Origin of the sequence: Mycobacterium sp. (assembly GCF_032159775.1) — a bacterium.
Taxonomy (GTDB): domain Bacteria; phylum Actinomycetota; class Actinomycetes; order Mycobacteriales; family Mycobacteriaceae; genus Mycobacterium.
The window spans coordinates 1-49,984 of record NZ_JAVHWK010000067.1 but is presented as its reverse complement, the minus strand read 5'-3'; the positions used below and the strand labels follow the sequence as shown (position 1 = coordinate 49,984).

The following is a 49,984-nucleotide window of genomic DNA, read 5'->3' as shown; positions in this document are numbered from 1 at the left end:
ATCGGACAGAATGGTGGGATCGGTCAGCGAGTGACAGTAGATCTCGCACGGCAGCGGGTCCGGAATGGAGCCGCCGGCCGCGCGGTCGTAGGCGGCGTCGAGCTGGCTGTAGTTCTCGTTGATGTGGAAGGTACCCCCGAAAGCCTGTTCAGCCGTGACGGTTTCGTCGCGCAGCCGTGGCAGTCGCCGCAGCAGCAGGTTGACCTTGACCTGCGCTCCCGGAGCCGACGTCGGTCGCGGATCGCCGATCAGCTCGGCCAGCACCGTCGGCGTCACACCGGCGAGAATGTGGTCTGCCGCCACCCGATGCTGTTCGCCGTCGAGCTCGTAGCGCACCTCGCCGTCCGGGTCGATCGCGTAAACCTCTGCGGTGGTGGTTATTTCGGCACCAAAGCCGGCTGCGGCGGCGGCCAGTGCTCCGCTGACCGCTCCCATGCCGCCAATCGGGACGTCCCAATCGCCGGTTCCGCCGCCGAGCAGGTGGTAGAGGAAGCAGATGTTCTGCTCCAGCGATGGGTCATCGAGCCGTGCGAAGGTCCCGATCAACGCGTCGGTGGCCATCACGCCGCGGACCAGGTCGTTGCTCACCGTTTCGGTGATCGCGTGCCCGATTGGCCGATCGATCAGGGCCTGCCACGTTTCTTCGGCGTCAGGGTCGCCTCCGGAGAGAACAAGCTTGAATGCGTCGTCTCGCGTCAACAGTGGCGAAGTCATCGTCAGCCACAGCCGGGAGGTGACGACTCGGGCGCGCTGGTAGAACTCCGCGAAGGGTCCGGCATCGCTCTGTGCGCCGACGGCTGCGAACGTGGGGTTCGGTCCGATCAGAAGGCCGGTCTCACCCCCGGTCGCCGGGTCGGGTGTGTAGGAGGAGTACCGGCGCCGCGCCAGCCGTACCCGCACGCCGAGATCGTCGATGATGCGCTTCGGCAGCAGACTCACCAGATATGAGTAGCGGGAGAGGCGGGCATCGATTCCCTCGAAGGCATGTGCGGATACCGCCGCACCGCCGACATGATCGAGCTTCTCGAGGATCCGCACCCGTCGGCCGGCACGGGCCAGATAGCCGGCGGCCACCAGAGCGTTGTGCCCACCGCCGACGATCACGACGTCGGTCTGCGGATCGATGATCAACCGAGGTAGCCTTCGACCTCGTCCGGCGGGCGCAGCTGGGCCTCACGTGGGTCGCCGCCGGTCTCCCGCAGTGCCCGACGCTGCCGCAGCAGGTCCCAGCACTGGTCCAGCTCGACTTCTAGCGCGCGCAGCCGCGCATGTTCCTCTTCCGGGCTGATCTCGTGGTTTTGCAGGCGGGCGCGAAGTTCGCGCTCCTCTTCGACGAGGTCGTGGATATGGGCCAGGGGGTTGTTGTCAGATGCCACGCCTCCAGTGTGCCCGTTGAGGCGATCGGACTTAACGCGATTGGCGCGTAACGTAGCCCTCCGTGGCGACGAAACCCGAGGTGGAATTTCCCGATGGTCCAGCACCGACAGAGTTGGTCATCGACGATGTGGTGGTCGGCGACGGCGCAGAGGCGGTGCCGGGCGGGACGGTGACTGTGCACTATGTCGGCGTCGAGTTCGACACCGGTGAAGAGTTCGACAGCTCCTGGAATCGCGGTGAGTCCATCGAATTCCCGCTGCGGGGACTGATCCAGGGTTGGCAGGACGGCATCCCAGGCATGCGGGTGGGCGGACGCCGCCGACTCGTCATCCCACCCCAGCAGGCATACGGAGCTGCCGGTGGCGGTCACCGATTGTCCGGCAAGACCTTGATTTTCGTCATCGACCTCTTGGATGTTCGCTAACTAAGCGGCGGCGAACTCAGCGCGGCCCCGGCAGCCGCAACAACAGCCGCACGCCACCCAACGGGCTGGAGTGCAACGTCGCTGTGCCACTGTGCAATTCGGCCTGCTGGGCAACCAGCGCCAGGCCAAGCCCCGAGCCGGAGACCGATGCCGTCGACCCGCGGGCGAAGCGTTCGAACACGACGTCGCGTTCGTCTTCGGGGATGCCGACACCGTCGTCGTCGATGGCGATCTCCACGCCCGCCCGGGAACTGACGGCCGACAGCTGGACCCGACTCGCACCGCCGTGTTTGACCGCGTTGGCGATCGCGTTGTCCACTGCCAACCGGAGGCCGGCGGGCAGGCCGACGATGATCACGGTCGGCGCGGGCACCAGCGAAACGTCCAGGTCGGGATAGACGCGCATCGCGTCGTGTGCGGCGCGGTCGAGCAACTCGGTGATGTCGACCGGGACGTGGTCGTCGGAGGTCGACAATTCGCCCTGCGCAAGGCGTTCCAGCGCGCCGAGGGTTTCCTCGACGCGCGACTGGGTCCGGATGACGTCGTTGATGACTTCCTTGCGTTGTTCGTCGGGAAGGTCCAGGGTGGCCAGCACCTCGAGGTTGGTGCGCATCGCGGTCAGCGGGGTGCGAAGCTCGTGCGCCGAGACCGCCGAGAAGTCGCGCGCCGACGCCAGCGCCGCCTTGGTGTTGCCCTGCTCGGTCCAGATGCGTTGCAGCATGCCCTTGACCGCCTCGGCAATCTCGACCGCTTCGGAGGCGCCGCGCACCTCCACGTCTGGTGCTTCATCGCCTGCGTCGATCTGGCGAGTCTGCTGGGCCAGACGTTTCAGCGGCCGGACCGCGAACGCGGCGAGCAGCCACCCGGCGAACGTGGCGGCGCCGATGGCGAACAGACAGATGATCAGGACGCGGCGATGCAGGTTGTTCGTGTCGGCGATGGTGGCGTCATAGGTGGCTCCGACGGCGACCGCCATCGGCTCGGGGATACGGATGTCGACGGTGCGGACTCGGTAGCGCACGCCGTCGACGTAGGTATCCGCGTAGCCGGCGGGCATCTGCGGAAGGACGACGTTCGAGTTCGACGTGACCTGGTCACCGTTGCGGACGGTGATGACGGCGTCCTGGTCGTTGGGCGATTTCGGGATCTCGTCGAGCCCACGCGGCAGGAACGGAATCGCGAAACCGGCCGCTTCGTCGAGCCTGCGGTCGAGGCGCTCCTTGCGGTCGTTGGTGATGCCGACCCAGACGACCGTTCCCACGATGCCGACGACGATCGCAGCGGCGATGGCTGTCGCAAACGCTACGCGCGTGCGCAGCGAAGGTGTTCGGGTGAAGAACCGGGACAGCGGGGCCATCTGATCACTGCTGACGCAGTACGAACCCCACGCCGCGGACCGTGTGCAGAAGCCGCGGCGCACCGCCGGCCTCCAACTTCCGACGAAGGTAGCCGATGAACACGTCAACCACGTTGGTGTCGGCGGCGAAGTCATAGCCCCAGACCAGTTCCAACAGCTGGGCCCGGGACAGCACGGCAGTCTTGTGTTCGGCGAGCACGGCGAGCAGATCGAACTCGCGCTTGGTCAGGTCGACGTCGACGCCGTTGACGCGGGCACGGCGGCCGGGGATGTCGACCTCGAGTGGACCGACGGAGATGGTCTCCGACGAGAACGTCGCGGTGGCGCCCCTCCGCCGAAGCAGCGCCTTCACCCGCGCCACCAATTCGGCCAGCACGAACGGCTTGACCAGGTAGTCGTCGGCGCCCGCCTCCAGCCCAGCGACCCGGTCGTCGACGGAGCTGCGGGCCGACAGCACACAGACCGGCACGTCGTTGTCCATGGCCCGCAGTGCGGTGACGACGCTGACGCCGTCGAGTATCGGCATGTTGATGTCCAGCACGATGGCATCGGGCCTGGTCTCGGTGGCACTTCGTAGTGCTTCGGCGCCGTCCTTGGCTGTCGAAACATCGAAACCGGACAGCCGCAGGCCGCGTTCCAGCGACGCGAGCACGTCGTCGTCGTCGTCGACCACGAGCACCCGGGGCGGAACTGCGGCACTGTCCATGTCCGCCATCTTGCCTGATCGGCCACTGTGAATGGGATAGGCGCGAGAGGCCCTTGCTATCACCTTTGCTGCGGTCCCATCACCGCGACGTCACGGCTTGGCTCCGATCGGGTGAATACCGACGCGTTCAGCCACCACCGCAGCCACCTCCGCAGCCGCCGCCGCATCCACCGCCGCCCCCACAGCCACTGCCATCAGATCCGCCACCCGCACCGCACCCGGCGCCACAGTTTCCCGCAGCGAGGCCGCCGGCCGCGGTCGCTCCACCCGCAGACGCCCCCTTGGCAAGCTTCCCGGACGCCCACTTGCGACGGCGGTGCCGTTCGCGGAACCAGTTCATGACAACGATCGCCGTGATACCGGCCACGAGAAAGGCGGCGACAAGGCCCCCAGTTCCTGCATCACCACCCCGAAGGCGGCGCCCCGGAGAACGCCCGTGCTGCCGCCGACCCGATGCACGAGCAACTTCGCCGGACGGTCATCGCGTGGTCGATGGTCGCGCGCCCCGGCGAGCGATGCGTCCTGTGGGACCTGGACAAGCATGTCGACGTGGAGCAGCCGTGGCGGATCGACACGGCCTGGGTCGCCGACATCGAGGCGGACCTCGCCCAGGTGGATCAGCGGGTTTAGCTTTTCGACCGCTCGGGAAGTCGTTGACCTCATCCATTGTTGAGGTTTTACGGTGACTCTATGAGCTTTGAATCAGTAGCGCGGCAATCCCTGTACCGGCAGGCGCACGCCAAGGGCGGCGACCTGCGGTCGCTGGTCGATCGCAGGCTGCTTGGCCGGATCTGGCGCTTCGCGGCACGCCACCACCGCAGGCTCGGCGTGTTCGTCGCGGTCAGCGTGGTCAGTGCATTGCTCGGGCTGGCCACCCCATTGCTGGCGGGCAGGGTCGTCGACGAAATCGGCAAGGGCGCGCTGGGCGTCGTTGTGGCGTTGGCCGCGGTGATCGCCGCGGTCGCAGTGGCCGAAGCAGGGGTGTCCCTGGTGTCCCGGTGGCTGTCGTCGACCATCGGCGAGGGGCTGATACTCGACCTGCGCACCGCGGTCTTCGATCACGTGCAGCGGATGCCGATCGCGTTCTTCACCCGTACCCGCACCGGCGCCCTTGTCAGCAGAATCGGCAACGACGTGAACGGCGCGCAGCGCGCCTTCTCGGACACCTTCTCGGGCGTCATCACCAACATCGTCACGCTGAGTTTGACGCTGGTGGTCATGCTCCGGATCTCGTGGCAGGTGACGGTGCTCTCCCTGGTGTTGATGCCGCTGTTCCTGCTGCCGGCCCGGCGGATAGGACGGACCATGGCGCGGCTGTCCCGCGAGGCCGCCATCCACAACGCGACGATGAACACCCAGATGATCGAACGCTTTTCGGCCCCGGGCGCGACCTTGGTCAAGCTCTTCGGCAGCCCGGCGACCGAATCGCGCGAGTTCGAGGTGCGGGCCGGGCGCGTCCGTGAGATCGGGGTGCGCACCGCGATGCTGCAGTCGGTGTTCATGAACTCGCTGACGCTGATGTCCGCGCTCGCACTGGCGCTTGTGTACGGGCTCGGAGGCGTGCTGGCCATCGGCGGCCACCTGCAGACGGGCGCGATCGTCGCGTTGGCGCTGCTCCTCACCCGGCTGTACTCGCCGTTGACGGCGCTGGCCAACGCGCATGTCGAAATCGCCACCGCGCTGGTCAGCTTCGAGCGCGTCTTCGAGGTCCTCGACCTCGTACCGCTGATCCAGGAGAAGCCTGAGGCCGTGCCGGTGCCTGACGGGCCTGTGTCGGTGCAGTTCGTCGACGTGCGGTTCTCCTACCCGTCGGCGGACAAGGTTTCGCTGGCCTCCCTCGAAGATGTCGCGGTCTTGGATGACCGAGGGGGAGACGAAGTGCTGCACGGTATTTCGTTCGCCGCCGAGCCGGGCGAGATGGTGGCGCTGGTTGGCTCCTCGGGGGCGGGGAAGTCGACGATCGCCTCGTTGATGGCCCGGCTCTACGACGTCGATTCCGGAGCGGTGCGGCTCAACGGTGCCGACGTGCGTAACGTGACGTTCGCGTCGTTGAAGGAGACGGTCGGCATGGTGACCCAGGACGGTCACCTGTTCCATGAATCGATCGCATCGAATCTGCGGTTGGCGGCGCCGGAAGCGACCGACGAGGAGCTCTGGGAGGCGCTGGGACGGGCGCGGCTCGCCGATGTCGTCGGCGAGATGCCCGACGGTCTGGAGACCGTCGTCGGCGAGCGCGGCTACCGGCTGTCCGGCGGCCAACGCCAGCGACTGACCATCGCACGCCTGCTGCTCGGGCGGTCCCGCGTCGTGGTGCTCGACGAGGCCACCGCGTCGCTGGACTCCCAGTCGGAGGCGGCCGTGCAGCAGGCGCTCGGCGAGGCGCTGGCGGGGCGGACCTCCATCGTGATCGCCCACCGTCTGTCCACGGTGCGCGCGGCCGACACGATCCTCGTCGTCGAGGACGGCCGCATCGTCGAACGCGGAAACCACGAGGCGCTGCTCGCCCGTGGCGGCCGCTACGCCGAGCTGTATGAGACCCAGTTCGGCAAGCAGGCGGACGCCGAGGATGTCGTAGCCGCGTGACAGTCTTCAGACCACCCGTTAATGAGTTGCCGCTTGGCGGATAATTGGAATTACTTTGACTGAACTGAACGTGGATACGCCGCGGGGCCCCCCGGCGATCGGACCACCACCCGCCACGCCGCGCACCGGATCGGATCTGTGGCGGCTGCTGCCCTACATCTTTCCCTATCGGGTGCGCTGGACCGCCATGCTCACCGTGGCGATCGTCAGCCTGGTGGCCACCGTCTCGATCCCGTTGATGACCAAGGCCGTCATCGACGGCCCGGTGCGACATCAGGATCAGCGTGGGCTGTGGGTCCTCGGGCTCGCCGCGATCGGCGTCGGCTTCACCGAGGCCGTGCTGTGGTTCCTGCGGCGCTGGCTGATGTCGCGCGCCACGATGGGCGTCGAGGCGGATATCCGCAAGGACCTGTACGCGCGTCTGCAGATCCTTCCGATGTCGTTCCACGGACGCTGGCAGTCGGGGCAGCTGCTGTCGCGAATCATGAACGACCTGAGCTCGATTCGCCGTTTCATGTCTTTCGGCATGGTCTTCCTGCTGCTCAACACTCTGCAGATCATCGTGGTCACCGGCATCCTGCTGGCGATGTACTGGCCGCTGGGTGTCGTCGTGGTGGTGTCGATCGTGCCCGTCACCTTGACGGTGCTGCACTTCCAGCGGGAGAACACTCGTCTGTCGCGGCTCGCGCAGGACCAGTCCGGCCATGTCGCCACCCACGTCGAGGAGTCCGCGCTCGGCGTCCGGGTGATCAAGTCCTTCGGCCGCGAGCGCTACGCCTACGACAGGTTCGACCGGCAGCTCACCGATCTCTACGACACCCAGGTGCGCCGTGTGTCCGTATCGGCGAAGTTCTGGACGCTTCTGGAAGTCATCCCGAACCTGACGCTGATCATCGTGCTCGGTCTCGGCGCTTACGCCGCGGGCCACCAGTACGTCACCATGGGCACGCTGGTCGCCTTCATCACCATGATGCTGTCGCTGGTCTGGCCCATCGCATCGCTTGGCTTCCTGCTGTCGATGATGCAGGAGTCGTTCACCGCCGCGAACCGGATCGCCGAGATCTTCGATGCGCCAAAGGAAATCGCCGACGGCCCATCCGCCGAGACACCGCAGGGTGGTCGGCTCGAGCTCGACGACGTCGGCTTTCGGTTCCCGGACGCAGCCGACGATGACTGGGCGCTGCGGCACGTCGATCTGGTCGTCGAACCCGGCGAGACGGTCGCCCTCGTCGGCTCGACGGGGTCGGGCAAATCGGTGCTCGCCGCACTGTTGTCGCGCCTGTACGACGTCACCGAGGGCGCGATCCGCATCGACGGCCGCGACATTCGCGAGCTGTCGTTGTCGGCGCTGCGGCAGACGATCGCCACCGCGTTCGAGGATCCGACGCTGTTCTCGATGTCGGTCGCCGAAAACCTCCGGCTGGGCAGGCCGTACGCAACCGCCGACGAGCTCGCACAGGCGGTCGATGTCGCCGCCGCACAATTCGTCTACGATCTGCCGTTCGGCCTCGACACCCGGATCGGCGAACAGGGAATGAGCCTGTCCGGCGGTCAACGACAGCGGCTTTCGCTGGCCCGCGCGATCCTGGCCACACCGAAGATCTTGGTGCTCGACGACACGCTCTCCGCGCTCGACGTGCACACCGAGGCCGTCGTCGAGGAGGCGCTGCGCCGGGTGCTGCACGCGGTCACCGGCATCGTGGTCGCGCACCGCGCATCGACGGTACTGCTCGCCGACCGGGTCGCCCTGCTCGACCACGGCACCATCACCCACGTCGGAACGCATGCCCAACTGCTGGCCAGCGTGCCGCAATATCGCTATCTGTTGGCCGCCGACGACGAATGTGACGACGCCGAACGTAGCTGCACGTGGCAGGAGGACGAAGACCGCAAACGGATGCTGCAGGACCGCGAGGAGCAGGACGCCTTGAACAGGTCGCGCGGACCCTTCGACAGAGATGGCCGTCGGTTCGTGACCACGGAGGCCGAGGGCCGATGACGGCGACAGACAACCGCCCTGTCGAAGAGGTGACCGACGAAACGGAAGGATGGCGCGGCCGTTTCGAAGGAGGACAGGTCGATGAGCTTCCGCCCGACGAGCAACGGCCGCGCAGACGGGAGGCGCGGGCGCTGCTCGGGTCTCTGCTGAGGCCGTACCGGAAGATCGTCGCCCTGCTGGCCATCGTCGTCGTCGTGGAAAACGTTGCCCGCCTTTCGGTTCCGATCCTCGTGCAGCGCGGTATCGACCACGGGATCCCGCCGATCCTGGACGGCGGTTCATCGCGTGCGCTGCTGGTTATCGTGGGCGCGCTCTGCGGAGTCGTGTTGGTCCAGGCGGTCAGCCGGATGTTCTTCCTGCACCGCTCAGGCCGAATCGGTCAGAAGGTACTACTCGAACTGCGGCGCCGGGTGTTTCGTCACTTCCAGCGGCTCGACATCGCATTCCACGAGCGCTACACGTCGGGCCGGGTCGTGAGCCGGTCCACCAACGACGTCGACGCGATCGAGGAGATGCTGGAGACCGGCTTCGACAGCCTGATCACCGCGGTGCTCACCCTCGTCGGCACCTCGATTCTGCTTGTGGTGCTCGACGTGCGACTCGGGCTGATGTGTCTGGCCGCGTTTCCGATACTCGTCGGTCTGGTGTGGTGGTTCAGCAGCGAGTCCGCGAAGACCTACCGCGAGGTCCGCGAGAGCGCCGCGCTGGTGATCGTGCAGTTCGTCGAGACGATGACGGGCATCAAGGCCGTCCAGGCTTACCGGCGGGAACCCCGCAATCAGGAGATCTTCGAAGGGCTGGCCGACCGGTACCGCGACATCAACGAGAAGACGATGAAGCTGCTGGCCGTCTTCATGCCCGGGGTCAAGCTGGTCGGCAACCTGACCACCGGCGTGGTGCTGCTCTACGGCGGCTACCGGGTGTTGCACGGCCAGATGACGATCGGCACCCTCACCGCGTTCCTTCTGTATCTGCGCATGTTCTTCGAACCGATGCAGGAGATCTCGCAGTTCTTCAACACCTTTCAGTCGGCGACGTCCGCACTGGAGAAGCTGGCGGGCGTGCTGGCTGAGCGCCCGGGCATCAAGGATCCGGCGAACCCGGTGAAGCTGACGTCGGTGCGCGGCGATGTCGCGTTCGACGACGTGCACTTCTCGTATGTGCCCGACCGCCCGGTGCTTCCGGATCTGAACCTGACCGTTCCGGCGGGGCAGACAGTTGCGCTCGTCGGTACCACCGGTGCGGGCAAGACGACCATCGCCAAACTCATCGCACGGTTCTACGATCCGAAGTCTGGTTCGGTGACCCTCGACGGCGTCGACCTTCGCGACGTGTCCCAGAGCGAGCTGCGTCGCCACGTGGTGATGGTCACGCAGGAGAACTTCATGTTCGACGGGACCGTCGCCGACAACATCCGGTTCGGCCGCCCCGATGCGACCGACGACGAGGTGCGCGCGGCGGCCGAGGCCGTTGGCGCTGACCGGTTCATCGGCGCGCTACCGGAGGGCTACGACACCGACGTCGCCAAGCGCGGTGGCCGGCTGTCTGCGGGTCAACGTCAGCTTGTCGCGTTCGCCAGGGCCTTCCTGGCCGATCCCGCGGTACTGATTCTCGACGAGGCGACATCGTCACTGGACATTCCGAGCGAGCGGATGGTGCAGCGGGCGCTGGAGACGGTATTGTCCGATCGCACCGCTCTTGTTATCGCGCACCGGCTTTCGACTGTCGAGGTCGCCGACCGGGTGCTGGTGCTCGAGCACGGCCGCATCGTCGAGGACGGCCCGCCGGATGAACTGATCCACCGCAGCGACGGTCGGTATGCGGCCCTGCACCAGGCGTGGGTCCAGTCCCTGGCCTGACGGCTGGACAGAAGTCGGATCTCAACGCTCGAGCAGCTTCTCGAGCTTGTCGTTGGTGTTGCGGAGCTGAGACCGCATGACGCCGATGATCTTCTCCCTCGCCCGTGGGCTGACCGTCGCCCTCGCATGGCTGAGGATGTTGAGCCGAGCGGAGTCCAGCCAGGCCATCATGTCGGGTTCGTCGAACCATCGAATCTGATTCCCGTTGTACGTCAGCATCATTCGCAGCCAGTCCAGTGGTACCTCGGGGTTGGGAATCGGTCGACACAAGGCGTTTCTGGTGTCGTCGTCACCGTAGGCCACTTCGACGTGCGCGATGAGCGCCGCGCTGAAGACCGGCTGACAGGTGCGCACGGTCTGCAGGGTGATGCGATCGCCTGCGAACACGTCGGTCACGTCGCCGCGGCCGAGACCGACTGCGGTGCAGTCGATGTAGAGCACCGAGTCCGCGGGCTGCAGCCAGCCTCCGTCGAGCGCCACACGGCCCGGTTCGATGGCCTTCACGTGTCCCATTCGCACCACGTTGTCGATCCGGCGCAGCTGCTCGAGTTCGGCATCCGACACGATCGCGCAGCGATACATCTGCGGTTCGATCGAGTCGTCGATCCGCATCAGGGATCCGGCGGCAGAGAGCCTGGCGAACAGGTCGTCGACGGATTCGGCTTGTTGCACCGACTTCAGTTGCGCCGACACGTCGGCCAGCACCCGCTTGGCGAACTGTGCACCGGGTTGGACGTTGGCGCGGTTCAGCAGCCAGGAGTCGCGGGGCTTGATCCACGTCAGCCGCTCCGGGCCGACGCCGTGACGGAGCAGCCACAGGCAGGTGTCCATGGCCGTCTTGCCCGCGCCGACCACGACGTAGCTGTCGCGAGACGGAAAGGCGGGCAGGTCATTCGGCGGTACACAGTCGACGCCGGGTGCGACGTCGTACGGCGGAGGCCGCATCGACGGCACGGTGATGCCCACGAATGTCGTGTCGACGATCCGCCGGCGTGCGGCGACCAGAATGTCGTCCCCTCCGGACGTGCGGAACCGGCCGTCGCCGAGGTACTCGCTCATCGGGAAATACGAGACACGCCCCGTCGATAAAAGCTGTTGCTGCATGACCGCGCCGAAATAGGAGCAGACCTCCGCGCCCGCGGCCAACTCGTAGAAGCCCTTGTTCAATCCGGTGGCGTCGATGGTGTCGTTGCCGAGCGGCCGCGAATTCACGCCGTAGTAGGCCGACGGCTGGTGCAGCCGCACGAAGGGGTAGGCGGTGGTCCAGTGTCCGCCCGGCCGATGGTTGCGGTCCACGACAACGACGGTCGCGGACGTCTCGCTGACGAGGGTGTCGACGAACGCCATCGCGGTCGCGCCCGCTCCGATGACCAGGTAGTCGGCCTCGATAGTCCCCACGGTGTCCTCCCGTGGAGATGCTATCGGTGCCCGGCTCAGCGGTAGACGAGCCCGCTCAGCCGCCAGGCCAGCGCGCGGTTCGCCGCGGGGATCCGACCGACGACGCTGAACGCGACGTTGCGCAGCGGGCGCAGGATGCGAGGCAGTGTCGCCAGCCGTGTCATGCGGTCGGTGATGGACACGACTGAGCGCGCGATCGGGCGCCGCGCGGCGCTGTACTCGTCGAGCAACGAGTCGGGACCACCGGCCAGCACCGCGGCAAGGGCTTCGCTCAGGGCGACGGCGTCCTGGAGGCCGAGGTTCATGCCCTGTCCGCCTGCCGGACTGTGCACGTGCGCCGCATCGCCTGCCAGTAGCAGCCGTCCGGCGCGGAACGAGTCGGCGACGCGATGGTGGATACGGAAGCGAGAGCCCCAGATGACCTCCGTGACGGTGATGTGACCCTTGCCGGTACCCCGGGTGTCCAGGATGTCTTGAACGTATGCCGCAGAAGGGGTTTCGGGTGCGTCAGCAACGGGGGCGACGATGCGGAAGATGTCCCCGGGCAGGGGCGCCACGACCGTCAGGCCCGCGGTCGCCCAGTACAGGATCACCTCGTCGGCCGGTACGTCACCGGCGAGACGTACGTCGGCGAGGATGAACGACTCCTCGTACGCGCCGCCCTCGAACCCGATGCCTGCCTGCTCACGCACCGTGCTGTGCAGACCGTCGGCCCCGACCACGTACCGCGCCCGGATGACGCCGCCGTCATCGAACGTGGCGGTGACGCCGTCGGCGTCCTGATCGATTGCGGTGAGTACCTTCGGCCGGACGACGGAGCCGCCCAGTTCGACCAGCCGGTCGAGGAGCACCCGCTCGGTCGTCGACTGCGGCACCATCAACGAGTACGCGTATTCGGTCGGCAACGAGCCGAAGTCGATCGGGATGAGGGTGCGCGCGCCGTCGCGGATGCTGAACCGGGGTGCCTCGATGCCTTCCTTGACCAACCGCCGCGACACGTCGAGGCCTTCGAGCACCTCGAGGCTGCGGGCGTTGACGACCGCGGCGCGCGACGTGTTCGCCCCCGCGGCCTGCCGATCGACGACGATGGTTGCGACACCCCGCTGGACCAGCGACGCGGCCAGGGTGAGCCCGCTGGGGCCCGCCCCTACGACCAGGACCTCGGTGTCATATGTGCTGTTCATGATCCTTTTCCTCTCTCCAGCGTGTCTATGCCAACGCTTGTTGGCATAACTATGTTCCGTCGACGGGAGAAAGTCAACAGATGTTGGCATACACTTGTTGGCATGCGTAGATCCGCGGCCGAAACGAAGGCGGTGATCCTGGCCGCCGCCCGCGAGCGATTCGCCGAATCCGGCTTCGAACGAGCCACCATCAGGGCCATCGCCGCAGACGCCAACATCGACCCGTCGATGGTGATGCGCTACTTCGGCAACAAGGACCAACTGTTCGCGGCCGCGGCGGACTTCGATCTGGCGATCCCGGATCTTTCCGGAGTCGACAACGATCAGGTGGGAGCGCGCCTGGTGAAGCACTTCGTGGACCGGTGGGAGCGCGACGAAATCATGGTCGTGCTGCTGCGGTCGAGCACAACCAATGCCGATGCGGCTCAGCGGATGCAGGCCATCTTCGCGACGCAACTACTGCCGGTGATTGCGGAAGCCAACTCCAAGGAGCCACTACGCAGGGCCGGGTTGGTCGCGACGCAGATGCTGGGGCTGGCGCTGTGCCGCTATGTGCTGAAGCTGCCACCCGTCGTCGAGATGTCGCGCGAGGAGGTCGTGTCGTGGCTCGGGCCGACCGTGCAGCGCTACATCGACTGATGAACCACAATGACCAGGGTGTCCGCCGCTGTGGTCGCGCGCCGCACCGCCGCCGTTCTCGCCGCGAGTTCAGCGGGCCTGCACGCGGTCATGCTCCGTCACGCCGGTAACGCCGCGTTCGCCGTGTTGATCGCGGTCATGGTCGCCGTGCACCTGCCGATGTCCGGAGCGCATCACGTCACGCACGTGGATGTGAATGCAGTTGTGCCGCAATCGGTGGTCATGACCGTGGCGACCCTGTTGTCGATGATCGAGGTGCTGATCGCCGTCGGGGTCCTCTGCTATCGCACCCGTGGCAACGCGAGAGCGGTCGGCAGGCCGGAATAGTCCCCGGTGACCGTGGCTTAAAGCGGTGCTCGAGTGGGCATAAGACCGGCATGAGTGAGGACGCGGGCGCACCGCAAGGAAATCCTGAGAAGGACAGGTCGGATTGGGTCACCGGCGACGAGCCGATGACCGGTCCGCAACGCAGTTACTTGAGCACGCTCGCGCAGGAAGCCGGCGAAGAAGTCCCGGACGACCTGACCAAGGCGCAGGCGTCCGAGCTGATCGACCGTCTGCAACAACAGACCGGGAGGGGCAAATCATGACGATCTCGCCCGACAATGTGCGGCAACTTCTCGAGGACGAAAGCCCTGACGCAGTCCTCGTGCTGATCGAGGGCAGAGCCGAGGTCATCTCGCAAGGTGAATCTGACTCCGACGCGTATCGGGGAGCGCTGCAGGTGGTTTCGCGAGACGATCTCCTACAGCGGATCGGCGGCGCGGACCTGTCAGACCGGCTGATAGAGGAGCAGGCGGCGATTCTGGACACGACCGTCTCCGAACTCGGCGGCTAAGACGGAGGTAGGCCGATGCGGCGGTAGCGGGCCAGCCGCGCGTTCAAGCGCTCCCCGTCGGGGATCGCCCGTAGCCGGTGCAGCTCGTAGGCGATGGTGGCCGACAGCCGCTTTGTGAACTCGACCGGTTCGTCGGCGGCATCCTGGTGTTCGGGCACCACGACGTCGACGATCCCGTCACGCAGCAGGTCGACCGACCGAATTCCCTGTGCAGCAGCAAGTTCCGGGGCATGGTCGACATCCCGGTAGACAATCGCGCTGGCACCTTCCGGCGGCAATGGCGCAAGCCAACCGTGCAACGCCGCAAGCACCCGGTCCGCGGGCACCATCGCAAGCGCAGGTCCGCCGCTGCCCTGCCCAAGCAACACCGACACCGTCGGCGTATCCACGGTGACGAGCTCGGCCAGACACCGCGCGATCTCGCCGGCCAAACCACCCTGCTCCGCCTCGGCCGACAGCGCCGGTCCGGCCGTGTCGATCACCAGCACCAGCGGCAGCTTCAACCCGGCAGCCAGCCCCATGCCGCGACGCGCCTCCCGTAGCGCGATGGGCCCGACCGAACCCTCCTCTCCTCCTCGCGTGCGGGGCCCGCCGACGACGCGCTTCTGACCGAGCACGATCGCGGGTTGGCCCCCGAACCGGGCCAGCGCAAGCAGCGTCGTGGCGCCCTCGCCGAAATCGGTCCCTGACAGAAGCGCCCAGTCGGTTGCGCCGTCGCGCAGCAGCTGGGCGACACCCGGCCGGTCCGGCCGCCGCGAGGCCTCCACCGACTCCCAGGCAGGCACATCGGGCAACGGCTCCGGCGGCGGTGCGGGAGGAGGTGCCTCGGGCGCGTCGGCGACGACTCTCATGGCGCGGTCCAGCACGCTGCGCAGGCGGCCGAGCGGGATGACGGCGTCGATGACACCGTGGCGTTGTAGGTTCTCCGCGGTCTGGATACCCGGCGGGAATGGCTCGCCGTACAGATGCTCGTAGACGCGCGGACCGAGAAACCCGATCAGCGCGCCGGGCTCTGCGACGGTGATGTGCCCCAGCGACCCCCACGACGCGAACACTCCGCCGGTGGTGGGGTGCCGCAGGTAGACGAGGTAGGGCAGGTGCGCACGCTTGTGCAGCTCGACGGCCGCGGCGATCTTCACCATCTGCAGAAAAGCAACCGTGCCTTCCTGCATGCGGGTGCCGCCCGAGCTCGGTGACGCCAGCAACGGCAAACGCTCGGCGGTTGCCCGCTGGACGGCCACGGTGATCCGCTCGGCCGCCGCCACCCCGATCGAGCCGGCGAGGAAGTCGAATTCGCACGCCACCACCGCGACCCGCCGGCCGAACACTCGGCCCTCTCCGGTGATAACCGACTCATCCAGGCCGGTCGCGGCCTCCGCCGCCGCCAGCTCGCTGCGATATTCGTCACTCATCGCCACCGGCACGGGCGCCGCGTCCCAGCTGATGAAGGATTCCTCGTCCAGCACGGCGTCCCGCAGCTCAAGGGCACCGATACGGCTCACAGGACGACCCTAATAGGGTGGAGGAATGATTGGTGTGACCCGCGACGGCCACGTGATGACCCTGGAGATGCAACGCGCCGAGCGCCGCAACGCCCTGAACGGCGAACTCGTCGACGGGCTGCGCGAAGCGGTCGAGAAGGCTGCCGCCGAGGATGTCCGAGCAATCGTGCTTACCGGCGAGGGCCACGTTTTCAGCTCGGGTGCCGACCTCACCGACGCCGCGGGCGTCGCCGAGGAACTGCCCGACAAGGCCAAGGCGCTGAATCTCGCGATCGACCAGGCGCCGGTACCGGTCATCGGCGCGATCAACGGACCGACGATCGGGGCCGGGGTCATCCTGTCGTTGATCTGCGATCTGCGCGTTGTCGCACCCGAGGCGTACTTTCAGTTCCCCGTCGCGAAATACGGTTTGGCGCTGGACAATTGGAGTATCCGACGGTTGACCTCACTCGTCGGAGCCGGGCGGGCCAGGGGAATGCTGTTCGGCGCCGAGCGGCTCACGTCCGACGTCGCGCTGCAGACCGGGCTGGCCAACCGGATCGGAACATTGGCGGATGCGCAGGCCTGGGCCGCCGAGATCGCCGGTTTCGCTCCGCTGGCGCTGCAACACGCCAAGCGGGTCCTCAACGACGACGGCGCCTACGAGGATCCGCGGCCCGAGCATCAGCAGATGTTCGACAAAGCCTGGGCCAGCCAGGACGTCATCGAAGCGCAGGTCGCCCGCATCGAGAAACGGCCGCCGAACTTCAAGGGAGCCTGACCGCACATGTTGGGCGCCGCGCTGCGATTCGCCGTCGGGACGGCCACCGTCGCGGCAAGCGGCTGGGTGCTGCGGGCGCTGCAGGGCTCTCCGAGGGCCGTCGGTGCGCGGCCCGATGAAATCTGGCCGGTCGCCCGGCGATCGCCCAACTATCGGGACGGCGTGTTCGTCAACGTCGAGCCTGCCGCGACGATGAACCTCGACAGTGAGCAGCGCAGCCTGCTCATCCGGGAACTGATCGGCTCGCGGGACGCCAGGCGGCCGCCCACACCGATCCCGCTGGCAGTGCAGGCAAAGGTGGACACCGCGTCGCTGGACCTCGCGGCGAGTTGGTACGGGCACTCTTCGGCGCTGATCGAGGTCGACGGCTACCGGGTGCTGACCGATCCGATATGGAGCAGGCGCTGCTCGCCGTCGCAGGCGGTCGGCCCCGAGCGGATGCACGAGGCGCCGGTGCCGCTGGAGGCGCTGCCCGCATTGGATGCGGTGCTCATCAGCCACGACCATTACGACCACCTGGACATGGACACGATCGTCGGGTTGGCACACAGCCAGCGTGCGCCGTTCGTGGTGCCACTGGGAGTTGGTGCGCACCTGCGCAAGTGGCGAATTCCCGACAGCCGCATCGTCGAGCTCGACTGGCACGAGAGCCATCGAATCGGTGATCTGACGCTGGTGTGCACCCCGGCCCGGCACTTCTCCGGACGGCTGCTCACTCGCAACACGACGCTGTGGGCGTCCTGGGTGATCATCGGTCCGCGCCACCGCGCGTTCTTCGGCGGTGACACCGGCTACACGAAGAGTTTCGCCGAGATCGGCATGGATCACGGGCCATTCGATCTCTCGGTGCTACCGGTCGGTGCCTACCACCCGGCGTGGCCGGACATCCACATGAACCCCGAAGAAGCCGTGCGGGCCCACCTCGACATCGCCGAAGCCGGTAAGGGACTTCTGCTGCCGATCCACTGGGCGACGTTCCGGCTTGCGCCGCACCCCTGGGCCGAGCCCATCGAGCGGCTGCTTGCCGCAGCCGATCCGGCGGGCGTCGAGGTGGTGGTGCCGCGCCCGGGCGAGCGGGTCGATCCCATGGCGCCCAACGCGCCATCGACATTCAACCCGTGGTGGCGGCGATAACCGGCTAGCGTACTGGCTGTGATCAGAGCCAGCACCGCATGTGCCTCGTTCGTCGCCATCGCGGCGGTGGTAGCGCTGCTCGCCGCCTGCGATTCCGGACCCGCCGAACAGGCCAACCCGTCGGCGCAAAGGACCGAGCCGACTCTCTCGGAAGTTCCGCCGCCGTTGGTACCCGCCATGCCGTTGCCGGACAACGCGATCGAGAATGCGGTTGCCAAGATCGACGGCCTCGCCGATGATCTGATGAAGAAGTCGGGCATCCCGGGAATGGCCGTCGCTGTGGTACACGGCGGAAAAGCCGTCTACGCCAAGGGCTTCGGGGTCAAGGACATCAAGACGGGTGACAAGGTCGACTCCGACACGGTGTTTCAGCTGGCGTCGCTGTCCAAGTCGATCTCCTCGACCGTGGCGGCTCAGCAAGTGGGCGCCAACGCGATCGGCTGGGATACGCCAATAGCGTCGAGGCTGCCGTGGTTCGCGCTGTCGGATCCCACCACCACCAAGATGGTCACCGTCGGCGACATGTTCTCGCACCGCTCCGGGTTGCCCGACCACGCAGGCGATGAAGTCGAGGACCTCGGTTACGACCGCCGCTACGTGCTCGATCGGCTGCGCGATCAGCCGCTCGACCCCTTCCGAATCTCCTACGCCTACACAAACTTCGGCTTGACATCGGGAGCCGAAGCGGTCGCTGTCAACGCGCGCAAGCCCTGGGAGGACCTCGCCGATGACGTCTTACTGAAGCCGCTCGGTATGACCTCCACGAGCTATCGCTTCTCCGACTTCGAAGCACGGAAGAACCGCGCGCTCGGCCACATCCATATAGACGGCAAATACGAAACGCTCTACGTGCGCGATCCGCAACCGCAGTCCCCGGCGGGTGGCGTGAGCTCGTCGGTCAACGACCTGACGCACTGGCTGGCGCTGATGCTGGCCGACGGCAGCTACGGGGGTAAGCAGATCGTCGACGCGAAAGCCCTGCTGCCCGCGCTGACTCCGCAGATTGTGTCGAGCCCGCCGAGCGAGCCCGCGATGCGCAGCGGTTTCTACGGCTTCGGCTTCAACGTCGGCACCACATCGGCGGCGCGAACGCAGCTGAGCCACTCAGGTGCGTTCGAACTCGGCGCCGGAACCAACTTCGTCATCATCCCGTCGGCCGACGTCGCGATCGTCGCCCTGACCAATGCCACCCCGTCCGGTGTGCCGGAGGCGCTCACTGCGCAGTTCGCCGACCTGGTGCAGTTCGGCGAGGTCCGGGAGGACTGGTACACGCTGTACAACAACGCTTTCAAGCAGATGGAGGAGCCGGTCGGCTCGCTCGTCGGCAAGAAGCCACCGGCGAATCCCGCTCCGTCCGAGCCGCGCGCGTCGTACGTCGGCACCTACAACAACGACTACTGGGGTCCGGCACGGGTCAGCGAGAAGGACGGCAATCTGCACCTCGACTTGGGCACGAAATTGAGTGTCCCGCTGATGAATTGGGACGGAAACGTCTTCACCTACGAATGGGTCAGCGAGAACTCACCGCCGGGATCGGTCGGAAAGGCGACGTTCGACGGTAACAAGCTGACACTCGAGTACTACGACGACATCGGCAAGGGGACATTCACCCGATGACGACCGTCGGCGCTGGCCGTCGGCGTCGTCGGGGCTGTCCGTCCTCGCGCGTGCATTCGACGGCGCTGTAGGGTGACCCCATGGGATTTCTAGACAAGGTCAAGGGCGTCGTATCGAAGAACGCCGACAAGGTCGAAACCGCCATCGACAAAGCCGGCGACGTCGTCGACCAGAAAACTCAGGGCAAGTACACCAGCCAGGTCAACAAGGTGCAGGACGCCGCGAAGAAGGCCGTCGACAAGACGGATCCGCAAACACCCTGACGGCACATGGCGAAACTTTCTGTCTCCGTTGACGTTCCCCTACCACCGGAAAAGGCGTGGGAATGCGCCTCCGATCTGTCGCGCTACAAGGAATGGCTGACCATCCACCGGGTGTGGCGTAGCAAGTTGCCCGAGACGCTGGAAAAGGGCACGGTCGTCGAGTCGATCCTCGAGGTGAAGGGCATGCCGAACCGGATCAAGTGGACCATCGTCCACTTCAAGCCGCCCGAGGCGATGACGCTCAACGGTGAAGGTGTCGGCGGCGTCAAGGTGAAGCTGATCGGAAAGGTCAAGCCTGCGGGTGACGGATCGACGGTCACGTTCGACGTCCATCTCGGTGGTCCCGCCCTCTTCGGTCCGATCGGGATGGTGGTCGCCGCGGCGCTCAAGGGCGATATCCGCGAGTCGCTGAACAGGTTCAAGAGCACGTTCGCCCCGGCATGACGGGCGGCCAAAAGTACGACTACGGCATTGATTTCGCTGCCATCGACGCGATCGACATCCACGCTCACATCGAGGCGGACGACCACGGCCACCACGCATACGACGACGAGCTGATTGCGGCCACCAAGCAGTACTTCAAGCTGACCTCGGAGCCGACCACCGTCGACGCCGTGGCCGAGTACTACCGGCAGCGCAACACGGCCGCTGTCGTGTTCACCATCGACGCGCAAACCGTGTCCGGGCATCCGCCCAACTCCGTCGAGAATCTGATCGAGGGCGCCGCGCGCAACAACGACGCGCTGATCCCGTTCGGCACCGTCGACCCACTGACCGGCGAGCAGGCCGTACACGGTGTGCACAGGCAGGTGGAGCTGGGCGTGAAGGGCTTCAAGTTCCACCCCAGCCTGCAGGGCTTCCAACCCAACGACCGCGCCTACTACCCGATTTACTCCGCGATCGCCGATGCCGGCGTGCCCGCGCTGTTCCACACCGGCCAGACCGGCATCGGATCGGGACTGCCCGGCGGCCACGGTGTCAAGCTGCGGTATTCAGATCCGATGCTGCTCGACGACGTCGCCGCCGACTTCCCGCAGCTGACGATCGTGATGGCGCACCCCGCCGTGCCGTGGGTCGACGCGCAGATTGCGATCGCCACACACAAGGCGAATGTGTATGTCGACCTGTCGGGCTGGTCGCCGAAGTACTTCCCGCCGCAGCTGGTCCGCGCGGCCAACCGGGCGCTGAGCACCAAGGTTCTGTTCGGCACCGACTACCCCTACATCGAGGTGGACCGCTGGCGGCGCGACTTCGAGACGCTGGACATGAAGCCCGAGGTACTGCCGCTCATCTTCAAGGAGAACGCGCTGCGGGTACTCGGGGTCACGTCCTAGCGCCTTGTACCTGTCCCTTGCCCAAGGTGTCCAGCAGTTCGCGATAGGGACCCACCAGGTATGCGGTGTCTCCGGCGATCAGCTTCGTGTCGCGTCGCGGGTGCAGCCGAACGGGCGTGCCGGGTCGAGCAATGGCGATCACGCGGGTCTGGGTCGACAGGTCCGCCATCTTCGTGCCGTCCAGGTCGCTGCTCAGCTGCACATCGACACCTCCCACCATGAATGAGCGCTGCCCCACCGAGAAAGTGCCGAGCACCTGCAGGCCGAGCGCAGCCCCGATGAACCACGGTGCGGCGAGATCGACTGTGGAACGGACCTTTTCGAAGCCAAAGCGCTGAGCCACGGCTGCCCCGAGGGTACGGTCGTAAACCCGCAGAACGACGGGCACGTCACGGTCGCCCAGCATCTCGTGCAACACGATGCCGGTTTCGATGTTGACGATGTCGTCCTGGGTCAGCACCGCGACAGCGCGGGCCTGGTGGATGCGGGCCGATTCCAGCGTCTCGCGAAGCGTCGAGTCACCGAAGATCACCGGCACATTCAGTTGCGCGGCCGTCGACAGGAAGCGGTTGTCGTCGTTGCGTTCGATCACCGCCACGTCGTACCCGGCGCTCACCAGGTCGCTGACGACTCGGATGCCGAACGATCCAAGGCCGACGACGATGATGTGGTCGCGTAGATGGCGCACCCGCCGGCGACCCGACGAGTACGACAGCCGTCGTGACAGCAGCACATCGGCCACGAAGGCGACGAGTATCGCTGTCGTGGTCACACCCGCGAACATCAGCAGAATGCCGAACAGCCGCAGCCACGTCGGTTGCTCGATGAAACTGAAGTCGCCGTATCCGACGGTGGCAATCGTCTCGGTCGAGAAGTACAGCGCGTCGATCCAGCTCATCCCCGGCGGCCGTTGGTAGGTGAATCGAAGCAGCACCGTCGCGCAGATCAGCAGCGTTGTCGATGCCGCCAGTGCGCGGTAGAACATCGGATTCAGATCCTCGCGGAATGCCCGGGCCGCGTCGATCGCTCGGCGAACCGCCGAACGATGCAGCCGAGTGGTGGCGAACGGCTTCGCGATCGCAATGCCTTGTGCGGCGAGCTCGTCGGCGGTGCCGATCATCGCGGTCCAGTCACCCTGGTGAACACGCAGATCGCGGCCGGGACAGGCCACCACGTCCCCCGGGTTGCGCGACTTGTCGCCGTGGATCACCGCGACCGGCGCGAGATCGCCGTATATGTCCCGCAGTGTGCCGTCGCGCGGCACGACCGCCCCGGAGATGACGAAGTCGACGCCTGCGGCCGAAATGGTGTGGGTGGTGCGGGCCAGGCACGCCTCGACGACCGATGGCGCTGCGAGATCGGCGACGTCCAGGATTGCGCCGGCTCCGTTGTCCTCCGCTACTGCGGTTCGAAGGACGCTGTTGGCGAGTCGGGCCACCACGCGCACGGTCGGATTGGCCTGCCGGGCCAACAGCGCTATCTCGAGGTTCAGGTCGTCGTCATCGTCGGCGCAGATCACCGCCTGCGCGTCGGCCACGCCGGCGGCGGCCAAGTCGTCAGGCGACTGCACGGAGGCGACGCGCGCTCCGGCGTTGTTCAATTCGTCGACGATCCGGATCCCCAGCGCGTCGTCGCCGCAGACGATGAAGTGGCCCACCATGCGAGCACGCTACTGAAGAAAACCTCGCCGCGACGGGTGAAGATGGGTCATGGTCGATAGCCCGAAGACGTACATCAAGGCATGTATCAACGGCGCCCGCACCCCCGACCAGCACGCGAATCTGCCGGTAACCCCCGAGCAGCTCGCCGCTGCGGCCCTGGCCGCTCACCTGGCCGGCGCCAAGGCGGTGCACATGCACCCCAAGACCACCGAGGGCGTCGACTCGCTGGAGCCGGAAGTCGTCGGGGCGGCGGTCGAGGCGGTGCGGCATGCCGTCCCCGGACTACCGCTGGGGGTGACGACGGGCTTCTGGGCGCTGTCGGATCCCGACGAGCGGCTGCGCACGGTGCAAGGCTGGGAGGTGCTGCCCGACTTTGCGTCGGTGAACTGGCACGAGCCCGGTTCTGAGCCATTGGCGCACCAGCTGCTTCAAATGGGGGTCGGCGTCGAGGTCGGCATCTTCCACGCCGAGGCGGCGGCGTCCTGGGCGAAGTCGGATATGGCCGCTCACTGCATGCGGGTGATGGTCGAACTCGGTCCCGACGGCGACACCGACACCGCCGACGATGTCCTCAGCGAGGTACTTGCGGCCGGCTCGCCTGCCCCGGTGTTGCTGCACGGCCTTGACGAAAGTTGTTGGCCGCTGCTGGAGCACGCGGGATTGCGCGGAGTGCAGGCCCGGATCGGCATGGAGGACACCCTGCTGCTGCCCGACGGCAGCACTGCGCCCGACAACGCGGCGCTGGTGTCGGCTGCGGTGGCTCTGCTCAGTCGGTAGGAGCGGCCAGCGCGAAGTCGGCGTAGTCGAATCCGGGCACCACGACACAGCTGACAAGGGATGGCTCGTCGTCGCGCGGCCGGGCTCGCTGCCAGTGTCCGGCCGGGACAACCAGCTGCGGATTCTCTCCGGCGATGATGTCGGCACCCAGCAGATGCGTTGCGGCGCTTCTCTGTTCGGTCCCAATTTCCAGCAGCAGCGGGCTGCCACGGTGGTAAAGCCACAACTCCGCGCTGCGCACGGTATGCCAAGCCGATTGCTGACCGGGCATGAGCAGGAACAGGATGGCTGTTCCGGCGCTGCGTGAACCGGCGTAGTCCGGCGGCAGCGCGGACTGGGGCGTCGTCAGCGGACTGCGCCACGTCTCGGAGAACCAGCCACCCTCCGGATGGGGGGACAGGTCGAGCCGCTGCGCCCAGTCGGGAAGTTCGCTCATCGCATTACCGCCCTCAATGTGGTGTCAAAGTCCCACACTAGAGACGATGTCGAACGTCACGGCGCCGATTGTGCTGATCCACGGTCTGTGGTTGTCGGCCGATAGCTGGCGGGCCTGGGTCCAGAGGTATCGATCCGCGGGCCACATCGTGCACGCGCCGGACTGGCCGGCAGATACCGGAATCGGATTGGCCGAAGCCACCGAGCACTTCGACGCGTTCGTCCGCTCCCTGCCCGACGTGCCGATCATCATCGGCCACTCGATGGGCGGGTTGATCACCCAGTTGCTGCTCGACCGCGGACTCGGACGCGCGGGAGTCGCCATTGCGCCGTCGAAGCCGCGCGGGGTGCTGCGGGCCCCGCTGTCGATGTGGCGGTCGGCATGGCCGTGGCTGCGTGACCCGCGCAACCGAGGCAAAGCCGTACCGATCAGCGCGGCCCACTTTCACTATGTTTTCGCCAATACAATTCCGCGGGCCGACTCCGATAAATGGCATTCCGAGTTGGCGATACCGGCTCCCGGCACGGCGCTGTTCGACGTGTCCACCGCCGATCTCCTGCCGAAGTCCAAGGCGGCGAGCGTCGTCGACTTCGCGAACCCCGACCGCGCACCGCTGCTGCTCGTCGCGGGCGACCGTGACCACGTCATGCCCGCGTCGGTGGTCTACGAGAACTTCAATCGCTACCGCCGTTCGTCGGCGCCGACGGACTTCAAGGTCTTCCGGGGCAGCCCGCACCTCATCACCGTCCTCGACGGCTGGGAAGACGTGGCGGATCACGCGCTGACCTGGACCGCGGTCCATACCCGATAGTCTCATCGCATGGTTCGACTGAGCCCCGGCTGGCTGGTCGCGGTCTGCGCCGCGATTCTCGCGGTAGCGGCATGGCTGCCATGGCTGACCACTCGTGCAGCGGGTGGTGGTCGCGCCAATGCTGTCGGCGGGGTAGTGGGAAACCTGACGTTGCCGCCGCACTTCAGCGCCGGTCAGCTCATCGCGCTGTTGGCATCGACGCTGATCGTCGCGGGCGCGATGGCGGCGCGTGGGCTGTCAGCGCGCGTGGCTTCGTCTGCGGCGCTGGCGATCTCGGTACTGATCGCCGTTCTGACAATGTGGTATTACCGGCTCTACGTGCACGCACCGGTGTCCGCAGGCTACGGCTTCTACATCGGCGCGGCCGTGACGTGCTTGGCGATCGTGCTGTCGGTGTGGGCCATGGTGGCGGCGTGGTCGGCAGTCGGGCGGCGGTCATGAGCGGCTTCGTCGAGCCGGTGACGTTGACAGGCGAGCAGTGGGTGACCCTGGAACCCCTTAGCCGTGAGCATGTTTCGGAGATCGCGGTGGCGTCGGAAGATGGCGACGTGGGCAGTCTCTGGTTCACCGGCGCGCCGTCTCCGCAGACCGCGTCGCAGTGGGTCGACATGCGGCTCGGTCTACAGAAGCCCGACACCGGTCTGACCTTCGTCGTGCGCCGCATCGACGGCACCCTGATCGGTTCGTCGAGCTACCTGAACGTCGACGCGCCGAACCGCCGACTCGAGATCGGCAACACCTGGTACGGCGCCTCTGCCCGGCGCAGCGGCGTCAACACGGAGACCAAGCTACTGATGCTAGGCCACGCGTTCGACGTGTTGAATTGTGTGGCAGTCGAATTCCGTACACACTTCTTCAACTTCGCCAGCCGCACGGCGATCGAGCGGCTCGGCGCGAAACTGGACGGGATTCTGCGCAGCCATCAGCTAGTACCGGACGGAACGCGGCGGGACACCGTGGTGTACTCGATTCTGGATGTCGAATGGCCCACCGTGCGTACGCATTTGCAGTTTCTCCTGACCCGCCACGGCTAAGCACCGAGACTGCGGCCAGATCGCAGAATCTGCCCGGATCGCGATCTGTCCGCAGTCTCGAAGGCGTGCTTACTCGGCGTCGACTGTCGTCGGAATGCTCTTCTTGCCTGCGCCGTGTTCGATGTCGATCTTGCGTGGCTTCGCACGCTCGGCCAACGGGATCGTCACCGTCAGAACGCCGTTCTCGTAGGTAGCCGAGATCTTGCTCGTGTCGATGCCTTCACCCAATGACAGCTGGCGTCGGTAGCTGCCGAAGAAGCGTTCGTTGGTCAGCCATTGGACGGATTCATCGCTGCGGGCGGTGCGATGCGCCGAGATCGTCAAGGTGCCGTTGTCGACGTCCACGTCGACCGAGCCCGGATCGACGCCGGGTAGATCGGCGGTCAACACATAGTGGTCGTCGAGCTTGCACAGATCCATCGGCATGAACCGAGGAGTGCGATTCGATCCGGTCTGGCTGGTCAGCAAGTTACGGGTCACGGCGTCAAGGTCACTGAACGGATCAAAACGAAGCACAGCAATTCACCTCCTATGTCGACTCAGAGCCCGCCACCCTGGCGGGCGACCAAATCACTGTGCGCCAGCGATATTAGCACTCTCGATGTGAGAGTGCTAGATCGCGGTGACCTCATTTCCATGTAGCGGTCGGCTGCACTGGTCGCAGGTCATGACCGCGGAAAACCGCTGGTCGCAGGCCGTATGTGTGACTATCACCGCCGGGCCCTCCGGCTCGCGGAACCACCGCTGGGCCCACTGCAGCGCGAATATCAGCACCGGAAAAAGGGCGCGGCCCTTCTCAGTGAGCCGGTAACGGTTGTCGGTGTCGTCCAACACCTCGTTCGCCACGAAGATCCCCATGCGGTCCGCGATCGATCCCGGCGGAGCGTTGAGCTGTGTCTGAAAGTCGGTGAACCGGCTGACCCCGACGAACGCGGCGACCAGGATCGCAAACGACCACCGGTTTCCGAGCACGGTCATGGTCTGCGGGAAAAGGCCGGCCTGTCTCGTCGCCGACCGTCGCCGCGTGACGGCGGCCGGTATCGACCGCGGCCATGAGCCACTCGGGCCCCATTGCGCGACAACGTCTTTCTCGCTGACGGTCTCACCGCAGGAACCGCAGCTGACCAGCGGCGCGAAGTTCTCGCCGCAGACGGTGTGCCGCATGAGGGGCACCGGGTCCTGGTGGTCGGGGACCCAGACGCGCTCCCAGTTCCAGATCGACACCAGCATCGGCCACAACGAGCGGCTGCGCGCCGTGGTCAGGTACTCAGAACGCGGCGGGTTGGTCTGGTAGACCCAGGGTTTCACCAACTCGTTGTCTGCAAGCGATCGGAGCCGGCTCGACAGCACCGAGTGCGAGATCGGCAGGCGGGACCGGAAATCGCCGTACCGGGTGGCGCCCATGAGCGCCTGCTGCACCACCAGCAGCGTCCACTCGTCGCCGAGCAGACCGAGCATCCGGGCAACCGCGTTGGGCGCGGGCTGCGCCACCTACAGCCCGATCGCGGCAGGCGCGTCGTCGGCCTCATGCCAGCGCCGCAGCGACGACCCGTCGGCCCACGTGGAGTGGGTCCCGCTCGAGATCCGCTCCGGTAAGCGCAGTTTGCACACCGGGCCGTCGGTGACCCTCGCGGCGTCGAACACCAGGCAGTAGGACGCGTCATCGTTCATGTCGGTGGTCAGGGTGACCAGGTAGCCGTCGTCCTCACCATCGCTGCCGACGCGCGGCGCCACGGCGGTTTCGCTTCCGTACACACCGTCGTCGAAGGCGTAGCGTTCCTCCGCCCCGGTCTGCACGTCGTGTTTGACCAGCCCGTCGAACAGGAACCAGCCGGGCTTCCCCGTGGCCGCGTAGGTGTAGCGGTAGTCGCGACCGCCGTAGGCGGCGTTGATCATGCCGAACTCGGTGATGCTGTCGGTCAGCTGCTCCTCGGTGGTGGCGCCGGTGACTAGGTTGAAACGCCAGCGACGCAGCCGCGTCTGCAGCCGGTCGAGGGCGAGGAACCGGAATGCCTTGTCCCATCGGCTTCCTGTCAGGCTGTCGACGGGCGCAGGGTCGCCCTCGTAGAAGCCGTCGAGCACGATCTCCTCGCCGTCCTCGTAGGCGTTGGTGAAGTGCAGCACGAACGTCGGGTCAGCCTCGAACCACGTGATGTCCTGCGGGCCGCCGCGTCGCGGGATGACCGCGAAGCGCGAAGGCACGTCCGGATGGAACCCGGGCAGGTGGATGTTCGCCTCCAGCAGCTTGGGATCCCAGAACAACGGAAAGTCGTTGAGGATGGCGTAATTGGGCGTGAACGCCATGTCGTGCGGCAACCGTGGACCCGGGAGCGGGATATCGGTGAGGTGCACCAGATCGTTGTTGGCGTCGACCACGCCGTAGCGCATGTACGGGGCCTGCTTGCTGTAGGTGAAGAACAACAACTCGTCGGTGGCGTCGTCGACCTTCGGATGCGCCGAGACCCCCCAGTCGAACGGGAACCTCCCGTTGAAATCTTCTTTACCGGTGGTCTCGGCGGTGAACGGGTTGACGCGGTAAAGATCGCCGCACTGATAGAAACTTGTCAGCGCGGTGCCGCGGTGCACGGTGACGTCGGTGCTCGACGCGTCCTTCATCAACGTTCGCGCGCTCCAGCCGTAGTCGCGCTTGGCGACCTGCACCGGCTCGGCCAGACCGGGCCACAGGGCGCCACCGGCTTCGGCTTCGGCCGCCAGCCCGTCGGTGCGAACGAATCGGTTGCGGTAGAACGCTTTTCCGTCCCGGAAACCGACGACGTGGATCATGCCGTCGCCGTCGAACGGGTGGTAGAACTTCAGCGACGGATGCAGCGGGTTCTCGGTGTTGCGCAGATAGACTCCGTCGAGATCTCGCGGAATTTCGCCTTCGACAGCGATGAGATCATCGGCATCCCACTCCGTGGTCTGCGGCCGCCACGGCCCCGTGCGGTACGGGTGGTCGTCGTCTTGCGGCAGCGTCGACAAAAACTTGCCAACGACTTCTACATCCATCAGAACTCCTTCGCCGATCCGACGACGAAACTCACCGTGGTCGCGGTGCTGCCGCCGAAGTTCAACGTGCCGAACGTCTTTGCGCCGTCGACCTGATATTCGCCGGCAGTGTCGCTGACCTGCTTGGCGGCGTCGAGGAGCATGCGCACACCCGACGCGCCGACGGGGTGTCCGCCGCCGATGAGGCCGCCGCTGGGGTTGATCGGCAGCGCCCCGCCGATCTCGATCTCGCCGTTCTCAATGGCCTTCCACGATTCGCCGGGACCAGTGAGCCCGATGTGGTCGATGGCGAGGTATTCGCTCGGCGTGAAGCAGTCGTGCACCTCGAACCCGTCGACGTTGTCGAGGGTCACATTGGCTCGGTCGAAGGCGTCGAGCACCGCACCGCGCACGTGTGGCAGAACGTAAGGCCCGTCCGCGGATCGGTCGAGCTTGTGCTGCAGGCCGAGGCCGACGGTGCGATGGCCCCAGCCGTCGACCCGTCCGATGGGGCGGACACCGGGATGATTGCGCAGGAAGTCGTCGGTGACCAGCACTACGCCCGCGGCTCCATCGGTCATCTGGCTGCAGTCGAAACGACGCAGCCTGCCTTCGATGACGGGGTTGACCTCGTCGTCGAGGGTGGCGTCACCGTCGCGCCCGGCACGCAGGTCGGGAATCGTCCAATTGCGCGTCTGCGCATTGGGGTTCGACAGGGCGTTGGCGAAGTTCAGCGCGGCGATCGCCCGCAGGTGGGATTCGTCCAGGCCGTACCGCTGGTCGTATTCGTCGGCGACGCGGGCGAACATGCTCGGCCACATGAACGTGGCGTCGGTGCCCTCGTGCCCGATCCATGCCGCAGCGCCGAGGTGTTCGGCGGCGGCGTCGCCCGGCACCGTCTTCTCCAGCTCGAGGCCGACCACCAACGCGGACTCGTACGCACCGGACCGGAGATCGGCGATCGCGGCCAGGGTCGCGACGCTGCCGGAGGCGCACGCCGCCTCGTGGCGCGAAGACGGTGTGTCCCAGAGCCCTTCGTGCACGGTCGCGGGCATCGCGCCGAGGTGGGCCTGGCGGGCGAACAGCTCACCGAAGGCGTTGGCGACGTGCACGACGCCGATCGCGCCTGCGTCCATCCCCGCGGCGGTGAGGGTGGCGTCGACCACTTCGCGGGTCAGGTCGGCGAAATCGAGGCATTCGCGGGTCAGGTTGCGGCTGAAGTCGCTTTGATAGCCGCCGAGAATCCAGACGTTGGTGGTGCTGCCCATAATCGGACGATACTACAACTAACAGAGTGACTGGCTGTGATCAGCGAGGAAGGCAGGGCGGCCCCGCCGGCTCGTAGTCTGAACCGGCGGAACCTCGGCCGGTGCGGTGGTCGACCGCCGCACCCGCCTGACGCGCAGCATTGCCAGGCTCAGCGCACGACAAACGTGATCAGGCACTTGATACGCGTCCCGCCCGGTGTGTGTGTCGGCACCGGAACGGGAACACACCGGTCATGACCGAATCGTCGAACTACGATCTGGCCGCGCGGATGGCCGAGCTTGCCCGCACCGCGGCGGCGCCGCGCACCGTGAACGAGGTGCTCAGCGATGTCACGGCGACCGCTCAGGAGCTGATCCCCGGGGTCGACACCGCCGGTGTGCTGATGATCGGCAAGGGCGGCAAGTGGGCCTCGTTCGGCGGCACCTCCGACCTGCCGCACAAGCTGGACGAATTTCAGATGGCGCACGGCGAGGGACCCTGCGCCGAGGCGGCGCTCAATGAGGTGATTGTGCGCACCGACGACTTCCGCAACGAAGAACGATGGCCGAAGTATTCACCCGAGGCGGTTCGACTCGGCGTGCTCAGCGGGCTGTCGTTCAAGCTGTACACGGCCAACCGCACCGCGGGGGCGCTCAACCTGTTCGCATTCGAGCCGCAGGCGTTCGACGGGGAGGCCGAGACGATCGGCATTGTGCTGGCCGCCCACGCCGCCGCGGCGATCCTGGCCAGTCGTGAAGGCGAGGAGCTGCAGTCCGCGCTGTCCACCCGCGACCGCATCGGTCAGGCCAAGGGCATCATCATGGAGCGTTACGCCGTCGACGACATGCGCGCGTTCGAGATGCTTCGCAAGCTCTCGCAGGACAGCAACACCAAGCTCGTGGATGTCGCGATGCGCGTCATCGAGACGCGTGGTGACGGGAACAGGTGACCGGCGTCCCGCTATGACTCCCCGGCGCGGGGAATGACGCGCAGGTCGCCATCACCGCTCCGGCGTTCGTCTGCGCGCTCGTTGCCGGTAAAAACCAGAACGGTCGGTTCAGGAATCTGAGTCGAGATCGGCGAGAGCCTGGCGGGCGGCTTCCAGTTCGGCTTCAAGCGCGGCGACTTTGGCGGCCTGTTGAGAGCGCGCTTCTTCGATGACCTCATCGATCGGGGTGGAGAGGTCTTCGTGCAGTTCCCTGGCCGCGCGGGAGACGGCGGCGGCGGCGACCGCGAGGTTGCGTGCCAGGTAGGTGGTGCCCCGCTTGAGCTCGGCGCGCCATTCGCCGTCGGCGGTACCAGTGACGGTGAGGGTCAGCTCGAGAGTCTTGGTCTTCTTGCCGGGAGCCTTCTTGGCGGGGCTCTTTTTCACAGTGGAAACCGAGACGTCGGGAGTGTTGACATCGGCGGGCGGGGCCTCTGCCGGCAGGGTGTCTACAGTCATCGTTACGGCTTTCTCCTTCTTGGTGCGGCCCCGCAGTGAGCGGGACGGCGTGACCATTCATTAGAACACACGTTCGAAAGTCTGAGCGCAGCTGTAGCTCGGCCGCCGCGCAGCGGCGTTTAGCGGCCGCAAAGGCGGGCGGGCATATGACGCCGACGAAAATAACCCTTGACCTGGTTATCCGTGAGGAGTAGAACGAAATTGCTCCGTAGGCCATCTGACGTCGAGAAGGGTTGCCGAGCAACCGAAGGCACACGATATTCCGAAAAAGGGGTATTGCTATGCAACGTCATCCGGAACTCGATGAGCAGTACGCCGTTGTGCACTCCATCAACGGCAACGGCGACAAGGCACGATCCCGGCAGGATCGACAAGCGGTCGACGGGAACTCGACTGCAGCCGACGGTGTCGACATCGACGGCGCGGTGCTGGAGCGAAACCTCCAGGACGAGGTGACGGCAGCCGTCGCCATGATCACCGATCATCGGGCGGACATCGAACAGGCCAAAGGCATGTTGATGCTCGTCCACGGAATGGCTGACCCACAGGCTGCCTTCGAGCTGCTTCGGTGGAGGTCCCAAGAGACCAATACGAAGCTGAGAGTTCTTGCCCGACAGGTGGTTGCCGATTTCGTCGGCGTCAGCGGCCGTGAAACGCTGCCAGCTCAATCGACCTACGACAAGCTGTTCCTGACCGCACATCTGCGCGTCGAATCGGATGCCGAGTCGGAGGAAGACACGGGATAAGTGCCCCCGGCAGGATTCGAACCTGCGACACCGGCTTTAGGAGAGCCGTGCTCTATCCCCTGAGCTACGAGGGCGCGACGCAGGGAGCTTACCGTGCACCCAGGTTTCCACTCGCTGCGCAGCGGAAACACTGCACCTATGAGCGCAACACGCAAAGCCAAGGCCGAGTTCGATCGCGTCGTCGGTCGGGCCAAAGAAGAGATCGGTGACGCGACCGGAAACGCCCGGCTGCGCAACGAGGGTCGGTCCGATCAGGCGCGGGCCCGGATGCGCAAGACGGGCCAACGGGTGAAGGACGCGCTGCGCGGACGCAAGTACTAGGCCGCAGGCCGCGGCTTCTGCTCGAGCAGCGATCCCTGCTGCCCGCACAGCGCGACCACCGCCACATGGCAGCGTCGCGATGACCATTGCGGGTAGTCGCCGCGCACCCATTGCGCGAAAGCCGCAGGACAGCAGGCCACTGTGATGACCAGTTGTCGTGCGCGGGCTATCGGACCGGTGGTGCTCGCCATGAAGACGTGAAATTCCCGTCGTCCGCCGGTTCAAACGCACGGCGACGATCCGGTCAGCGCAGTTCTTCGATCACCTTCGAGAACGCCTGCGCGTGCTTGTCCTGGACGATCAGGTAGCTCACGCCGTATGTGTCGCGATACCCGCGGACGGTGTCGGCCATCTCGCTCGCAGAGCCCGACAGCACGGCGGCCGTCTGCATCAACTCATCGTCGGAAAGAGCGGGCAGCGCTCGACGAATTATCGACAGGTCTGGCTTGCCCGACCCGTCTCTGGGCAGCGCGGTGATCGCAAGGTTGAGCTCGAGGTCGTCGAAGCGGTCGCCTGCGGCGTTGCGGACGAAGTCGACCCGCTCGGCCAGCGCATCCTGATCCCCGGTGATCCGTTGACCTCCGGTCAGCCCGATGATGTTCGCCTGCCGTGCCGCCACCGTCAGCAGCCGGTCCCCGTTGCCTGCGATCAGGACCCGCACGTCGGGCAGGTGCTCGGCCATGTACTCCGTCACGTGTGCCAGGTAGTCGATTCGCTCGCGTGCGCTGGGATACCGCAGCTCGGCTGCCTCGAACTCGTGTTGCGCATAGCCCGCGCCCAGCCCCAACTCGAACCGGCCGCCGGACAGGTCGCGCAGCGCGGCCACGTCGCGCGCCAACAGCGCAGGCTTGTAGAAACACGCGTTGAGCACGAACGTGCCCATGCGCAGCGTCTTGGTCGCCGCGGCCGCCGCCATCAGCGTGGGAAATGGCGCCGGTGCGCCGATGTGGTCGGGCAGGTGCAGCACGTCGAAGCCGAGGTCCTCCGCTCGGCGGGCCTCGTCCTGAACCGACGATAATGACTTGGCGCCCCGCAGGCCGACGCCGAACCGGAAATCCTTGGCCACCCCATGATGTTAGGCATCCGAAACAATTGCTTCCGCGGGCATGTTTGACGGCGACCGGATCGGTCAATTCTGACCCGCTAGTCTTCGCGGCCCAGCGGAGCACACCGCTCAAGGAGCCACCGCGCGATCCGGCCCGTCGAGAGATCCCTCCGGCGGGCCGGATCAATACTTTGAGGCAGTCATGGCCAGCCACCCCACCTTCGGCGTCGAGGAAGAGTTCCTGCTCGTCGACCCCGACAACGGCGAACCGGTCGCCCGCAACGCGACCGTCGCCGACCGCGCCAAGGCGCGCGGCGTCGACCTCCAGCTCGAGCTGACCAGCTGCCAGGTGGAGACCGCGACCGACGTGGCTGACACCAGCGACAAACTTCGCGACGAGCTGACTCGGCTGCGCCGCATCGCCGCAGAGGCGGCCGAGGCCGACGGCGCACGACTGCTCGCCGTCGCTCTGCCACCGACGGTCCCGCACCAGTTCCCGATCACCGACAAGCCGCGCTACCGCAAGATCGCCGAGCGGTTCGGGATGATCGCCCACGAGCAGGGCATCTCCGGCTGCCATGTGCACGTCGCCGTCCCTGACCGCGAAGCCGCGATCCGCGTGGGTAATCGGTTGCGGCCGTGGCTGCCGCTGCTGCTGGCGCTGACCGCGAATTCAGCGGTGTACCGCAACACCGACACCGGATACGCCAGCTGGCGAGGCATCCTCTGGCAGCGCTGGCCCAGTGCGGGCCCGCCGCCGGAGTTCGAGTCCGCAGCCGAGTACGACGCCGTCGTGCACATGCTGCAGGAGACGGGCGCGATGCTGGACGACGGCATGGTCTATTGGGATGTCCGTCCGTCGGCGAACTTCCCGACGGTCGAGGTGCGCGTCGCCGATGTTCCCGCAACCGTTGCTGAGACTGTCCTGCTCGCGGCGTTGGTCAGGGGCGCCGTGATGACGGCGCTGGAGGCGGAGCAGCGCGGCGAGAGCCTGGCCCCGTTGGCACCGCACGCTCTTCGGGCCGCGTATTGGAAGTCGGCGCGCGAAGGGCTCGACGGTAACGCGGTCGACCTGACCGAAAGCCATGCCGCTGTGCCTGCGCTGGAACTGCTGAACCGGCTGATCGATCACGTCCGGCCCGCGCTCGAGACGGTCGGCGACTACGACATGGTGCGCGGCGAGCTTGCCCGTGTCGCGGAGGTCGGCAACGGCGCGATGCGCCAGCGGCGGACCTGGCAGCGCAGCCACGACATCGACGACGTGCTCGCCGAGGCGGCGGCCGCAACGCTGGAGTGACCGTCAGACCAGGGGCAGTTCGGCGAACGCGGGGCTGGTCGGCGTCGCCGATCCGCCGCCGGGCTCGACGGTGAAAGCCAGCGCCTGCGAGTCGCCGAGATCCGGCAGCACGGCGGTGGTCGACGGCGCGACAGCCTTGGCGTCCATCGTCCCAGCCGACTGCGGACCCTTGTCGCCGACGAGCCACATCTGGTAGACGGTGCCGGACTTCGGCGGTGGAACGTTGTTCATCACCAGCACGGCCGCGTCCTTCTCGTGGGAGAACACCAGGGTGGCCCTTCCGCCGCCGGGTATGTCTCCCGACACCGTCCGCACATCGGGCGCGGCGAAGATCTGCTCGGCGGTCGACGTCGCTGGAGCCGGCCGCATCGCATACCCGACACCGAGGGCGGCGAGCCCGACGGCGAGCACCGCGGCCGCTGCCAAAACAGTTGTGCGCCAACGATTCGTGCGTTTGGTCGACAACTGGCGCACCGGGTCTTCGGCGACGGTCGCGAGCAGCCGGTCGCGCATCGTGGCGGGTGGCTCGACCGCCGTCGCGGCCGAGACGAAAGCCATCGTCTCGTGCACGGCGCGCACCTCTGCGGAGAACGCCTCCGCCACCTCGGGCGGGGCGTCGGCGAGTTGGCGTTCGACTTCGGCGCGTTCGGAATCGGTCATCGCATGCAGCGCGTACGGCGTCGCCAACGCGATCAGATCGGGAGTCATCGGATCAGTCATGCGAGCCCCAGACACTTGCGCAGTCCGCGGATGGCGTCGCGCATCCGCGACTTGATGGTCGCGAGATTGGCCGTCAGGTGCTCCGAGACCTGGACGTAGGTCAGCCCGTCGTAGTAGGCCAGCTGGATGCACTCCCGCTGCACGTCGGTCAGCGAGCCGAGGCAGTCGGTGACCTGCTGGCGTTCGTCGCGCAGCACGACCGCATCGGCGACGTAGTCGGCGGGTACCTCGACGTTGGCCGCCCCGTATCGGGACTCGCGCTGGCCGGCCGCCTGCTCGGATCGCACCCGGTCCACGGCGCGCCGGTGCGCAACCGTGAGCAGCCAGGCCAGCGGCGAGCCCGCATTGGAGTCGTAGTTGCCCGCGGAGCGCCATACCTGCAGGTAAACGTCCTGAGTCGTCTCCTCGCTGTAGCCGGGATCGCGCAGCACGCGGCTAACCAGGCCGAACACCCTTGCTCGGGTCAGGTCATAGAAGGCGGCAAACGCGTCGACATCCCGCTGGGCCACCTGGTGCAGCAACGCAGAAAGGTCGGTGGTCACGAGCGGTAGCCTAGCTACCCCCGCCGTGATCGTCACGATATTCGCAATCTGGGCGGTTTAGGAATGAAAAATGAAGTACGAGAACAGTATTCACGGAATCGCGGTGTCAGCAGTGAAATCCTGCCCCCGATGGAAGCCAGCCACAGCCCCCGCCACGCGCACACGTCACCGAAAAGGTTCGGGCGGTGTGTCCGTGCCCACAGGCCGCGGTCCATTATCGTTCCCCGGTTAGCGGGATCGGCCTTGAACTGATGCAACTGGTGATCTCCGACCGCCTCGAAGAACACGTCGACTCCGCAAAGAGCCACGCCCGCAACGAAACCCGGCAGCAATACCGTGGCGTGGGCCCGGCAACGACATCGTGATGGCCTGAATGGCTACGCGTTCGCCTGGGGACAGCAAGCCGGCCGAGGTCGACGCTCACAGCTGTTCGACCCTTTCCTTCTCGCGCTCGTCAGCCTTCTCAGCGGCATCGGGCCGCGGTTCGATTGGAACGCGACGCAGCCGTAGGGTGATGCCCTGCACGCGACTGCCCAACGAACCCATCAGTGGTGCGACCGGCGCCGTCAACTGAAGTCGAAGTACCTGACGAACATTGGCGGGCCGCCTTGCGCCCCGCATCGTCGCGACGAATGCGGGCTGATTCTCCCTGTGCAGCGAAATGGTCACGTTGAGTTCGGCATCCGGCCGCGGTGCCCGCACCAGGTAGTAACCATCCACCGCGTTGAACGGCGAAACGTAAAGCTTCTTCATCACCATCGCGGGCACGCCGGCGTCCGGGGGCAGCAGATAGGCGTGCCTGCCGCCGTAGGTGTTGTGCACCTCCGCGATCACGTGGCGCAGCACTCCGTCCGCGTCATGACACCAGAACAGGCTCAGCGGATTGAACGCATAGCCGAGGACCCGCGCCTGCAGAAGCGCGGTGACGGTACCGCCGCGCAGGTCGATGCCGTGGTCGGCGAGGAAGTTGTCGACTCGTTGCCGCAGTGTGTCTTCGGGTGCGCCGTCGAGGTGATCGCTGGCCTCGAACCGGGCGAACGGCCGGAGCCATCGCGGCAAGTCCGGCAGCCGGTCGACGTCGACATACCAGCTGTAGCTCCGGTGTTCGAAGTAGTGGTGCACCGGTGCGCGGCGCAGATGCGTGATGCGGGTGCGGTAGAGGGCAGGTGTCAGCACGGCACAACCTCCCCTCGCCGATCACTGCTCGGCCACGTCGCGCCAAGGCGTTTGGCCGCTCGTAACTCGGACGCCGCGCCGTCCTCGTGGAATCCCCACCCGTGGTAGGCACCGGCGTCGACGATCTTGTCGTCGTTCAGTTCCAATAGACGACGGCAGTCAGCCTGGCTCAACGTGACCCGGTCGCGGCCCGACAGCAGATATGCCGCCGTCAGCCCTGCGACCCCGCTACCGATGACGGCGATGGAGCGCCCGCTTGGCTCATTTTGTTCCACAACTGGGTATTCGGAGCGGCCCGCGTGCCGGATGGCGCTATTTCGAAGCTGATTTCCAGCTGTGAGCTGCCGCCACCAGACCCTGGATCAGGGCGGACGTCGGCGGGGACAATCCCTCGGCGTCGGCGGGCGCGCTTCGTGGGCTTATGCCCCGCAGCCGCGGTGTGAGTTCCAGCTGGGCGCCGCCGCCGCGGACGCAGTTGACCGGATTGTCGGGATGCATGCCGCGCAGTTCGCGGGGGATCGCATCGAGATCGGTGACGACGTGGTAGCCGGGCACCGAGATATGCCGGGCCAGATGTGCGGCAAGTGCGCGGTTGCGCCCACCCGCGAGCAGCTGGGTACTGCGACCCAACCGGCCGTAGCCGTGCAGCGAGATCGCGACGTCGACATGGCCGACGAACTCCGCGAGCCGCTCGGACTCCTGTGCTAGGTAGCGCGCCGACGGAAGGTGGTGTGGATAGTTCTCCGGATGGCGCAGCAGGTACACCGATGCGCCCGCGGCGTCCGCGGCCCGCTCGGCGATGACGTCGGTCATCTGCTCCAGGCCGCCGCCGTGGATGGCCATGAAGCCGACCCGGGACCGGAGTGTGCTTTCCTCGAGCACCGCTGGGTCGGCGAGCAGCTCCGAAAGAGATTGTGGCGCGCCGGCTTTGGAGCTGTCCTTGGGTACCGGCCACTGCGACGGATCCCAGCGGCGGAGGAACTCGATCCAGCGGTGCGGCAGCCCGTGTTGATGCGCCCCGTCGATGATGCGCTCCAGGTAGCCCGGCCGCGGCGGTCCGGGATCGACGCGATGATCGATGTACACCCACGCTTCGGCGGGCCCTTCATCGGTGTGCACTGTGAGCCGGTCGCGGCGGTACCGCACCGGCACACCTTCGGCGCTGTCGAGTGTGGCGAGGTCGTGGTCGTCGAGTTGCCACACCACGCCGTGCACCTGCGAACCGTCGAACGGCTCGACGGTGGCGACGCCCCGCTCGTTGATCAGCCAGTCGTGGTCGGCCAGCGTCGCAGGACGGGGAGCGGCGGCGTTGGGGCAACGCCGCGACATCTGGTTCACGCACAGGTTCGACCCGTACGCGAAGTAGCTGTGGACCATTCCCACCAGCCTAACGTTCGCGAGATCAGCCGCGGACCGTCAGATAGATCAGGACGACGTTGAGCACGATGATCATTCCGGCGACCGTCCAGCCGAGCGCGGTGGTGACCCGGTGGTTGATGTCATCGCCCATCACCGCGCGACTGCTGGTCAGCCGCACCAGCGGAACCAGCGCGAACGGTATCCCAAATGACAGCACCACCTGCGAGATGACCAGCGCGCGGCTCGGGTCGATGCCGATGGCCAGGATCGCCAGCGCGGGGACCAGGGTGACCAGCCGACGCACCAGAAGCGGGTAGGAGCGACGCAGAAGGCCCTGCATGATCATCGCGCCGGCGTATGCGCCCACCGACGTCGAGGCAAGACCCGAGGCGAGAAGTCCGACGGCGAAGAACAGCGCGACGGTCGGGCCGAGCGTGTCGCGCACGGCCGTATGCGCTCCTTCGATGGAGTCGGTGTTGTCCCGGCCCTGCAGGTTGGTGGCGGCGATGAGCACCATCGACAGGTTGACCGCTCCGGCCACCAGCATCGCTAGACCGACGTCGATACGGGTCACCCGCAGCAGCCATTTGCGCTGGGGACCCGGTTCGGGGTGGCCGTGCCGGTCTCGGGCCAGGCCGGAGTGCAGATAAACGGCGTGCGGCATCACCGTCGCGCCCAGCATCGCGGTGGCCAGCAGCACGCTCTCGGCTCCGTGGAAGCGCGGCACCAGTCCCTTGGCGGCGGCGCCGAGCGGCGGCGGCTGGACGAAGACGCTGGTCAGGAATCCGATCGCGATGATCAGCAGCAGGCCGCTGATCACCCGTTCGAACGTCCGTTGGCCGCGACGGTTCTGCACGGCCAGCAATAGCAGCGACACCGCGCCGGTGATGATGCCGCCGACCAGCAGCGGCAGGTCGAACAGAAGGTACAGCGCGATGGCGCCGCCGACGACCTCGGCGAGATCGGTTGCCATGGCGACCAGCTCGGCCTGCAGCCAGTAGCCGATCCGGGTCGGTGTGCGGCTGTGGTCGGCGACGGCTTCGGGCAGGGTGCGCCCGCTGACCAGGCCCAGTTTTGCCGATAGATACTGCACGAGTCCGGCCATGGCGTTGGCCAGGAAGATGACCCACACGAGAAGGAAGCCGAACTGCGCGCCTGCGCTGATGTTGGCGGCGACATTGCCGGGGTCGACGTAGGCGATGGCCGCCACGAATGCCGGGCCGAGCAGAACCCAGCTCGGGCGCATCCGTGTCTCGGTGTCGCGCAGCAACTCAACCCCGCCTCCTATCCGGACTGGCGAATAGAAAAGTTAGGGTAGCCGAAACAGTTGGGCGGTCGCTAGACCGGGGTCACCATCCCAGACCCCAGCCGCCGAATCCGATGATCGGGAAGCCCCAGTAGCCGTAGTTGTTGTTGGCCGGGGGAGAGGTCACGATCTGGGCGTTGCCGTTGCTCTCACACTGTGTCGTATTCGGGCCGGTGTTCGTGCATTCGGGCGCGGCAGCGGCGACAGGTGCGACGGCGATGGCCGCGCAGGCACCCATTGCCGCCAAAAGTGTTGGAAGATAATAAGATTTCGTTCGCATGATTGGCCTCCTCGATGGGCCAAGAAACAGATGTGGCTTAGCGGTGGCCGCCGCCGCCCATGCCGTGGTTGCCCCAAGCTCCGCCGCCCATGATCAGCGCGGGTCCGTAGAACTCGTCGTCCCACGGGTAGGCGTACGCGGGTACGTCAGGAGCAGTGGCATTGATTTGGACATTGCCCGGCGTCGCGCATTCCGTCGTCGCGGTGCCAACGGTTTCGTCGCCGCCAACGCTTGTGCATTGGGGCAGGGTCGAATCGGGATCGGCCGCTGCGACGGGCGCGGCGATGACAGCCGCTGCGGCGCAGGCCGCTGCAAGAACCGGAGTCACATAGCGCAGGGGCGTCCGCATAGGCAGTCCTTAGATTGATCAGCCCGACTTATGGCCAGCGTACAGCCCTTTCCCAGTTATCAGAGGCAAGTCGAGCGTCGTTGTGATACCGGGCGCAGCGGCCACGACGGCGGGGATGGCGTTGACGACTCTGGCGGCCGTTGCGACGAGGCCCGCGTGGTTGTGATCGCCGTTCGGGCTGCTAAGGCAGAGGTCGAGTGCGTATGTCGGTTCGCCGGTGATCTCGATGCGATACGACCCGCCCTCCTGAGCCGGCTGCGGCCAGTCCGGGCACAGGTCGTTGCGCAGCCTGGTGACATGCTCGAGGACGACGGCGGCCTTGCCGTCGACCATGCCGCGAACCTCGAAACGCAGCGCCGCGGCGCTGCCCTTTTCGATATGCCCCGACGCGATGTCGAAGTCCTCAGGCGCTGGTTCGCGAACGTAGGTCTCGCTCACCTCGTCGAGCGAGATGCCGAGGCCGGCCGCGAGTTGGCGCACCACCGAACCCCACGCGAGGCTGAGCACGCCGGGCTGCAGCAACATCGGAATCTCGTCGAGCGGCTTGCCGAAGCCCATCACGCCGAACATGACGTCCGCGCTGTCATAGGTGTCGTAGTTGATGATTTCCATGCACCGGATCTCGTCGATGCTCTGGCATGTGCCCGCAAGCGCAAGGGGCAGAAGGTCGTTGGCGAAGCCGGGGTCGATGCCGTTGATGAACACGCTGGACTTGCCTGCCTGCGCGGCGTCCTCGATCGGCTTCAGCAGCTCGTCGGGAATGACCTGCCACGGATACTGCAGAAACACCGCGGAGCTGCCGACGACGTTGACGCCTGCCGAGAGGATGCGGCGGTAGTCGTCGAGCGCATCGGGCAGCCGATTGTCGGCCAGTGCGGTGTAGACCGCGCACTCGGGATCGGTGGCGAGGACGGCGTCGAGGTCGTTGGTCGCCGTGATGCCCGTCGTTCCGTCAAGCCCGCCAAGCTCTGCGGCGTCCTTGCCCGCCTTGGCCTCCGATGAGACCCAGACGCCTGTCAGCTCAAACCTGGAGTCGTTGATGAGGTGGACGAGCGCGGGCTTGCCGACGTTGCCGGTGCCGATCAGCGCGACGCGAATGGTCATCTATGTGTCCTCACAGATCGGGGATGGGCAGGTCGAGGTTGGGGAAGGTGAGGCCGCCGTCGACCTCGAGTGTCTTGCCGGTCAGGAAGCTGCCCGCCGGTGAGGCGAGGTACACGGCGGCTGCGGCGATGTCTTGCGGGTCGCCGAGGCGCCGCATCGGTGTCGCCTTCTCCATCGGCTCGCGCAGCTCGTCGTTGGAGGCGACGACGTCGAGCGCGGAGGTCAGGATCGAGCCGGGTGCGATCGCGTTGACCCTGATCCTCGGGCACAGGTCCAGCGCGCTCAGCCGCGTGTAGTGCGCCAGCGCGGCCTTCGCGGTGCCGTATGCCGCGAACCCCCGTGCTGACAGCCGGCCCATTGTCGACGTGATGTTGATGATGCTGCCGCCGCCGGAGTGCTCCAGCATCAGCGGGACCGCCGCGGTGGTCAGTGCGTGCGCGGTCGCGACATTGAAGGTGAACGCGTCCTTCAGGTCCTTGGTGGACGTGGTCAGCAGAGTGTTCGGCATCGTGCCGCCGACGTTGTTCACGACGATGTCTAGTTTGCCGAACGCCTCGATGGCGGCGTCGGCGAGCTCGGCGGTGTCCTCGGGATGAGCAAGGTCTGCGGTGACGATGTGGGCACGCCGCCCGACGCCCTTGATCTGCTCGGCGACCTCTTCGAGCTGCGACCGCGTGCGCGACGCGATGAGCACGTCCGCACCGGCTTCGGCGAATGCCAGGGCCATTGCGGCGCCCAGCCCGCGGCCGGCTCCGGTCACCACCGCGACTTGGTCGTCCAATCGGAATCTGTCGAGTATCACGTCTGCCTTTCTTCGTGCGCCGGGCGACACCGTAACAAGGCCGCGGGAACGGCATGCCGCATTCTGAAACACGTTCTAGTTGATCCCAGCATGCGCGTCGCGAGTTCTGCAGCAGGGCTGCGACCCGCTGGCCGCGACCATCGCGCAGAAGTCGAAGACCGTTTAAGTGTGAGACACGAATCACTCCGGGTAGCAAAGTTATTTCGGTCACAATGCTGCGGAAAACCGCAGGTGAGAGCGAATTCAATGCGGAATTAGTGTTAACGTCCATCAAATACGACGGAATCCGTACCGTTCGCCCATTGGATAGGAGCAATTCGCGTGTCGCAGCAAGCCACTTCCGCATCCGCTACGAGGTGGACCAGGATGGTCCCCGCGCTTGGCGCCTTCTTCGCGGTCGCGGCCGCGACGACCGGCCTCGCTGCGCCTGCGGCTGCCGACACCACGTCCTACCTGCAGAGCGTGCAGCCGACGTACGCGTTTATGAGCGAGTCACAGCTGCTGTCCGCGGGACATCAGGCCTGCGCCTCGGCACGCAGCGGCATCCCCGCGTCGGACAACACCATCAAGGTCAGCAAGGACATGGGCATCTCGACGTCCGCGGCCTACAACATCGTGGTCAACAGCATCAATCACCTCGGCTGCTGACGCCGCTGATCGCTACTTCTTGGCTGCGGACTTCTTGGCCGCCTTTTTGGCGGGTGCTTTCTTGGCTGCCTTGGCGGCCTTTTTCGCGGGCGCCTTCTTGGCTGCCGCCTTCTTGGCCGGCGCCTTCTTGGCTTGACCGTCACCGGATGCGCCGTTGCCGCTTCGCCGCGCCTTCACGCTCGCCTCGAGTTTGGCCAGCAGATCCGAGACGTCTTCGGTCTCGTCGAGCTCCTTGGGCTCGGCCTCCTCGGCGGTAAACGCTTCTCCGCCTTCGAGTTTCGCCTCCACAAGCTCCTTGAGCTGTTCTTGATAGGTGTCCTCGAACCGCTCGGGATGAAAGTCGTCGGTCATCGACTCCACCACCTGGCCGGCCATCTTCAGCTCGGCGGGCTTGATATCGACTTCCTTGTCCAGCACCGGGAAGTCGGGGTCGCGGATCTCGTCGGGCCACAGCAGCGTGTGGATGACCATGACGTCGCGCTTACTGAAATCCTTGACGCGCAGCGCCGCAAGCCGGGTCTTGTTGCGCAGCGCGAAGTGCACGATGGCCACCCGGTCGGTCTCCGCCAGCGTCTTGGCCAGCAGCACATAGGACTTCGACGACTTGCCGTCGGGCTCCAGGTAGTAGCTGCTGTTGTACATCAACGGATCGATGTCGCTGGCGGGGACGAACTCGACGACCTCGATCTCGCGGCTGCGTTCCTCGGGCAGGGTGGAGAGATCCTCGTCGGTGATCACCACCGTGTTTCCGTCGTCGGATTCGTAGGCTTTGGCTATGTCGCGGTACTCGACGACCTCGCCGCACACCTCACACACCCGCTTGTAGCGGATGCGCCCGTTGTCCTTCGCATGGACCTGGTGAAACTTGATGTCGTGGTCTTCGGTCGCGCTGTACACCTTGACCGGGACGTTCACCAGTCCGAAGGAGATCGAGCCCTTCCAGATCGAACGCATAACCCCAGTATGGCGTACGTGGCCGCCCGCGCTATGCCTGCAGCGGCGAAGTTCCCGCGGCCGCGGCGTCCCTTGTCGCCCGGTCCGGCAGGTCCGCGCCGGCGCGTGCGACCGTCAGCGCCGACGACAGCGCGGCGGTCTCGAGCACTCCGCTCAGCGTGTCGACGCTGATGCGGCGCAGCTCGGCGCGCTGGTCGGCGCCCAGGAGGCCGACCGTCCACAACGCATCGATCAACCCCGTCATGAAGGCGTCGCCTGCGCCAACCGTGTCCACCACGTCGACCGGTCTCGCCTGCACCCGGACGACGCCGGCCTCGCACACCGCGAACGCGCCGCTTTCACCCATCGTCACGGCGACGATCGCCGGACCCAGACTCTGCCATGTCGTCGCCACCTGTTCGGGCGTGCGGTCGGGGTCGATCCACTGCATATCCTCGTCGCTCGCCTTGACGACATCGCACTTCTCGACAAGCCGGTCGATGCGGCTGCGCGCCTGCTCGTCATCGTCGATCAGCGCCGGTCGCACGTTCGGGTCGAAACTGATCGTGGCTGACAGGTGGTAGGCGTCGAGCAGCGCCGCGGCTGCACGGCAACCGGGTTCAAGCACCGTTGCAATGGAGCCGGTGTGCGCCACCAACGGCGGTGCCACCTCTGGCGTGCCTGTCAGCTGCCAGTCGATGTCGAAGACGTACTGCGCTTTTCCGCTCTCGTCCAACGTCGCCAACGCGGTGGGGGTGCGATCGGCCGTCACGCTTCCCGAAACCAGTTTTGCGCCAGAGCTCCTGACGTATTCGGTGATGCGCCTACCACGTTCGTCGTCGCCGATATGGGTGAGGAACTCGACGTCTCGGCCGAGCCGCGCAAGCCCGACCGCCACGTTGAGCGGGCTTCCGCCGACGTGCTCGCCGAGGATCTTGCCGTCGCGCTCGACGATGTCGATCAGGGCTTCCCCAATGACAAGCGCGCGCTGCTGCTCTGTCATAGCTCGACTCCCGCTCGTCCCGGTCCTCGCTCGTACCTCGCTGCGATCCTCACTCGCGTTCGTCTTCGGGTGGACGTCATTGCGAATCCTTTCGCATCAGGGCCTCAAGCGTCGCCCTTGCCCCGTCGCGGTGCAGCGATTTCAACGCCCATACATACGCCTCGACGAACCGGTCAGACGAGGCGAGATCTCCGAACACTTCGGTGTTCTCGATGAATGCGGTCGGATTGTCCCGCTGTGAGCGGGCCAGCGGAACGAGGGTGTCCGCCAACTGATCCTGGACGTCGATTGGTTCGCCGTTCTCGTCTTCGCCCTCGGCGTAGCGCGCCCAACTGGCCACCGTCGCCGCCGAAAGCCGAACGGGCCCGTCGGACTCGAGGTTTGCACGGATCACCGGAAGCAGCCATTTCGGGATGCGGTCCGACGAGCCGAAGCAGAGCCGCACGATGGTGTCGCGCACCCCGGGGTTGGCGAAACGTTCGATCAGTGTCTGTTTGTAGTCGGGCAGGTCGATGCCGGGAACCGGCAGCAGCGTCGGTGTCGCTTCGGTGTCCATGTAGCGCATCAGGAATTCGGCGAACAGCGGGTCGCCGGCGGCATCGTGCACGAGCCGGTAGCCGCTGAGATAGGCGAAATAACAGAGGCTTTGGTGGCTGGCGTTGAGCAGCCGCAGCTTCATCAGCTCGTAGGGCGTCACGTCGTCGACCAGCAGCACGTCGACGTCCTCGAACGGCGGTCTGCCGTCGGAGAAGTCGTCTTCGAGGACCCATGAGGTGAATGGCTCGGCCACCACCGGCCACTGGTCCTCGACGCCGAACTCCTCCTTCAGGGTCTCGATCACGTCGGCGGTGGTGGCGGGCGTGATGCGGTCCACCATCGAGTTCGGGAACCGGGTGTTGGCGGCGATCCATTCTGCGAGGCCGGGATGGACTCGGTCCGCGAAGGCCGTGAACGCCTCGCGAGCGACCTCGCCGTTTCCCTCGATGTTGTCGCACGAGACGATGGTCGGCGACGGCAACCCGCGCTCACGGCGTCGCGTCAGGGCCTCGACCACAAGGCCGAACACGCTGACGTCGTCCGGGTCGATGTGCTCGACGTTGTAACCGCCCTCGGTGATCGTGAGCGAGACGATGCGCGTGGTAGGCGCGGCCAGCAACTCGATCACGGCCTCGGGGTCGTCGGGGGCATAGCGGTAGTCGACGATAGATCCGATCACGCGCGCGTCGCGGCTGCCGTCGGGGTTCTCCAACAACAGCGTGTACAGGCCGCCCTGCTCGTCGAGGACGTCGGCCATCTTGCGATCGGCCGGCAGGACGCCGACCCCGCAGATGCCCCACTCTTGCGCGCTGCCCTTCTCCAGCAACCGGTCGACGTACATTGCCTGGTGCGCACGGTGGAAGCCGCCGACCCCGAAATGCACTATCCCGATTCCGATTTCATCGCGATCGTAGGACGGCTTGCTGATCGGTATCTGCGCCAGAGTCGAACTGCTCAGCTTCATGACACGGCCACCACCGTCTTGACGCTACCCGGCGTGCGGTCGGAGTCCAGCGCTTCTGCGGTCCTCTCGAGTGGGAACCGTCGGGTGACCATGGAGTCCAAATCGACCCGGCCGGAATCGACGAGCGCGATCGCCTCCGGCCAGGTGTTGGCATAGCGGAACACGCCGGTCAGTGTCAGCTCGCGGTTCTGGATCAACTGCGTCGGCAACTGCATCGACTCGGCTCCCGAGCCGACCAGCACGGCTGTTCCGGCGGGCCGCAGCGCGTTGATGCCCGCGGTCACGGCGGCGTGCGCGCCGGACGCATCGATGAACGCATCGAAACCGCGGCCCAGTTCGTCCGCCGCGGGATCGAGCGTGACGGTTGCGCCGCTGAGCCGTGCCTGGTGACGGCGCGATTCGTCGAGATCGGACACCGCGATTTCGGATGCGCCATAGGCGCGTGCGAGCTGGACCACCACGACGCCGATGGGTCCGGCACCGGCCACGAGCACCTTCGCCCCTTCCCCGACGCCTGCCTTGCGAAGCGCGGCGATGCCGACCGACAACGGTTCGCACAGCGCGGCGGCGTCATCGGAAACGGTGTCAGGTACCGGGTGGGCGAACTCCGCGCCGATCGTCACGTAATCGCACAGGGCCCCGTCGATCGGCGGAGTGCCGAAAAAGCGCATGTGCGGGCACAGGTTGTAGTCGCCGCGGCGGGTCTCCGCAGTCTCTGGGTCGGGCCGCTGGGGTTCGATCGACACGCGCTGACCGATGCGCGAGGGGTCGACTGATTCACCGACGCCGACAATCGTCCCCGCCGCTTCGTGGCCGAGCACCAAAGGGGCCTCGACGACGAAGCTGCCGATCCGGCCGTGGCGGTAATAGTGCGTGTCGGATCCACAGACCCCGACAGACGACACCCGAATCAACACATCACCCGGTGCTGGTGTCGGCACGGGACGCTCCTGCATCTCGATTCGACCTGGTTCGACGAGCACGGCGACCCGCATCCGGGCTTCGGGCGAAAGTGTTGTGTACGTCACAGTCACCATGCTAGCGTGATGAACATCTACTCGCACCCCTGAGCATATGCTCATCGGGCGTCCGGAAAGGCAAGGCTGAGGTCCGTGGTCGCATCGACGTCAAACGGCGAGGTCGCCGGAACGATCGACGGCTCGACCAAGGACCGTGGCGCTAGCCCCGAAGACCTGCGGCTTGCCCTGCGCGCCGCGACGCTCTACTACCTCGACGGCCTCACCCAGGCCGAGATCGCGGTTCGACTCGGGGTGTCCCGGCCAACCGCCGGCCGGCTGATCGCGCGGGCCAAGGCCAACGGGCTCGTCCGCATCGACGTCGTCGTCCCGCCGGACATGCGCGACGATCTGCACGCCGATGAGGAGCGCGAACTCGAGCAGCGCTTCGGTTTGACCGAAGCGGTGGTCGCCGGTCACGGCATCGATGTCGGGGCACCGGGACGACCGGCAGCGTTTGCCAGCGTCGGGCGTGCGGCGGCCGCGCTCTTGATGCGCCGCCTGACACCCAACGACGTCCTCGGCTTCACCTGGGGGCCTGAGCAGGTCGCCGTCGCCACCGCGATGGCACCCGGCGTCGCGAGTTGCCGCGAGGTGGTTCAGCTGGACGGTGCCATGTCGAGTGCCGCGTATCAGACGGGCACCGAGTTCATCCTCGGCCGTTGCGCAGATGTGTTGCGGGCGAACACCATCCGCCTGCCCGCGCCGCTGTACGCGGATCCGTCCACCGTGGCGTCGATGCGCAGCGATTCACTGATATCCCGCACTTTGGACGCGGGGCGACGTGCCGATGTGATGTTGTTCGGCGTCGGCGCCGTCTCCACCTCGACGACCCTGTTCGAAGGCAGCTTCCTCGACATCAGGATGCTCGACGAGCTCATCAAGCTCGGAGCGGTGGGCGAGATCGGCGGCCGGTTCTTCGACGGTCACGGCGCACCGGTCGAGACCGAACTGCAGCTGCGTGCTGTATCCGTTCCGCTCGAGGACATCAAGGCCTGCCAGAAGACGATTCTGATCTCCAGCGGCGCGGCCAAACACCACGCCACGCTCGGCGCGCTCCGAGGAAAGCTCGCCCGACTATTGGTTTGTGACATCGACTGCGCCCGTTGGCTATTAGCGCAGGACTAGGGAGGTAAAGGTGAAACCGTTACGAAGTACACTGCACCGGTTGGCACTGTGTGCAGCCGCGACGGGGCTTGTCCTCACCGCCGGCTGTGCGGGCGCGGGCAGTCTGGGGGCATCGGAGAACGAGGTGACCATCGCCCTGGTGTCCAACTCGCAGATGACGGATGCCCAGGAGCTGTCATCGGAGTTCGAAAAGGCGAACCCCGGCGTCAAGCTGAAGTTCATCTCGCTGTCGGAGAACCAGGCTCGCGCCAAGATCACGATGTCGACGGCCATGGGCGGGAGTCAGTTCGACGTCGCGATGATCAGCAATTTCGAAACCCCGCAGTGGGCGAGAGACGGCTGGCTGCTTAACCTTTCGGACTACGCGAAGAATACGCCCGGCTACGACGAGGCCGACTTCATCCCGTCGCTGCGGGAGTCACTGTCGTACGAGGGCAACATGTACTCGGTGCCGTTCTACGGCGAGTCGTCATTCCTGATGTACCGCAAGGACATGTTCGAGCAGGCCGGCATCAAGGTCAACCCCGATTCGAAGTACCAGCCCACCTGGCAAGAAGTCGCCGACTGGGCCAGGACGATCAAGGCCAAGCAGGTCTCGGACGCGGGAATCTGCCTGCGTGGCAAGCCCGGCTGGGGTGAGGTACTCGCACCGCTGGACACGGTCATCAACACCTTCGGCGGCCGCTGGTTCGACGATCAGTGGAACGCGCAACTGAACAGCCCCGAGGTGAAGAAGGCCGTCAACTTCTACGTCAACACGATCAAGGAATCCGGTGAGTTGGGCGCGTCGTCAACCGGTTTCCAGGAGTGCGCCAACCTTTTCGGTCAGGGACAGACGGCGATGTGGTACGACGCGACGTCGGCGGTCTCGGTCCTCGAGGACCCGAAGACATACCCGGATCTGGTCGGCAAGATCGGTTACCTGCCTGCCCCGATCGCCGAGAAGCCCAACTCGGGTTGGCTCTACACCTGGGCTCTGGGCATCCCGAAGGCCGCCAAGAATCCCGACGGGGCCTGGAAATTCATTTCGTGGATGACCAGCAAGGACTACATGAAGCTGGTCGGCGAGAAGCTGGGCTGGGCGCGGGTACCACCCGGTAGCCGCACCTCCACCTACACCGAACTGCCCGAGTACGAGGCGATTTCGAAGTCCTACGGTCCTCTGACGTTGCAGTCGATCACCAACGCGACCCCAAACAAGCCCACCGTTCAGCCGGTGCCGTACACCGGTGTGCAGTTCGTCGGGATTCCCGAGTTCCAGGATCTGGGGACGCGGGTGAGCCAGCAGATCAGTGCGGCGATCGCCGGGCAGAAGTCCGTCGACGCCGCGATGGA

Annotated in this window: 56 protein-coding genes, 1 tRNA gene and 2 pseudogenes; 26 read left to right on the top strand and 33 right to left on the bottom strand. The window is 66.2% G+C overall.

The features are described from left to right. Both QOJ24_RS07275 and QOJ24_RS07270 read right to left on the bottom strand, forming a co-directional pair. A partial coding sequence (locus QOJ24_RS07275; protein WP_526260315.1) for a phytoene desaturase family protein occupies positions 1 to 1,128 on the bottom strand: 1,128 nt, incomplete at its 3' end. Continuing rightward, the gene (locus QOJ24_RS07270; protein WP_526260310.1) at positions 1,128 to 1,376 is read right to left on the bottom strand and encodes a DUF2630 family protein; all 249 of its coding nucleotides are present in this window, start codon (positions 1,374 to 1,376) and stop codon (positions 1,128 to 1,130) included. The genes QOJ24_RS07275 and QOJ24_RS07270, both read right to left, overlap by 1 nt. Before the next feature lie 62 nt (positions 1,377 to 1,438). On the opposite strand from QOJ24_RS07270, the gene QOJ24_RS07265 reads away from it, so the two are divergent. Next, positions 1,439 to 1,801 carry an FKBP-type peptidyl-prolyl cis-trans isomerase gene (locus QOJ24_RS07265; RefSeq protein ID WP_526260309.1) on the top strand — a complete coding sequence of 121 codons (363 nt, stop codon included), beginning with the start codon at positions 1,439 to 1,441 and terminating at the stop codon, positions 1,799 to 1,801. Positions 1,802 to 1,817: 16 nt separating this feature from the next. Here QOJ24_RS07265 and QOJ24_RS07260 read toward each other — a convergent pair whose 3' ends face one another. The 3 genes from QOJ24_RS07260 to QOJ24_RS07250 all read right to left on the bottom strand — a co-directional run bounded on the left by QOJ24_RS07260 (position 1,818) and on the right by QOJ24_RS07250 (position 4,131). Further along, positions 1,818 to 3,158, bottom strand: coding sequence for a sensor histidine kinase (locus QOJ24_RS07260; RefSeq protein ID WP_526260308.1), 1,341 nt, complete (start codon positions 3,156 to 3,158; stop codon positions 1,818 to 1,820). 4 nt (positions 3,159 to 3,162) lie between these two features. Beyond that, positions 3,163 to 3,873 (bottom strand): response regulator transcription factor, encoded by a 711-nt coding sequence (locus QOJ24_RS07255; protein WP_526260307.1) that lies wholly within the window; start codon positions 3,871 to 3,873, stop codon positions 3,163 to 3,165. Between the two features lie 81 nt (positions 3,874 to 3,954). Then, positions 3,955 to 4,131, bottom strand: coding sequence for a hypothetical protein (locus QOJ24_RS07250; RefSeq protein ID WP_526260306.1), 177 nt, complete (start codon positions 4,129 to 4,131; stop codon positions 3,955 to 3,957). A gap of 186 nt (positions 4,132 to 4,317) precedes the next feature. Between QOJ24_RS07250 and QOJ24_RS07245 the strand changes: the two genes are divergently transcribed. The 4 genes from QOJ24_RS07245 to QOJ24_RS07230 all read left to right on the top strand — a co-directional run bounded on the left by QOJ24_RS07245 (position 4,318) and on the right by QOJ24_RS07230 (position 10,305). Next, positions 4,318 to 4,494, top strand: coding sequence for a hypothetical protein (locus QOJ24_RS07245; RefSeq protein ID WP_526260305.1), 177 nt, complete (start codon positions 4,318 to 4,320; stop codon positions 4,492 to 4,494). A gap of 60 nt (positions 4,495 to 4,554) precedes the next feature. Beyond that, the gene (locus tag QOJ24_RS07240; protein ID WP_526260304.1) at positions 4,555 to 6,447 is read left to right on the top strand and encodes an ABC transporter ATP-binding protein; all 1,893 of its coding nucleotides are present in this window, start codon (positions 4,555 to 4,557) and stop codon (positions 6,445 to 6,447) included. Positions 6,448 to 6,517: 70 nt separating this feature from the next. Further along, positions 6,518 to 8,446, top strand: coding sequence for an ABC transporter ATP-binding protein (locus tag QOJ24_RS07235; RefSeq protein WP_526260303.1), 1,929 nt, complete (start codon positions 6,518 to 6,520; stop codon positions 8,444 to 8,446). Further along, positions 8,443 to 10,305 carry an ABC transporter ATP-binding protein gene (locus tag QOJ24_RS07230; RefSeq protein ID WP_526260302.1) on the top strand — a complete coding sequence of 621 codons (1,863 nt, stop codon included), beginning with the start codon at positions 8,443 to 8,445 and terminating at the stop codon, positions 10,303 to 10,305. Before QOJ24_RS07235 ends, QOJ24_RS07230 begins: the two co-directional genes overlap by 4 nt. A 21-nt stretch (positions 10,306 to 10,326) precedes the next feature. Here QOJ24_RS07230 and QOJ24_RS07225 read toward each other — a convergent pair whose 3' ends face one another. Together QOJ24_RS07225 and QOJ24_RS07220 are read right to left on the bottom strand one after the other, a co-directional pair. Next, positions 10,327 to 11,703 carry an NAD(P)-binding protein gene (locus tag QOJ24_RS07225; protein WP_526260301.1) on the bottom strand — a complete coding sequence of 459 codons (1,377 nt, stop codon included), beginning with the start codon at positions 11,701 to 11,703 and terminating at the stop codon, positions 10,327 to 10,329. Between the two features lie 35 nt (positions 11,704 to 11,738). Continuing rightward, positions 11,739 to 12,887, bottom strand: coding sequence for an FAD-dependent oxidoreductase (locus tag QOJ24_RS07220; protein ID WP_526260300.1), 1,149 nt, complete (start codon positions 12,885 to 12,887; stop codon positions 11,739 to 11,741). 102 nt (positions 12,888 to 12,989) lie between these two features. Here QOJ24_RS07220 and QOJ24_RS07215 point away from each other — a divergent pair, with 102 nt between their 5' ends. Genes QOJ24_RS07215 through QOJ24_RS07200 form a run of 4 tightly spaced genes read left to right on the top strand, consistent with a single transcriptional unit; the run spans position 12,990 to position 14,364 of the window. Further along, a complete protein-coding gene (locus tag QOJ24_RS07215; protein ID WP_526260299.1) occupies positions 12,990 to 13,526 on the top strand; it encodes a TetR/AcrR family transcriptional regulator in 537 nt (178 codons plus the stop codon). A gap of 18 nt (positions 13,527 to 13,544) precedes the next feature. Continuing rightward, on the top strand, positions 13,545 to 13,853 hold the full coding sequence (locus QOJ24_RS07210) for a hypothetical protein (protein WP_526260298.1): 309 nt from the start codon (positions 13,545 to 13,547) through the stop codon (positions 13,851 to 13,853). 50 nt (positions 13,854 to 13,903) lie between these two features. Beyond that, complete coding sequence (locus tag QOJ24_RS07205) at positions 13,904 to 14,116, top strand: DUF3072 domain-containing protein (RefSeq protein ID WP_526260297.1); 213 nt, start codon at positions 13,904 to 13,906, stop codon at positions 14,114 to 14,116. Continuing rightward, positions 14,113 to 14,364 carry a hypothetical protein gene (locus QOJ24_RS07200; protein ID WP_526260296.1) on the top strand — a complete coding sequence of 84 codons (252 nt, stop codon included), beginning with the start codon at positions 14,113 to 14,115 and terminating at the stop codon, positions 14,362 to 14,364. The genes QOJ24_RS07205 and QOJ24_RS07200 overlap by 4 nt, the downstream gene beginning before the upstream one ends. Here QOJ24_RS07200 and QOJ24_RS07195 read toward each other — a convergent pair. After that, positions 14,361 to 15,866, bottom strand: coding sequence for a carboxyl transferase domain-containing protein (locus tag QOJ24_RS07195; RefSeq protein WP_526260295.1), 1,506 nt, complete (start codon positions 15,864 to 15,866; stop codon positions 14,361 to 14,363). The genes QOJ24_RS07200 and QOJ24_RS07195 overlap by 4 nt on opposite strands. A 25-nt stretch (positions 15,867 to 15,891) precedes the next feature. Between QOJ24_RS07195 and QOJ24_RS07190 the strand changes: the two genes are divergently transcribed. From QOJ24_RS07190 to QOJ24_RS07165, 6 genes are all read left to right on the top strand, one after another. Next, complete coding sequence (locus QOJ24_RS07190) at positions 15,892 to 16,626, top strand: enoyl-CoA hydratase (protein WP_526260294.1); 735 nt, start codon at positions 15,892 to 15,894, stop codon at positions 16,624 to 16,626. A gap of 6 nt (positions 16,627 to 16,632) precedes the next feature. Next, a complete protein-coding gene (locus tag QOJ24_RS07185; RefSeq protein ID WP_526260293.1) occupies positions 16,633 to 17,760 on the top strand; it encodes an MBL fold metallo-hydrolase in 1,128 nt (375 codons plus the stop codon). Positions 17,761 to 17,778: 18 nt separating this feature from the next. Next, complete coding sequence (locus tag QOJ24_RS07180; RefSeq protein WP_526260292.1) at positions 17,779 to 19,377, top strand: serine hydrolase domain-containing protein; 1,599 nt, start codon at positions 17,779 to 17,781, stop codon at positions 19,375 to 19,377. 80 nt (positions 19,378 to 19,457) lie between these two features. Further along, entirely contained in the window at positions 19,458 to 19,640 is a 183-nt protein-coding gene (locus QOJ24_RS07175; protein WP_526260291.1) for an Rv0909 family putative TA system antitoxin, read from the top strand. Between the two features lie 6 nt (positions 19,641 to 19,646). Then, positions 19,647 to 20,084, top strand: coding sequence for a type II toxin-antitoxin system Rv0910 family toxin (locus QOJ24_RS07170; RefSeq protein ID WP_526260290.1), 438 nt, complete (start codon positions 19,647 to 19,649; stop codon positions 20,082 to 20,084). Next, entirely contained in the window at positions 20,081 to 20,974 is an 894-nt protein-coding gene (locus QOJ24_RS07165; protein WP_526260289.1) for an amidohydrolase family protein, read from the top strand. The genes QOJ24_RS07170 and QOJ24_RS07165 overlap by 4 nt, the downstream gene beginning before the upstream one ends. Here the strand turns inward: QOJ24_RS07165 and QOJ24_RS07160 are convergent. Then, on the bottom strand, positions 20,964 to 22,634 hold the full coding sequence (locus tag QOJ24_RS07160; RefSeq protein WP_526260288.1) for an NAD-binding protein: 1,671 nt from the start codon (positions 22,632 to 22,634) through the stop codon (positions 20,964 to 20,966). The genes QOJ24_RS07165 and QOJ24_RS07160 overlap by 11 nt on opposite strands. Positions 22,635 to 22,683: 49 nt before the next feature. Between QOJ24_RS07160 and QOJ24_RS07155 the strand changes: the two genes are divergently transcribed. Beyond that, positions 22,684 to 23,412 (top strand): 3-keto-5-aminohexanoate cleavage protein, encoded by a 729-nt coding sequence (locus tag QOJ24_RS07155; RefSeq protein ID WP_526260287.1) that lies wholly within the window; start codon positions 22,684 to 22,686, stop codon positions 23,410 to 23,412. On the opposite strand, the gene QOJ24_RS07150 is transcribed toward QOJ24_RS07155, so the two are convergent. Continuing rightward, on the bottom strand, positions 23,402 to 23,848 hold the full coding sequence (locus QOJ24_RS07150; protein ID WP_526260286.1) for a cupin domain-containing protein: 447 nt from the start codon (positions 23,846 to 23,848) through the stop codon (positions 23,402 to 23,404). The genes QOJ24_RS07155 and QOJ24_RS07150 overlap by 11 nt on opposite strands. A 46-nt stretch (positions 23,849 to 23,894) precedes the next feature. Here QOJ24_RS07150 and QOJ24_RS07145 point away from each other — a divergent pair, with 46 nt between their 5' ends. The 3 genes from QOJ24_RS07145 to QOJ24_RS07135 are packed head-to-tail and all read left to right on the top strand — an operon-like array spanning position 23,895 to position 25,693. Further along, positions 23,895 to 24,659, top strand: a complete 765-nt coding sequence (locus QOJ24_RS07145) for an alpha/beta hydrolase (protein WP_526260285.1) — start codon at positions 23,895 to 23,897, stop codon at positions 24,657 to 24,659. Between the two features lie 9 nt (positions 24,660 to 24,668). Further along, positions 24,669 to 25,100: a hypothetical protein gene (locus QOJ24_RS07140; protein WP_526260284.1), complete on the top strand. Its 432-nt coding sequence runs from the start codon at positions 24,669 to 24,671 to the stop codon at positions 25,098 to 25,100. Then, positions 25,097 to 25,693: a GNAT family N-acetyltransferase gene (locus QOJ24_RS07135; protein ID WP_526260314.1), complete on the top strand. Its 597-nt coding sequence runs from the start codon at positions 25,097 to 25,099 to the stop codon at positions 25,691 to 25,693. The genes QOJ24_RS07140 and QOJ24_RS07135 overlap by 4 nt, the downstream gene beginning before the upstream one ends. Before the next feature lie 69 nt (positions 25,694 to 25,762). Here QOJ24_RS07135 and QOJ24_RS07130 read toward each other — a convergent pair whose 3' ends face one another. From QOJ24_RS07130 to QOJ24_RS07115, 4 genes are all read right to left on the bottom strand, one after another. Further along, positions 25,763 to 26,209, bottom strand: a complete 447-nt coding sequence (locus tag QOJ24_RS07130; RefSeq protein ID WP_526260283.1) for an Hsp20/alpha crystallin family protein — start codon at positions 26,207 to 26,209, stop codon at positions 25,763 to 25,765. Between the two features lie 96 nt (positions 26,210 to 26,305). Then, positions 26,306 to 27,184: a winged helix-turn-helix transcriptional regulator gene (locus tag QOJ24_RS07125; protein WP_526260282.1), complete on the bottom strand. Its 879-nt coding sequence runs from the start codon at positions 27,182 to 27,184 to the stop codon at positions 26,306 to 26,308. Further along, positions 27,185 to 28,702, bottom strand: coding sequence for a carotenoid oxygenase family protein (locus tag QOJ24_RS07120; protein WP_526260281.1), 1,518 nt, complete (start codon positions 28,700 to 28,702; stop codon positions 27,185 to 27,187). It lies immediately after the preceding gene. Continuing rightward, positions 28,702 to 29,949, bottom strand: coding sequence for an acetyl-CoA acetyltransferase (locus QOJ24_RS07115; RefSeq protein ID WP_526260280.1), 1,248 nt, complete (start codon positions 29,947 to 29,949; stop codon positions 28,702 to 28,704). The genes QOJ24_RS07120 and QOJ24_RS07115 overlap by 1 nt, the downstream gene beginning before the upstream one ends. A gap of 233 nt (positions 29,950 to 30,182) precedes the next feature. On the opposite strand from QOJ24_RS07115, the gene QOJ24_RS07110 reads away from it, so the two are divergent. Beyond that, a complete protein-coding gene (locus tag QOJ24_RS07110; protein WP_526260279.1) occupies positions 30,183 to 30,878 on the top strand; it encodes a GAF and ANTAR domain-containing protein in 696 nt (231 codons plus the stop codon). A 108-nt stretch (positions 30,879 to 30,986) separates the two neighbouring features. On the opposite strand, the gene QOJ24_RS07105 is transcribed toward QOJ24_RS07110, so the two are convergent. Then, positions 30,987 to 31,373 carry a DUF6319 family protein gene (locus tag QOJ24_RS07105; RefSeq protein WP_526260278.1) on the bottom strand — a complete coding sequence of 129 codons (387 nt, stop codon included), beginning with the start codon at positions 31,371 to 31,373 and terminating at the stop codon, positions 30,987 to 30,989. 281 nt (positions 31,374 to 31,654) lie between these two features. Here QOJ24_RS07105 and QOJ24_RS07100 point away from each other — a divergent pair, with 281 nt between their 5' ends. Beyond that, positions 31,655 to 32,119, top strand: coding sequence for an ANTAR domain-containing protein (locus QOJ24_RS07100; protein WP_526260277.1), 465 nt, complete (start codon positions 31,655 to 31,657; stop codon positions 32,117 to 32,119). A gap of 1 nt (position 32,120) precedes the next feature. Here the strand turns inward: QOJ24_RS07100 and QOJ24_RS07095 are convergent. Beyond that, positions 32,121 to 32,193 (bottom strand) — tRNA-Arg (locus QOJ24_RS07095). Positions 32,194 to 32,257: 64 nt separating this feature from the next. Between QOJ24_RS07095 and QOJ24_RS07090 the strand changes: the two genes are divergently transcribed. Then, on the top strand, positions 32,258 to 32,440 hold the full coding sequence (locus QOJ24_RS07090; protein WP_526260276.1) for a CsbD family protein: 183 nt from the start codon (positions 32,258 to 32,260) through the stop codon (positions 32,438 to 32,440). Here QOJ24_RS07090 and QOJ24_RS07085 read toward each other — a convergent pair. Both QOJ24_RS07085 and QOJ24_RS07080 read right to left on the bottom strand, forming a co-directional pair. After that, complete coding sequence (locus QOJ24_RS07085; RefSeq protein ID WP_526260275.1) at positions 32,437 to 32,631, bottom strand: hypothetical protein; 195 nt, start codon at positions 32,629 to 32,631, stop codon at positions 32,437 to 32,439. The genes QOJ24_RS07090 and QOJ24_RS07085 overlap by 4 nt on opposite strands. A 53-nt stretch (positions 32,632 to 32,684) precedes the next feature. Next, on the bottom strand, positions 32,685 to 33,506 hold the full coding sequence (locus QOJ24_RS07080; protein ID WP_526260274.1) for an LLM class F420-dependent oxidoreductase: 822 nt from the start codon (positions 33,504 to 33,506) through the stop codon (positions 32,685 to 32,687). 181 nt (positions 33,507 to 33,687) lie between these two features. Here QOJ24_RS07080 and QOJ24_RS07075 point away from each other — a divergent pair, with 181 nt between their 5' ends. Beyond that, the gene (locus tag QOJ24_RS07075; protein ID WP_526260273.1) at positions 33,688 to 34,782 is read left to right on the top strand and encodes a carboxylate-amine ligase; all 1,095 of its coding nucleotides are present in this window, start codon (positions 33,688 to 33,690) and stop codon (positions 34,780 to 34,782) included. Positions 34,783 to 34,785: 3 nt separating this feature from the next. Here QOJ24_RS07075 and QOJ24_RS07070 read toward each other — a convergent pair whose 3' ends face one another. The 11 genes and pseudogenes from QOJ24_RS07070 to QOJ24_RS07020 form a co-directional block, all read right to left on the bottom strand. Beyond that, complete coding sequence (locus tag QOJ24_RS07070) at positions 34,786 to 35,502, bottom strand: anti-sigma factor (protein WP_526260272.1); 717 nt, start codon at positions 35,500 to 35,502, stop codon at positions 34,786 to 34,788. Next, positions 35,499 to 36,080 carry an RNA polymerase sigma factor gene (locus QOJ24_RS07065; protein WP_526260271.1) on the bottom strand — a complete coding sequence of 194 codons (582 nt, stop codon included), beginning with the start codon at positions 36,078 to 36,080 and terminating at the stop codon, positions 35,499 to 35,501. The genes QOJ24_RS07070 and QOJ24_RS07065 overlap by 4 nt, the downstream gene beginning before the upstream one ends. Next, positions 36,077 to 36,399 (bottom strand): annotated as a pseudogene (locus QOJ24_RS07060) (DUF1295 domain-containing protein); the annotation flags it as partial. The gene QOJ24_RS07065 and the pseudogene QOJ24_RS07060, both read right to left, overlap by 4 nt. A gap of 65 nt (positions 36,400 to 36,464) precedes the next feature. Continuing rightward, entirely contained in the window at positions 36,465 to 37,220 is a 756-nt protein-coding gene (locus QOJ24_RS07055; RefSeq protein WP_526260270.1) for a DUF1365 domain-containing protein, read from the bottom strand. Beyond that, a pseudogene (locus tag QOJ24_RS07050) lies at positions 37,214 to 37,390 on the bottom strand (amine oxidase); the annotation flags it as partial. The pseudogene QOJ24_RS07050 and the gene QOJ24_RS07055, both read right to left, overlap by 7 nt. 142 nt (positions 37,391 to 37,532) lie before the next feature. Continuing rightward, positions 37,533 to 38,597: a poly-gamma-glutamate hydrolase family protein gene (locus tag QOJ24_RS07045; RefSeq protein ID WP_526260269.1), complete on the bottom strand. Its 1,065-nt coding sequence runs from the start codon at positions 38,595 to 38,597 to the stop codon at positions 37,533 to 37,535. A gap of 25 nt (positions 38,598 to 38,622) precedes the next feature. Further along, on the bottom strand, positions 38,623 to 39,825 hold the full coding sequence (locus tag QOJ24_RS07040) for an Nramp family divalent metal transporter (protein WP_526260268.1): 1,203 nt from the start codon (positions 39,823 to 39,825) through the stop codon (positions 38,623 to 38,625). A 103-nt stretch (positions 39,826 to 39,928) separates the two neighbouring features. Beyond that, positions 39,929 to 40,165 (bottom strand): hypothetical protein, encoded by a 237-nt coding sequence (locus QOJ24_RS07035; protein WP_526260267.1) that lies wholly within the window; start codon positions 40,163 to 40,165, stop codon positions 39,929 to 39,931. Between the two features lie 37 nt (positions 40,166 to 40,202). Next, positions 40,203 to 40,514 carry a hypothetical protein gene (locus tag QOJ24_RS07030; RefSeq protein ID WP_526260266.1) on the bottom strand — a complete coding sequence of 104 codons (312 nt, stop codon included), beginning with the start codon at positions 40,512 to 40,514 and terminating at the stop codon, positions 40,203 to 40,205. A gap of 18 nt (positions 40,515 to 40,532) precedes the next feature. Beyond that, positions 40,533 to 41,618, bottom strand: a complete 1,086-nt coding sequence (locus tag QOJ24_RS07025; protein ID WP_526260265.1) for an NAD(P)H-dependent amine dehydrogenase family protein — start codon at positions 41,616 to 41,618, stop codon at positions 40,533 to 40,535. A 10-nt stretch (positions 41,619 to 41,628) separates the two neighbouring features. Continuing rightward, positions 41,629 to 42,420 carry an SDR family oxidoreductase gene (locus QOJ24_RS07020; RefSeq protein WP_526260264.1) on the bottom strand — a complete coding sequence of 264 codons (792 nt, stop codon included), beginning with the start codon at positions 42,418 to 42,420 and terminating at the stop codon, positions 41,629 to 41,631. A 366-nt stretch (positions 42,421 to 42,786) separates the two neighbouring features. Here QOJ24_RS07020 and QOJ24_RS07015 point away from each other — a divergent pair, with 366 nt between their 5' ends. Then, positions 42,787 to 43,068 carry a DUF732 domain-containing protein gene (locus tag QOJ24_RS07015; RefSeq protein ID WP_526260263.1) on the top strand — a complete coding sequence of 94 codons (282 nt, stop codon included), beginning with the start codon at positions 42,787 to 42,789 and terminating at the stop codon, positions 43,066 to 43,068. Positions 43,069 to 43,080: 12 nt separating this feature from the next. Here the strand turns inward: QOJ24_RS07015 and ku are convergent, their stop codons facing one another. From ku to QOJ24_RS06995, 4 genes are all read right to left on the bottom strand, one after another. Further along, positions 43,081 to 44,022, bottom strand: a complete 942-nt coding sequence (ku, locus tag QOJ24_RS07010) for a non-homologous end joining protein Ku (RefSeq protein WP_526260262.1) — start codon at positions 44,020 to 44,022, stop codon at positions 43,081 to 43,083. 31 nt (positions 44,023 to 44,053) lie between these two features. Further along, positions 44,054 to 45,004 (bottom strand): carbohydrate kinase family protein, encoded by a 951-nt coding sequence (locus QOJ24_RS07005; RefSeq protein ID WP_526260261.1) that lies wholly within the window; start codon positions 45,002 to 45,004, stop codon positions 44,054 to 44,056. 76 nt (positions 45,005 to 45,080) lie between these two features. After that, entirely contained in the window at positions 45,081 to 46,505 is a 1,425-nt protein-coding gene (locus tag QOJ24_RS07000) for a mannitol dehydrogenase family protein (protein WP_526260260.1), read from the bottom strand. Beyond that, positions 46,502 to 47,500: an NAD(P)-dependent alcohol dehydrogenase gene (locus QOJ24_RS06995; protein ID WP_526260313.1), complete on the bottom strand. Its 999-nt coding sequence runs from the start codon at positions 47,498 to 47,500 to the stop codon at positions 46,502 to 46,504. Before QOJ24_RS06995 ends, QOJ24_RS07000 begins: the two co-directional genes overlap by 4 nt. A 156-nt stretch (positions 47,501 to 47,656) precedes the next feature. Here QOJ24_RS06995 and QOJ24_RS06990 point away from each other — a divergent pair, with 156 nt between their 5' ends. Both QOJ24_RS06990 and QOJ24_RS06985 read left to right on the top strand, forming a co-directional pair. Continuing rightward, a complete protein-coding gene (locus tag QOJ24_RS06990) occupies positions 47,657 to 48,649 on the top strand; it encodes a sugar-binding transcriptional regulator (RefSeq protein ID WP_526260312.1) in 993 nt (330 codons plus the stop codon). 31 nt (positions 48,650 to 48,680) lie between these two features. Continuing rightward, positions 48,681 to 49,984 (top strand): ABC transporter substrate-binding protein (locus tag QOJ24_RS06985; RefSeq protein ID WP_526260311.1); only part of this gene is annotated, 1,304 nt, incomplete at its 3' end.

Coding starts and splice junctions, on each gene's coding strand:
- QOJ24_RS07260 (WP_526260308.1), bottom strand. CDS start 3,158: ATGGCCCCGCTGTCCCGGTTCTTCACCCGAACACCTTCGCTGCGCACG.
- QOJ24_RS07255 (WP_526260307.1), bottom strand. CDS start 3,873: ATGGCGGACATGGACAGTGCCGCAGTTCCGCCCCGGGTGCTCGTGGTC.
- QOJ24_RS07245 (WP_526260305.1), top strand. CDS start 4,318: ATGCACGAGCAACTTCGCCGGACGGTCATCGCGTGGTCGATGGTCGCG.
- QOJ24_RS07240 (WP_526260304.1), top strand. CDS start 4,555: ATGAGCTTTGAATCAGTAGCGCGGCAATCCCTGTACCGGCAGGCGCAC.
- QOJ24_RS07230 (WP_526260302.1), top strand. CDS start 8,443: ATGACGGCGACAGACAACCGCCCTGTCGAAGAGGTGACCGACGAAACG.
- QOJ24_RS07220 (WP_526260300.1), bottom strand. CDS start 12,887: ATGAACAGCACATATGACACCGAGGTCCTGGTCGTAGGGGCGGGCCCC.
- QOJ24_RS07215 (WP_526260299.1), top strand. CDS start 12,990: ATGCGTAGATCCGCGGCCGAAACGAAGGCGGTGATCCTGGCCGCCGCC.
- QOJ24_RS07205 (WP_526260297.1), top strand. CDS start 13,904: ATGAGTGAGGACGCGGGCGCACCGCAAGGAAATCCTGAGAAGGACAGG.
- QOJ24_RS07200 (WP_526260296.1), top strand. CDS start 14,113: ATGACGATCTCGCCCGACAATGTGCGGCAACTTCTCGAGGACGAAAGC.
- QOJ24_RS07190 (WP_526260294.1), top strand. CDS start 15,892: ATGATTGGTGTGACCCGCGACGGCCACGTGATGACCCTGGAGATGCAA.
- QOJ24_RS07185 (WP_526260293.1), top strand. CDS start 16,633: ATGTTGGGCGCCGCGCTGCGATTCGCCGTCGGGACGGCCACCGTCGCG.
- QOJ24_RS07175 (WP_526260291.1), top strand. CDS start 19,458: ATGGGATTTCTAGACAAGGTCAAGGGCGTCGTATCGAAGAACGCCGAC.
- QOJ24_RS07170 (WP_526260290.1), top strand. CDS start 19,647: ATGGCGAAACTTTCTGTCTCCGTTGACGTTCCCCTACCACCGGAAAAG.
- QOJ24_RS07165 (WP_526260289.1), top strand. CDS start 20,081: ATGACGGGCGGCCAAAAGTACGACTACGGCATTGATTTCGCTGCCATC.
- QOJ24_RS07160 (WP_526260288.1), bottom strand. CDS start 22,634: ATGGTGGGCCACTTCATCGTCTGCGGCGACGACGCGCTGGGGATCCGG.
- QOJ24_RS07155 (WP_526260287.1), top strand. CDS start 22,684: ATGGTCGATAGCCCGAAGACGTACATCAAGGCATGTATCAACGGCGCC.
- QOJ24_RS07150 (WP_526260286.1), bottom strand. CDS start 23,848: ATGAGCGAACTTCCCGACTGGGCGCAGCGGCTCGACCTGTCCCCCCAT.
- QOJ24_RS07145 (WP_526260285.1), top strand. CDS start 23,895: ATGTCGAACGTCACGGCGCCGATTGTGCTGATCCACGGTCTGTGGTTG.
- QOJ24_RS07140 (WP_526260284.1), top strand. CDS start 24,669: ATGGTTCGACTGAGCCCCGGCTGGCTGGTCGCGGTCTGCGCCGCGATT.
- QOJ24_RS07135 (WP_526260314.1), top strand. CDS start 25,097: ATGAGCGGCTTCGTCGAGCCGGTGACGTTGACAGGCGAGCAGTGGGTG.
- QOJ24_RS07120 (WP_526260281.1), bottom strand. CDS start 28,702: ATGGATGTAGAAGTCGTTGGCAAGTTTTTGTCGACGCTGCCGCAAGAC.
- QOJ24_RS07115 (WP_526260280.1), bottom strand. CDS start 29,949: ATGGGCAGCACCACCAACGTCTGGATTCTCGGCGGCTATCAAAGCGAC.
- QOJ24_RS07110 (WP_526260279.1), top strand. CDS start 30,183: ATGACCGAATCGTCGAACTACGATCTGGCCGCGCGGATGGCCGAGCTT.
- QOJ24_RS07105 (WP_526260278.1), bottom strand. CDS start 31,373: ATGACTGTAGACACCCTGCCGGCAGAGGCCCCGCCCGCCGATGTCAAC.
- QOJ24_RS07100 (WP_526260277.1), top strand. CDS start 31,655: ATGCAACGTCATCCGGAACTCGATGAGCAGTACGCCGTTGTGCACTCC.
- QOJ24_RS07090 (WP_526260276.1), top strand. CDS start 32,258: ATGAGCGCAACACGCAAAGCCAAGGCCGAGTTCGATCGCGTCGTCGGT.
- QOJ24_RS07085 (WP_526260275.1), bottom strand. CDS start 32,631: ATGGCGAGCACCACCGGTCCGATAGCCCGCGCACGACAACTGGTCATC.
- QOJ24_RS07075 (WP_526260273.1), top strand. CDS start 33,688: ATGGCCAGCCACCCCACCTTCGGCGTCGAGGAAGAGTTCCTGCTCGTC.
- QOJ24_RS07070 (WP_526260272.1), bottom strand. CDS start 35,502: ATGACTGATCCGATGACTCCCGATCTGATCGCGTTGGCGACGCCGTAC.
- QOJ24_RS07045 (WP_526260269.1), bottom strand. CDS start 38,597: ATGGTCCACAGCTACTTCGCGTACGGGTCGAACCTGTGCGTGAACCAG.
- QOJ24_RS07040 (WP_526260268.1), bottom strand. CDS start 39,825: ATGCGCCCGAGCTGGGTTCTGCTCGGCCCGGCATTCGTGGCGGCCATC.
- QOJ24_RS07035 (WP_526260267.1), bottom strand. CDS start 40,165: ATGCGAACGAAATCTTATTATCTTCCAACACTTTTGGCGGCAATGGGT.
- QOJ24_RS07030 (WP_526260266.1), bottom strand. CDS start 40,514: ATGCGGACGCCCCTGCGCTATGTGACTCCGGTTCTTGCAGCGGCCTGC.
- QOJ24_RS07025 (WP_526260265.1), bottom strand. CDS start 41,618: ATGACCATTCGCGTCGCGCTGATCGGCACCGGCAACGTCGGCAAGCCC.
- QOJ24_RS07015 (WP_526260263.1), top strand. CDS start 42,787: ATGGTCCCCGCGCTTGGCGCCTTCTTCGCGGTCGCGGCCGCGACGACC.
- ku (WP_526260262.1), bottom strand. CDS start 44,022: ATGCGTTCGATCTGGAAGGGCTCGATCTCCTTCGGACTGGTGAACGTC.
- QOJ24_RS07005 (WP_526260261.1), bottom strand. CDS start 45,004: ATGACAGAGCAGCAGCGCGCGCTTGTCATTGGGGAAGCCCTGATCGAC.
- QOJ24_RS07000 (WP_526260260.1), bottom strand. CDS start 46,505: ATGAAGCTGAGCAGTTCGACTCTGGCGCAGATACCGATCAGCAAGCCG.
- QOJ24_RS06995 (WP_526260313.1), bottom strand. CDS start 47,500: ATGCGGGTCGCCGTGCTCGTCGAACCAGGTCGAATCGAGATGCAGGAG.